General features: G+C 38.6%; 43 protein-coding genes, 1 pseudogene and 2 riboswitches. Of the genes and pseudogenes, 9 read left to right on the top strand and 35 right to left on the bottom strand.

Annotation, left to right across the window (positions count from 1 at the left end; all coding sequences use genetic code 11):
• The first annotated feature begins 307 nt into the window (after positions 1–307).
• Positions 308–1,756 (top strand): ArnT family glycosyltransferase, encoded by a 1,449-nt coding sequence (locus tag JN080_RS23595; protein WP_256238434.1) that lies wholly within the window; start codon positions 308–310, stop codon positions 1,754–1,756.
• A gap of 35 nt (positions 1,757–1,791) precedes the next feature.
• Here the strand turns inward: JN080_RS23595 and JN080_RS23590 are convergent, their stop codons facing one another.
• The 3 genes from JN080_RS23590 to guaA all read right to left on the bottom strand — a co-directional run bounded on the left by JN080_RS23590 (position 1,792) and on the right by guaA (position 6,183).
• Positions 1,792–2,910, bottom strand: coding sequence for a serine hydrolase domain-containing protein (locus tag JN080_RS23590; protein ID WP_256238433.1), 1,119 nt, complete (start codon positions 2,908–2,910; stop codon positions 1,792–1,794).
• Between the two features lie 108 nt (positions 2,911–3,018).
• Complete coding sequence (locus JN080_RS23585; RefSeq protein WP_256238432.1) at positions 3,019–4,347, bottom strand: NCS2 family permease; 1,329 nt, start codon at positions 4,345–4,347, stop codon at positions 3,019–3,021.
• Positions 4,348–4,451: 104 nt separating this feature from the next.
• Positions 4,452–4,553: riboswitch (purine riboswitch) on the bottom strand.
• A gap of 109 nt (positions 4,554–4,662) precedes the next feature.
• Positions 4,663–6,183 (bottom strand): glutamine-hydrolyzing GMP synthase, encoded by a 1,521-nt coding sequence (gene guaA / locus JN080_RS23580; RefSeq protein ID WP_256238436.1) that lies wholly within the window; start codon positions 6,181–6,183, stop codon positions 4,663–4,665.
• Between the two features lie 165 nt (positions 6,184–6,348).
• Positions 6,349–6,450, bottom strand: a riboswitch (purine riboswitch).
• Between the two features lie 280 nt (positions 6,451–6,730).
• On the opposite strand from guaA, the gene JN080_RS23575 reads away from it, so the two are divergent.
• Complete coding sequence (locus tag JN080_RS23575; RefSeq protein WP_256238431.1) at positions 6,731–7,048, top strand: hypothetical protein; 318 nt, start codon at positions 6,731–6,733, stop codon at positions 7,046–7,048.
• A 12-nt stretch (positions 7,049–7,060) separates the two neighbouring features.
• On the opposite strand, the gene crcB (JN080_RS23570) is transcribed toward JN080_RS23575, so the two are convergent.
• The 4 genes from crcB (JN080_RS23570) to JN080_RS23555 all read right to left on the bottom strand — a co-directional run bounded on the left by crcB (JN080_RS23570) (position 7,061) and on the right by JN080_RS23555 (position 8,804).
• Positions 7,061–7,417, bottom strand: a complete 357-nt coding sequence (crcB, locus tag JN080_RS23570; RefSeq protein ID WP_256238430.1) for a fluoride efflux transporter CrcB — start codon at positions 7,415–7,417, stop codon at positions 7,061–7,063.
• 7 nt (positions 7,418–7,424) lie between these two features.
• Positions 7,425–7,799: a fluoride efflux transporter CrcB gene (gene crcB / locus JN080_RS23565; protein WP_256238429.1), complete on the bottom strand. Its 375-nt coding sequence runs from the start codon at positions 7,797–7,799 to the stop codon at positions 7,425–7,427.
• 204 nt (positions 7,800–8,003) lie between these two features.
• Entirely contained in the window at positions 8,004–8,387 is a 384-nt protein-coding gene (locus tag JN080_RS23560) for a DUF2680 domain-containing protein (protein ID WP_256238428.1), read from the bottom strand.
• Positions 8,388–8,432: 45 nt separating this feature from the next.
• A complete protein-coding gene (locus tag JN080_RS23555; protein ID WP_256238427.1) occupies positions 8,433–8,804 on the bottom strand; it encodes a PepSY domain-containing protein in 372 nt (123 codons plus the stop codon).
• Positions 8,805–9,033: 229 nt separating this feature from the next.
• Here JN080_RS23555 and JN080_RS23550 point away from each other — a divergent pair, with 229 nt between their 5' ends.
• On the top strand, positions 9,034–10,353 hold the full coding sequence (locus tag JN080_RS23550) for a cation:proton antiporter (RefSeq protein WP_256238426.1): 1,320 nt from the start codon (positions 9,034–9,036) through the stop codon (positions 10,351–10,353).
• Between the two features lie 162 nt (positions 10,354–10,515).
• On the opposite strand, the gene JN080_RS23545 is transcribed toward JN080_RS23550, so the two are convergent.
• From JN080_RS23545 to JN080_RS23475, 15 genes are all read right to left on the bottom strand, one after another.
• A complete protein-coding gene (locus JN080_RS23545; RefSeq protein ID WP_256238425.1) occupies positions 10,516–10,725 on the bottom strand; it encodes a DUF1540 domain-containing protein in 210 nt (69 codons plus the stop codon).
• Positions 10,726–10,855: 130 nt separating this feature from the next.
• Entirely contained in the window at positions 10,856–12,808 is a 1,953-nt protein-coding gene (locus JN080_RS23540; RefSeq protein ID WP_256238424.1) for an FUSC family protein, read from the bottom strand.
• A gap of 230 nt (positions 12,809–13,038) precedes the next feature.
• Positions 13,039–13,866: an RnfABCDGE type electron transport complex subunit D gene (locus JN080_RS23535; protein ID WP_256238423.1), complete on the bottom strand. Its 828-nt coding sequence runs from the start codon at positions 13,864–13,866 to the stop codon at positions 13,039–13,041.
• Positions 13,867–14,754 (bottom strand): FAD:protein FMN transferase, encoded by an 888-nt coding sequence (locus tag JN080_RS23530; RefSeq protein ID WP_256238422.1) that lies wholly within the window; start codon positions 14,752–14,754, stop codon positions 13,867–13,869.
• 1 nt (position 14,755) lies between these two features.
• A complete protein-coding gene (locus tag JN080_RS23525) occupies positions 14,756–15,235 on the bottom strand; it encodes an FMN-binding protein (RefSeq protein ID WP_256238421.1) in 480 nt (159 codons plus the stop codon).
• 261 nt (positions 15,236–15,496) lie between these two features.
• Positions 15,497–16,918, bottom strand: a complete 1,422-nt coding sequence (locus JN080_RS23520) for a LysM peptidoglycan-binding domain-containing protein (protein WP_256238420.1) — start codon at positions 16,916–16,918, stop codon at positions 15,497–15,499.
• Positions 16,919–16,969: 51 nt separating this feature from the next.
• The gene (locus JN080_RS23515; protein WP_256238419.1) at positions 16,970–18,382 is read right to left on the bottom strand and encodes a LysM peptidoglycan-binding domain-containing protein; all 1,413 of its coding nucleotides are present in this window, start codon (positions 18,380–18,382) and stop codon (positions 16,970–16,972) included.
• Between the two features lie 322 nt (positions 18,383–18,704).
• The gene (locus tag JN080_RS23510; RefSeq protein WP_256238418.1) at positions 18,705–19,640 is read right to left on the bottom strand and encodes a DODA-type extradiol aromatic ring-opening family dioxygenase; all 936 of its coding nucleotides are present in this window, start codon (positions 19,638–19,640) and stop codon (positions 18,705–18,707) included.
• A gap of 262 nt (positions 19,641–19,902) precedes the next feature.
• Complete coding sequence (locus JN080_RS23505; RefSeq protein ID WP_256238417.1) at positions 19,903–20,769, bottom strand: alpha/beta fold hydrolase; 867 nt, start codon at positions 20,767–20,769, stop codon at positions 19,903–19,905.
• 42 nt (positions 20,770–20,811) lie between these two features.
• A complete protein-coding gene (locus JN080_RS23500) occupies positions 20,812–22,218 on the bottom strand; it encodes a PucR family transcriptional regulator (RefSeq protein ID WP_256238415.1) in 1,407 nt (468 codons plus the stop codon).
• A 173-nt stretch (positions 22,219–22,391) separates the two neighbouring features.
• Positions 22,392–23,258, bottom strand: coding sequence for a 3-(cis-5,6-dihydroxycyclohexa-1,3-dien-1-yl)propanoate dehydrogenase (gene hcaB / locus JN080_RS23495; protein ID WP_256238414.1), 867 nt, complete (start codon positions 23,256–23,258; stop codon positions 22,392–22,394).
• Positions 23,259–23,312: 54 nt separating this feature from the next.
• On the bottom strand, positions 23,313–23,648 hold the full coding sequence (locus JN080_RS23490) for a non-heme iron oxygenase ferredoxin subunit (protein WP_256238413.1): 336 nt from the start codon (positions 23,646–23,648) through the stop codon (positions 23,313–23,315).
• 29 nt (positions 23,649–23,677) lie between these two features.
• Complete coding sequence (locus JN080_RS23485; RefSeq protein ID WP_305474882.1) at positions 23,678–24,280, bottom strand: aromatic-ring-hydroxylating dioxygenase subunit beta; 603 nt, start codon at positions 24,278–24,280, stop codon at positions 23,678–23,680.
• A gap of 35 nt (positions 24,281–24,315) precedes the next feature.
• Positions 24,316–25,575 carry an aromatic ring-hydroxylating dioxygenase subunit alpha gene (locus JN080_RS23480; RefSeq protein WP_305474879.1) on the bottom strand — a complete coding sequence of 420 codons (1,260 nt, stop codon included), beginning with the start codon at positions 25,573–25,575 and terminating at the stop codon, positions 24,316–24,318.
• Positions 25,576–26,018: 443 nt separating this feature from the next.
• On the bottom strand, positions 26,019–26,270 hold the full coding sequence (locus tag JN080_RS23475; RefSeq protein WP_256238412.1) for a site-specific integrase: 252 nt from the start codon (positions 26,268–26,270) through the stop codon (positions 26,019–26,021).
• Between the two features lie 564 nt (positions 26,271–26,834).
• Here JN080_RS23475 and JN080_RS23470 point away from each other — a divergent pair.
• Positions 26,835–27,098, top strand: a complete 264-nt coding sequence (locus JN080_RS23470) for a site-specific integrase (protein ID WP_256238411.1) — start codon at positions 26,835–26,837, stop codon at positions 27,096–27,098.
• A 69-nt stretch (positions 27,099–27,167) separates the two neighbouring features.
• Here the strand turns inward: JN080_RS23470 and JN080_RS23465 are convergent.
• From JN080_RS23465 to JN080_RS23405, 13 genes and pseudogenes are all read right to left on the bottom strand, one after another.
• A pseudogene (locus tag JN080_RS23465) lies at positions 27,168–27,284 on the bottom strand (hypothetical protein); the annotation flags it as partial.
• Positions 27,285–27,327: 43 nt separating this feature from the next.
• On the bottom strand, positions 27,328–28,344 hold the full coding sequence (locus JN080_RS23460; protein WP_256238410.1) for a hydroxyacid dehydrogenase: 1,017 nt from the start codon (positions 28,342–28,344) through the stop codon (positions 27,328–27,330).
• A gap of 179 nt (positions 28,345–28,523) precedes the next feature.
• Positions 28,524–29,159: a GntR family transcriptional regulator gene (locus JN080_RS23455; RefSeq protein WP_256238409.1), complete on the bottom strand. Its 636-nt coding sequence runs from the start codon at positions 29,157–29,159 to the stop codon at positions 28,524–28,526.
• A 616-nt stretch (positions 29,160–29,775) separates the two neighbouring features.
• Positions 29,776–30,033, bottom strand: coding sequence for a 3-keto-5-aminohexanoate cleavage protein (locus tag JN080_RS23450; protein ID WP_256238408.1), 258 nt, complete (start codon positions 30,031–30,033; stop codon positions 29,776–29,778).
• 69 nt (positions 30,034–30,102) lie between these two features.
• A complete protein-coding gene (locus JN080_RS23445) occupies positions 30,103–31,287 on the bottom strand; it encodes an acetyl-CoA C-acetyltransferase (RefSeq protein ID WP_256238407.1) in 1,185 nt (394 codons plus the stop codon).
• A 32-nt stretch (positions 31,288–31,319) separates the two neighbouring features.
• A complete protein-coding gene (locus tag JN080_RS23440) occupies positions 31,320–31,970 on the bottom strand; it encodes a 3-oxoacid CoA-transferase subunit B (protein ID WP_256238406.1) in 651 nt (216 codons plus the stop codon).
• Between the two features lie 6 nt (positions 31,971–31,976).
• Positions 31,977–32,630 carry an acetate CoA-transferase subunit alpha gene (gene atoD / locus JN080_RS23435; RefSeq protein WP_256238405.1) on the bottom strand — a complete coding sequence of 218 codons (654 nt, stop codon included), beginning with the start codon at positions 32,628–32,630 and terminating at the stop codon, positions 31,977–31,979.
• Positions 32,631–32,717: 87 nt separating this feature from the next.
• Entirely contained in the window at positions 32,718–33,449 is a 732-nt protein-coding gene (locus tag JN080_RS23430; protein ID WP_256238404.1) for an NAD(P)H-dependent oxidoreductase, read from the bottom strand.
• 137 nt (positions 33,450–33,586) lie between these two features.
• Positions 33,587–34,477 (bottom strand): DUF6282 family protein, encoded by an 891-nt coding sequence (locus tag JN080_RS23425; RefSeq protein ID WP_256238403.1) that lies wholly within the window; start codon positions 34,475–34,477, stop codon positions 33,587–33,589.
• Positions 34,478–34,511: 34 nt separating this feature from the next.
• Entirely contained in the window at positions 34,512–35,417 is a 906-nt protein-coding gene (locus tag JN080_RS23420) for a cupin domain-containing protein (protein ID WP_256238402.1), read from the bottom strand.
• Positions 35,418–35,713: 296 nt separating this feature from the next.
• A complete protein-coding gene (locus tag JN080_RS23415) occupies positions 35,714–36,991 on the bottom strand; it encodes an MFS transporter (RefSeq protein ID WP_256238401.1) in 1,278 nt (425 codons plus the stop codon).
• Positions 36,992–37,012: 21 nt separating this feature from the next.
• Complete coding sequence (locus JN080_RS23410; protein WP_256238400.1) at positions 37,013–37,777, bottom strand: HpcH/HpaI aldolase family protein; 765 nt, start codon at positions 37,775–37,777, stop codon at positions 37,013–37,015.
• Positions 37,778–38,277: 500 nt separating this feature from the next.
• Positions 38,278–38,433: a hypothetical protein gene (locus JN080_RS23405; protein ID WP_256238399.1), complete on the bottom strand. Its 156-nt coding sequence runs from the start codon at positions 38,431–38,433 to the stop codon at positions 38,278–38,280.
• Between the two features lie 842 nt (positions 38,434–39,275).
• On the opposite strand from JN080_RS23405, the gene JN080_RS29995 reads away from it, so the two are divergent.
• The 5 genes from JN080_RS29995 to JN080_RS23385 all read left to right on the top strand — a co-directional run bounded on the left by JN080_RS29995 (position 39,276) and on the right by JN080_RS23385 (position 43,648).
• Positions 39,276–39,407: a matrixin family metalloprotease gene (locus JN080_RS29995; protein ID WP_375141746.1), complete on the top strand. Its 132-nt coding sequence runs from the start codon at positions 39,276–39,278 to the stop codon at positions 39,405–39,407.
• Positions 39,408–39,664: 257 nt separating this feature from the next.
• Positions 39,665–40,471: a CsxC family protein gene (locus tag JN080_RS23400; RefSeq protein ID WP_256238398.1), complete on the top strand. Its 807-nt coding sequence runs from the start codon at positions 39,665–39,667 to the stop codon at positions 40,469–40,471.
• Between the two features lie 428 nt (positions 40,472–40,899).
• Positions 40,900–42,126, top strand: coding sequence for an ATP-grasp domain-containing protein (locus tag JN080_RS23395; RefSeq protein WP_256238397.1), 1,227 nt, complete (start codon positions 40,900–40,902; stop codon positions 42,124–42,126).
• 398 nt (positions 42,127–42,524) lie between these two features.
• Positions 42,525–42,899 carry a hypothetical protein gene (locus JN080_RS23390; RefSeq protein ID WP_256238396.1) on the top strand — a complete coding sequence of 125 codons (375 nt, stop codon included), beginning with the start codon at positions 42,525–42,527 and terminating at the stop codon, positions 42,897–42,899.
• A gap of 467 nt (positions 42,900–43,366) precedes the next feature.
• Positions 43,367–43,648, top strand: a complete 282-nt coding sequence (locus tag JN080_RS23385) for a hypothetical protein (protein WP_256238395.1) — start codon at positions 43,367–43,369, stop codon at positions 43,646–43,648.
• Positions 43,649–43,777 lie beyond the last annotated feature (129 nt).

The following is a 43,777-nucleotide window of genomic DNA, read 5'->3' as shown; positions in this document are numbered from 1 at the left end:
AGCCATTAACTTTCAACAGCAACTCTACTAATATACCACTTTATTATAAATGTGTCAACAACCTTTTTTGTTTCAAGTTATTAACAACGCGTCATTAGCGACCGCTTGAATATAATAACATTCCATACCTAAGTCGTCAACACTTTTTATTGTTTCTTTATTACACTGTGTTTTATTATCTTCTACGTTGAGCACACTATGTATGAAAATTCCTATGGAAGGAAACCCGTAGGAATGGAGTAAGATTACATCCATTTTATATTCAACTGCCTTCATTACTGATTTATTTTTAATAAAGGAGGCCCCCATGCGCTCAACACGATATCCATTAAAAATAATCTACATTCTGATTACGGTTTTATTATTTGCCATGGCTCTTTTTAATATCTTTTACGGATTAGCTGATTTTCCGATTTTCAGCTGGGATGAAGCTCGGCATGGTGTAAGTGCCTATGAGATGTTGAAAGAGAGAAATTTTATAATGAACACATACAAAAACCAAATTGATTACTGGAATTTAAAACCCCCTCTTAGTTTTTGGATGACAATGGCTGGTTATAAAATTGCCGGTTTTAATACATTAGGTCTTAGACTGTTTTCAGCAATCTCCGCCGTCATGACAATTTTAGTCACCGCGCTTTTCGTTTTAAAAAAACACGGGATTGCTGCTTCGTTTCTTTCTAGTCTATCATTAACGACAAGCACTCAATTTCTGATCTATCACAGTGCAAGAACAGCAGATGCGGATTCTCTTTTTGTATTTTTATTCACTTGCTCTATGTTATCCATGCTGCTTTGCAGCCAAAACCATAAATGGCTCTATATCTCAGGGATGATGTTCGCCCTGGCCTTTTTAACAAAGAGTTGGCATGCTGGAACTATCATCTTCATTTTCTGTCTGCATCTTATCTTTACAGGTAAATACAGGCTTATCCCTTTTAGAAACTGGTTGCTTTTAATAACCTTTACGGCCGGTCCAATCATCTTGTGGGGGGTTATTCGATACCAATATGATGGGATGACATTCTTAAAAAACATGGTTACTTACGATTTATTAAAAAGAACTTCTGTCCCTATCGAAGGACACATTGGATCAAAACTTTATTATTTTCAAACTATCTGGGACTTTTCAAAGTTTTGGCTTATTTTATTAACAGGATTCGTTCTAGTTCGTTTGTACTTACATTTTACCAAAGTTCGTAAGATGCCCGATTCAAGCGACATAATCGGCCTTTGTTTATGGCTTATTGTTCCCTTCATTGTATATTCAATAGCAGAAACAAAGATTAAATGGTATATTTTGCCTGTCTATCCGGTAGTGTCAATCCTTATCGGCGCGGTGGGAGGTTCTGTTTTACAGAATGGAAAACTTGCCATTAGAACGATTCTTTTGGTTTTGATTATTGCAGTCTCAGCAAAATATGAATCCCAAATATACACCTATTTACGGCATCCCGTTCCAAAATTACATTTAAACTTAGTTCAGAAAATACAAAGTATTAATGAGGTAAAAGGTTATAGTTTTTATCGGTATCATCATTCAAAAAGCTTTGTGTGGTTGCAGAATACTGTTTTAGCAGCAGAGCTATTTGGTGATTTAAAGGTGAAAGAAGGTGATTTTAAAGCTTTTATGAAGAAGGATCGAGCACTACTTTTGCTGAAGAAAGGCAATAAAGCCGAACAGCTTATTAAAGCAAAGCATTTCGTGATTATTGCCTCCAATCAGTGGGGTTATATCGTCCGCAAATCAAGATAGTCGAAGATAGGACTTGGCCGCCATAGCCAGGTCCTTTAAAAATACTTTTGATAAAACCAATATCGTTTTTCCAGGCAAATGGATGCCAATTCTCTTGATAAAGCTCCTGAGTTCCACGTTCCATTATTATTAGAAAGGATGATAACTGTAATTCTGTCATGAACAAAATCGACCAGTTCTGATTTAAATCCGGGCAGGCTTCCGTTATGCTCAATCATATACTTTCCAAAGCTAATAAAATTATCGGCAACATTCCAGCCGTAACCATATTTGAAAACGCCCCAGCGGGCACTGTCAATATAGCCCGTCTCCATTTTCTTTACCTCTGCCGGCGGCAGCAAACGGTTATTATGAATAGCATTAGTATACTTCAGTAAATCCCCAACTGTCGAGATGATATCTCCTGCCCCCTTAAGTTGGCTTTCATCATCTTTCATTACAATCTCACGCATATTTTGATAACCAGTTGCCAATTTCTCGGTATCTAAACTCCATAAATAGGTATGGTTCATCCCCGCAATACGAAAGATATGATCCCTGAGATATTGCCCGTAACTTTCTCCACTAACCTTTTCTATTATTCCAGCTAATATCATATAGCCAGTATCTGAATACATGTATTTCGAACCCGGAGTATAGGAGAGTTTTTGCCTGCCCATTAAATTAATAAAGTCAGGTATCGTGATCGGCTGAGTTGTATCTGTTAATTTAAAGTGGTTCTTCACACCGGAACTATGCGTCAACAAGTCATGAATCGTTATAATCTTACCATTCTGAAAAGCGGGAAAGTATTTTGAAATAGGGTCAGTGGTTTTTAATTCACCTGCTGTTTCAAGCTGTAAGATCGATAAAGCCGTAAACGACTTGGTCAGTGATGCAATTCGAAACTCAGTATCAAGTTGATTAAGTGCTTTTATACTGTAGTTAGAGAATCCGTATCCTTTTTGAAAGAGTATTTTTCCGTTTTTGGCAACTAGGACAGTTCCATTAAACTGGCTTTCCTCCGCTTTTTCATCCATGAAGTCTAACAGCTTTTGCCGAATGGTTCCTTTCAATCCCGAATGCAGCGTACTTCCATATGCCATAAAAAGGACAGCACAAACCAGCAGGAGACCTCCCCCAAAGATTAGTAACCATATGAATGATTTTTTCATCCGTCCTATCTCCCACCTTTCAAAATGCAAAACCACTTTCATTATAGTACAAACCACCAATAAAAATAAAAAAGGCCATGCATTGCATAGCCTTTTTACTTCATATATTTATTTTAAGAAGATGAAATAGCACAAGAAAATGACAAAGAAGAAATACATAATCGGATGAACTTCTTTGATTCTTCCTCTTACGATCATCGTAATCGGATAAAAGATGAAGCCGATCGCAATTCCAGTTGCAATACTATAGGACAAAGGCATGATGATCATTGTCAAGAATGCCGGTACCGCAATTTCAAATTTATCCCATTCAATATGTCTTAAAGAAGTAACCATCAACACACCGACAATAATAAGTGCTGGCGCTGTAACAGCTGATGTAATAACCGATAATAATGGGAAAAAAAACAAGGAAAGAATAAAGAACCCAGCTGTTACTATTGAAGCAAATCCTGTTTTTGCACCAGCAGCAACCCCTGCCGTTGACTCAACGTAAGAAGTTGTTGTTGAAGTTCCTAAAACCGCTCCAACCATCGTTGCAATGGAATCTGAAACTAATGCTCTTCCTGCATTAGGAAGGTGATTGTCCTTCATTAAACCTGCTTGGTTTGCCACGGCTACAAGTGTTCCCGCATTATCAAAAAAGTCCACGAATAAAAACGTTAGGATGATACCGATCATCGTAGTGGACCAAAAAGAACTGTCTCCAAAGGAAGAGAAAACAGCACCAAATGTTGGTTGGATACTTGGAACGGTGTCAATTACTTTGTGCGGTACATCAATTAATCCAAAGATCATTCCCACAACAGCGGTAATGATCATTCCATAAAATACTCCGCCTTTTATACCTCGTGTCATTAAGATGACTATAATGATAATACCAAAAATAGAAAGTAATGTTGTCCCTTTGGACAGGTCACCTAGTCCAACAAGAGTTGCATCATTATTAACAATAATCCCTGACTCTTGCAAGCCAATAAAGGTAATAAATAACCCGATCCCGGCACCAACCGCATGCTTTAACTGAACAGGAATCGCGTTGATAAGTTTTTCACGAAGCCCAGTAAGTGTTAATAAAAAGAAGAAGATTCCAGAAATAAGAACTGCGCCAAGTGCATGCTGCCAAGGAATTTTGCTTCCCAAAACAACGCTATAAGCAAAGAATGCATTTAATCCCATCCCAGGTGCCAATGCTAACGGGTATTTCCCTAAAAGCCCCATTACGAGCGAACCAACTGCGGAGGCAATGGCAGTTGCCACAAACACGGAACCATAATCCATTCTCATTGCATCCGGCAGTCCTTTAACGCTGGATAATGTCAATGTAAGCGGGTTGACCACTAAAATATAGGCCATTGCTAAAAAGGTAGTCATCCCGCCTAAGAATTCTTGGCGATAACTTGTTCCCAGTTCTTTGAACTGAAAGTACTTTTCCATTTTTGTTTCCTCCCAAAATTACTCTCTAATATCATTACCAAAAAACGCTCCGGTATCCACCGGAGCGTTGACTATTGGCATAATGATATAGAAAGAAGATGCTTTCCAGACTACACTTGCCTCGTAGTCAAGCCATTTACGGTAGCTTGGTAGAAACTCTTGGGCCATATTCCCAATATTATACGAAAACAATATGAATTTATAAGTACCTTTGTATCATACCAACGACCTATTTCTCTGTCAATAAAAAATACGAACGTTTATTATTTTTTTAATAATTACGTTCGTATTTTCTGGAATATTCCGCTTATTTAGTTATTCCCACTCGATCGTTGCTGGCGGCTTACTCGTTATATCATAAACTACTCTGTTTACATGAGGTACTTCGTTAACAATTCTTGTAGAAATTACTTCTAAAACTTCCCACGGGATTCTTGCCCAATCGGAGGTCATTCCATCAATAGAAGTTACTGCACGAATACCGATTGTATAATCATATGTTCTTGCATCACCCATTACCCCTACGCTGCGAATGTTCGGTAATACGGTAAAGTACTGCCAAATATCACGGTCTAATCCAGCCTTTTTAATTTCATCGCGTAAAATCCAATCAGATTCCCTTACGATTTCAAGCTTGTCTTCGGAAATGGCTCCGAGAACACGAATACCAAGGCCTGGTCCTGGAAATGGCTGTCTCCAAACGATTTCATCCGGCATTCCAAGCTGAGTTCCAAGTGCACGAACCTCATCCTTAAACAGCGTATTTAGCGGTTCAATCAATTTGAATTGCATATCTTCAGGAAGTCCACCGACATTGTGATGAGATTTAATCGTTTGAGCAGTTGCCGTCCCGCTCTCAATTACGTCTGTATAAAGGGTACCTTGTGCCAGAAATTCAATCCCTTTAAGCTTTGTTGCTTCATCATCAAATACATAAATAAATTCGTTGCCGATAATTTTTCGCTTTTTCTCAGGATCTGACACACCTTCAAGCTTGGAAAAGAAGCGGTCTTTGGCATCAACCTTGATCACGTTCATTTTAAAGCCGTCAGCCAATGTTTTCATTACACCTTCTGCTTCATATTTACGAAGCAGGCCATGATCGACAAAAATACATGTCAATTGGTCGCCGATTGCTTTATGAATTAACACAGCAACAACAGAAGAATCCACACCGCCGCTTAATGCACATAATACCTTTTTATCACCAACAGTTTGGCGAATTTTCTCTATTTGAATTTCAATAAAGTTTTCCATTGACCAATTACCCGCACATTGGCAAACCTCGAAAACAAAATTTTTCAGAAGTTCATTTCCGTAAACAGAATGGCGTACCTCTGGATGGAACTGAACTGCATATAGCTTTCGCTCTTTGTCACTCATTGCTGAAATTGGGCAAGACGGGCTTGTGCCGTCAACAACAAAGCCATTTGGGGCCTCAACGACCAGGTCACCATGACTCATCCATACAGTTTGTTCATCAGGCAATCCTTTGAATAGTGCCGATGGATTTTGCACATTTAATACAGCTTTTCCATACTCGCGATTCTTAGCTTTCTCTACTTTTCCGCCATAATAAAGTGTCATTAACTGCATTCCGTAGCAGATACCAAGGATCGGAAGGCCCATTTCAAAAATCTTTTCATCACAGCGAAATGAATTTTCATCATATACACTGTTTGGTCCACCAGAGAAAATGATTCCCTTTGGATTTAATTTCTTGATTTCTTCCGCCGTAATAGTGTGGGGATGAAGTTCGCTATACACGCCAAATTCACGGATTCTACGTGTAATCAGCTGGTTATATTGACTGCCAAAGTCTAGGACTACAATCATTTCTTGCTTACCCGTCAAGGTTAGCCACCTCTTTCTAAATAGTTCATAAATTTAGTTTCCGCCGCAATCCGAAAAACATAACAAAAAAAAAGAAAACTAGAACTCTTCCCTCTTTTTTAATAAAAATAAGAAGGCAGAAATCTAGTTTCCTTGCAAAAAACACTAGCTGTAAATTTCTGCCTTCATAGTCAGGCTATTTATGGTAACCCGGTAGAGACTCTCGAACCGTATAATCGAGGATATATGAAGGAAAACGTACGTATGAATTTCCACCATATTGTAACAATATGTCGATTTATTGGTCAAGCTGTTACCTATTTTATTAAATATTCCCATAATTCTTTCATTTTTGGTGTTTTCTTGCTTTTTTCAATAAAAGGCGGCCCCTATATGTGTACTAGCCGTTCCCAAAAACGAAAACGGACAAATAATATAGTGACAGGTTAAAGGAGAGGTGATTAGCTGCCAAATGAGCACTTATCTCATGATCGTAAGCACTATAAAAAATATACTTTTACACTTTAGACAAGGAAAGAAGAAGAGAAGAATGGAATATAGTGATTGGGGTTTGGGTGTAGATTGTTGTTGTTATTATAGTTCACCCTTTTCTGTTCACAATCGCTCGATCACCATTGTTGGTTTTCAAGAGGTTTTAGCGGAAGGAGAGACGATTCGTTATTCTGTTGTAAGAAAAAGTTGGTGGGGAAAAAGAACCATCTATGGTCAAGGATCTATATTGGGAAATTATAAAAGCCCTCATAGTTTTCAACTATCCATAGAAGGCATTCCAAAAGGAGGAAACTATCAGGTTGAGGTCTTTAATGGTTTTTACATGGCTTGCGGACAATTTACAGTTAAAAGTTAAGGAACGGCGGGTCTATTGTTTACCAATCCAATATCCTAGTCCGGCTAATAGAATTCCAAGTAAATAACTGCTGAATAAATAAAGAAGAAACATAAACCGCCGCTGACTTTTATTCAATAAAAAAAGTTCAAAATTAAACGTTGAAAAGGTAGTGTATGCCCCTAAAAACCCTGTACCTACTAATAAACTGACAGAAAGAGGAATCCACTCGTTTCCCAGGAGGAGCCCCATTAACAAAGAGCCGGTTAGGTTAACGACAAAGGTTCCCAGCGGAAATAACTTTGTTTTTGAGAAAGTAAGGTTTACCCAATATCTTGCTGCTGCACCGAAGAATCCGCCTAAACCTACAAGCCAAATTTGTTCAACCATGCACTTTCTACACATCCTTCTTTTTATAGCTAGTAAGAGAAAAGCCGAAATAAACGAGTACGTAGCCCCCAATGGAGCTTGCTAAAAGGTAAAAGGCTGGGAAGACTATATAGCCTTTATCAAAATAAGAAACCACCTCAATGCTGAAGGTTGAAAAAGTTGTGAATGCGCCTATAAATCCAGTTCCAACTCCGAGGACGAACCACTTTGGCAGCTCATAGATTCTTGCCAAGCCCTGAAGATAACCAAGTATAAAGCAGCCTGATAGGTTAACACATAAAGTTCCAGCAAGAGGAATATGACCAGCTATTAATAACCACTTATAAATTAAAAATCTTAGCACCGCACCAAGAATTCCTCCGATCCCTACAGCCAAATACATGCCCCGCATTCCACCTTTCCTTCACCATTTTATGCCGGACAAGCAAAAAAAGAATCAGAGCGGGGGCTCAGATTCTTTTTTCACTATCTAGCTAGAGATAACCATGCTACGAAAAGCAATATACTTCACTAAAAAAATAAAGGGTTTAATGTGGCGTGCGGAGCGACTAGTGTACTTCGCTAACGGGCGCTTTCTGCTTTTCTTTTAATCACCATTATCATTGTTGTACCATTCTTCTTCCCATTCATCGGATTCATGCTCCGAGCACCATCTGTAATTTCTTTTGTAAAAAGTTTTAATATAGTTATTCAGCATAATGTGTCTTATTTTTGTTTGCTCTGGTGGCAATGCCCCGGCTTGGGAATAAACCTTAATTAAGTCACTATAGTCCCGGTAGATCCGCTTATAGACTTGCTCAAGCTGTTTTCGCTGTGCCCAATTGTATTTGATATTTTTCGTACAATTCATCTCTGGGTCATACAATTCTTTTTCTTGTTGGTTTACTTGGTCCGCTTCTTTAGCCTGTGTGACAAGTGATGAGAAAAAGAAGCCACATAGAATCATACAGGAAATTAATACTTTTGCCATCCACTTAAAACCTCTTTAACCAAAATTTTGCGGTTCATTCTGAGATTAGTCATCATTGCGATCATCATCACCTTCATGGTGATCATCATCGCCTTCATGATGGTCGTCATCAGTGCCGCTCCTATTTCCTGATCCTTCCTTCTCAACCTCTAATACCTTACCTGTCGCTTTATCAATTTCCACTTCATACTTTCCATCCTTTGCCTGGACAATAATTTCATATTTTGTTATTCCGTCATCCTTTTCAATTTTCGCGCTAACGATTTGACCTTTCACTTTTCCTAATGCAATTTGCTTAGCCTTTTCCATACTGATGGCTGCAAGCGAGTTTATCCCTTGTGCCTTAGTGGACTGGGCAAATAAACCAGAACATAAATTAATTGATAAAAGTAAAGCAACTACAAGAACTTTTTTCATCATGTACACTCCTTATTTTTTCTTTTCTTTAGTTTGTGAATACTGGATGAAATTATTCAGGCAACCTTTAGATTTTTTAATTAGGAAGCTTTCACATGGAATTACCTTAGAAAAGTTTTAAGAAGATTATTGTTCTAAAACGAAAATATAAGCTTGTCGCCTATAACGGTTGTCCCTTTGGATGCATAAGTTATGGTAGTGGCAACAGTAACTGGGGGGATCGGAATGTATGTTTAGTTTACAAGGATCAGAGATCAGTCATTTTCTATTTGCGATGGGGTGCTTATTGGCCACAGCACATTTATTCGGATTTATGGCAGAGCGCATGTATATTCCACGGGTTATTGGAGAAGTTTTCGCAGGGATCGTATTAGGGCCGACACTGTTAGGACATTATTTTCCAAATGCTTTCCATTGGATGTTTTTAGGGTTCCCAGCAGAGGAAAAGTTTTTTGGTCTCCTTTATCAGTTTGGGTTGCTTATGCTAATGTTCTGCTCAGGGCTAAAATTTCAAACCAACTTTACAAAAGAAGATGTGAAAGTCACATCCGTTTTAGTAGCTGGAGCCACCATTCCTGCTTTTATTGTCGGCTGGCTGGCAGCAGATACACTTAATATCACTCCTTACTTAGGAACAGCCAACAACTTGCTTGCTTTAAAAATAGTGATCGCGATTTCCATTGCTGTAACATCCATACCTGTTATATCGAAGATCTTTAATGATCTTGGGATTATGCCGACCCGATTTGCAAAAATCGTCATTGCCTGTGCAGGCATTCATGATATCTTATTATGGATCGCATTAGGCTTTGCGACGTCACTTGCCAGCAATGACGGGATTTTTACAATTGGCAGCGGCCTCAAAAGTATTTCCATCAGTGTCGGATTCATAGTGGGGGTATTGATATTAGGCTACTTACTCTTTAATCGAGTTACCTTTTTAAAAATGAACCTATTGTTTAGGTCATCAAATCTAGGTTATTTTCTATTTATTATGTTCATGCTTGCTGCTATTGCCGGTTCTCTCCATGTAGAAACGATCTTTGGAGCACTATTAGCCGGTATTATTGTAAAGTTTGCCATGCCAAGGATCGTATCAGAAAGAATTGAACAAGGGGTAGCGAATATATCTTTTTCTTGGTTTATCCCGATTTACTTCGCAACCGTTGGGTTACAGCTAAATCTCGTTCAGCATTTTAACCTCTTGTTTTTCCTAGGTTATTTGCTAATAGCTACCATCACCCAAACATTAGCTGTCTACATTTCATCTAGGATGATGAAATTTGACCGGCTCACGAGCTTCAATCTTGGCATTGCCATTAACAATCGTGGCGGACCAGGGATTGTTCTTTCCTCTGTCGCATATTCAACCGGAATTATTAACCAAGACCTTTTTGCCATTCTTGTTATGTTAGCACTAGTAACATCCTGGTTCCCAGGAACCTGGCTCCGTTTTGTCCTCCAAAAAGGATGGAAATTAATGCCCGGTGATGAAAAGCTGGCCTCAACTCAGAAGCAGGATAAGAAAAATGTAAAAACGTTGCACTAAAAAGAAAAGCGGAAGCGCCCGTTTAGCGACGTTATATACAATACTAAAAAGGCCCGGATCAACCCGAGGCCTTTGTTAGTGATTTTGTTGATGGAATTGTTTGCTAATCCTTAGTCATTTTCTGAACGCAATATGGTTAACATTCTTCAGGGATACTGCTAATCAAAACTTTGGTTTGAACGTTTTGCAGCAGGTTTCTGCAGAATGACTTGCCTCTTCCTTACGGCTTTTAAAGTCAAGTTCTTGAGAAAACTCTGTATTATACTTTGATTGAAAATCCATGTCAATTGTGATTTTATTAGCTCCACATATATTTCCTTCCGCATGAAAGTCACAATTTGCTACAGAACAGCTAACCTCAACATTTGGCATAAATATCCTCCCAGCTAATCCAAAAAATTAATACCAATGAGAAGTTTGTAAGCATATCCCCTCATTGTCATTATTTTGTCTAATCTAACCCATCAATATGATTGGTAACATCTATTGACTACATTTCCCTCTATACGGAAATTTTTTCTTTCATCAGCAAAGCATTTTGCAAGAGCGTGATTTCTTTTTCAATACTTGAGAAACCTTCTATTTTGGGAATATATTTTTTTGCCGGAGGCTGGAAGCGATTAGTCGCAGTAGCCATGGATTCAAAAACAAGCAGTAATTGAGCAAGATTTTCATCAGAAAGTACGGGACACTTGGAGCTTTTTGGACAGGCTTCAAGCAAATAGCTTAATTGCTCAATGCAAAAAATAACCGGCCAATAATAATCCACTGCTTGTTTATTGATTGGAATCTCACCCAAGGCTGTACTATAGATTGTTTTTAAATTGGTTAAATTCGTTTGCATTTTGAGCTGCTCTTTGGTCTTTAAAGCTGTTAAGCCACTTTCTTTTTCAGAGAAAAGGAGATATAAAAATTGTGCTTGACTTCGGATCGTTTTAGAAATTAAATGGGGAAGCCGGCTGGAGGCAGAACGCCTGCCAACAAACAGCACTCCGATAAGACCGATCATACTACCGATAATAACATCAACTATTCTCGCTGATGCAAAATAAGAAAAGCTATGCCCCAGGCTCGTACTTTCTGCCATGATTAATGCATTGGGGGTAAAGAACAAAGCGGCTAAAGCGTAATTTCGGACAATAAAGAGCTCTGTTATAAACGTCAGTAAAAAGATTAAGAACGCAATCAGTAATCCTTCAGGCTCAAACCAGAGCACAAAACTCGCGATCAGGATTCCGACGATTGTTCCAATCAATCGTTGAATGGCACGATGATAGGTAGATACAATGGTCGCCCCCGATATAACCGCCGCACAGGATAGCGGTACCCAATAGGCCCGTTGAAATTCAAACAGATACGCGACGATTGCGGCGATAGTAAGAATTACTCCGTATCGCAATGAGGTAATAAAAACAATTGAGTTTTTATCAAAGGCCCCCAAAAAAATAGTCTTTAGTGATGGTTTTGAAATTCGGATTACTTGGTTAATCTTCGAATTCGGTTCATTCAAGACTGCATCCGCATCATATATGATTGAAAATAACCGGGCGGTTGCATTATCCATCTGTTCGGGTTGAAGAATTTTTTCGACGTCACTTTCATGATTTGGGTCAAGCGAATTTGCAAGTTTACGAACAGAAGCACTCAATTCCGATGGAATTTTTGAGCTTTGTTTTGCAAAATGTTCATTTATGTACATATAAATGATGCTGGCATGATTATTGACTACATACAATCGTTTAAATAATTCCGTAACCCGCCACGGAATATAACCCGCTGCAAGTGTATCTTCTGCTTCTTTCATCGCTAATAAAGTTCTATGCCTTGCTTGATGAAATGTATCCGTACCAACAGAATCGAGAAATGTTGCTAATTCTCGATACACTCTTTGGACGACACGTACTTCAGGACCATGTGGATTAAAAAACCAGCCGAGCATCGCAATCAGCATCGATAATGCTCCCCCAAGAAAGGGTAGACTCGCGCGCAATAAAGCAAGCTCTGGATGGACAGGCATCCCTGTTGTCATGGCAAAAACTAATATGAAAAAGATTGCCGACGGCCCGGGGATTCTTAATGCTCCAAACACAAATACAACAAATGCCCCGATCATCCCCATTAAGATCGCGGAAATAAGTGGGTAAGGGGCAGAAATAGACCCCAATGCCACTACAAATGTGATCCCAAGCACCACAGAAAATAGCTTTTTAGCTCTTTGAGCATAAGGCACGGAAAATACATAAAGATAGGTAAAGCTCCCCATGCCAGCTAGCAGTCCATATTGGATATTTCCAAATAATAACCCAATAAAGACGGGCAGGAAGGCTGCTATCCCAGCGCTAAAAGCCTTTACCCACGGAAACGGGTTCTTGGTAATCGTTAACGCCTGTTTAATGATTGAGTGTGGTGTCGGAACTTTAAATAAAGGTACCTTTGTTTTTTTTGATTGTTCCATCTTAGCTCTACTTTCTTAATTTGTTTCGTTCATGAAGGTTAAAAAACGAAAAATTACTTCTACATCTGGACTAGGATACTTTACATACTCTCCTGCCTAATTTGTGCAGCAAAAGGTAAGTAAATACAAAAGGAGATAAAAAAGATTGACCTTTTTTATCTCTTTATTATAAGTCATCTTCGGCTGACAGGTTGGTTTTAATTGAAAAATTTATATTCTCTTTCCAACTTTTAACTAAGCATACCTTTGGTACTTCTTACAGTTGACCGATTCACTGATACCTTTGAAACAGAGCGTTTTTTTAGGAAAGAGTAAAAATTTCCGATCAACAATCCTATAAACAAATACATCAATCCACCGAAAAACCCATATATTACTGTTCCTGAAACTGCCGTAAGAATGCCAAACACAATTTGATCTTTATCTTTACCAGGTGATGTTGGCGGGTCTGTCAGCATGAAAAATCCAAAGAACAGAGTAGCATTAATAAATGGCGGCCGGAGTGCATCCACTGCACCACCGATATTAAAATGCCCCATCAGTAGCAAAAGAAAAAAAGATGTACCCAAAAAGGAAAAAACCTGAGGAAATTTATTTACTCGGTTGGTAACTTTATAACCGCCAACTAAGAGAAACAAAATGGTCCATACAGGAAGATCTCCAAAAGCCCCCCACCAGCTTTGTCCTGTTTGAAAAAGCAGAACGGATAAAAGCAAACCAAAAGCTGCAGGATTAAAGATTGGCTTTTTCTTATAAACCAAAAGATGCTTAGACAAAATAGCAATAACGACTGTCCACGCAATGACTCCAAGAGAAGTCGCTGTGCTTAGGATAAGGGAAATAATTAGCCCTGTAATAACAGCTCCATCTGGCATACTCCACTTTCGTTTTTTTATTACATTGCAAAGGATGTCCACGATGATGGAAATAAGAACTGCCACAAAACCATTCCTAATACCCGCTAATTCTTTAGACCCCATCGAGGCGACAAGCAAATAAGTAATCATCGCCATTGTTACAAAACCTTTTGGCGTTTTAAGCCATTTCTTTGCTGTCATTTATACTCCTCCTACAGAAACCATTTCTAAATCTGATGTGATAAAAAGTCCCTTTAAATCAACACTCTTGAGTAACGCCTGCCCTTTTTCTCTGCCAAGCAGAAATACTGCTGTCGAAAATACATCCGCCAGCATAGCGAACGGGGCAATGATACTACAGCTGACCCAGTCATTTGGTGAATGCTTCGTTTTTGGGTTAATGATGTGGTGCATACCAGGAATGTTAGCATTCCTGCGCTCGTAACTTCCTGATGTACATACAGCTTGATTAGAAATTTCAATTTTAGTGATGATTTGATCCTTCCTCTCAGGATGCTGAATACCAATCTTCCAGGGGCTCCCATTCTCATCCACTCCGCCTGCAAACAGATCACCGCCGGCATTAACAACAAACCCTGCAAAATCTTTCAGCTCATTTACAGCCAAATCGATCGCAAATCCTTTCGCAACCGCTCCTAAATCAACAACAAGCGGCTTGGTTAAATAGATTGTATGGCCTCGTTCATCTAAAATAATATCCCGATACGTGACCACATCATCAGAAGGGCTTTTCATGTGTTCGCCTGTCAAGTAATGGCGATTATATCCTTGCTCTTCCATGACTTTCCCAATGGTTGGATCAAAGACACCATCCGTTAATTTTGCCATTTCTAACGCGATCTTAAGGGGTTCAAATAAAAAAGGACTTATTTGGACTGGTTTTTCCACTTCTCGACAGGCGAGCATTAATTCACTATCCGGGCTAAAACGACTACAGGCCTGTTCTACATTGCGGAAAGCCTCAAAGGCTAGATCCGCTTTTGCTTCCGCTTCTTCTTTAGATGTTAGTTTCCAAATGACAACCTGAATATCTACAACAGTATCCATATATAGTTTTGTTTTTCTCATCTTACGCATTTTGCGCCTGAGAAAGTGCGGCTTGTACAGCATCCTCAAAAGCTTGGGTACTGTAAGTTGCCCCTGAAACATTATTTACCTGAGCATTTTGCTTTTGTAGTACTTCATCAGGGAGTCCCACTACATCACTTTCAGAATAGTGCATGCCCCAATTACTAATTTGGACATCCATTATTTTATCGTTTTTCAACGTAACTGCTACTTCTATCGAACCACGACGATTCATTCCCGAACCTGTAAAGGTCCCATTTTTATATAACTGTTTTATTTGGTTTGTTTGATTTGTTTGATTTGTTTGGTTATTGTTTGCCAAACTAACACTTGATTGATTGGTTTTCGCTTGAATGCTGATTTGAGCTTGCTGCGATTCCAGTTTGACTGCCTGGGCTTCTGTAGAAAAGTACCCGGTGGCATAAACCGCTGCAACCGCTGCTGAACATAAAAGCACCCATTGTTTACCCATTTTTGCCATTTGAAATCCTCCTTGCTTTCTTTTTACCAATTTAACTGTTTCCACTTTTAAAAGATAACTTACCACTTTTAAAATTCCCTTAACAAAAAACGCTTTCCGAATATGAATACGGTTTCTAGTAAAAATACTTTAAATGTCTCAATACCAAAGTATCTAGGAAGACAAATTTTAGCAGCACAAAAAGACCACTTTGTTTTGAAAGTAGTCTTTTTGTGCTGCCCTCAACTATTGGAGGGTTTGTTCGGGGGTTCATTTAATGGCTTAAGTAGTTATTTTCTTTATAGTAAAATTATCCTCTAGCAATACCCAATTTTGCGGGTAAGGATAACCTAATACCCAATAACTTACACCACGCAAATTATATTCTTTTATGGTATCAAACTTTGCTTGTGCACTCCGTGCATCTTCAAACCATACCTCGTGTTGTCTTCCTTGTGCATCAGTGTAATGGAAATATGGCGAGGCCGCTACGGAGTTATATTGAATGGTTACGCCATGTTGTACAGCCCGAGAAATAGCCTCCTGTGGGCTATAGGTTTCAGCTTCCTGACCACTAATATGTGGGATAATCCAATCTCTCGCATACAACTGAAATCCCATCAGAATTTTCTCTCGTGGAATAACTGAAACTGCATAATTTAACACATCTTTTATCTTATTTAATGGCGAAACAGCTTGCGGCGGTCCAAGTCGATAACCCCACTCATAGGTCATCAGGACAACAAAATCGACAATCCTGCCATGTGCTGCATAATCATGTGCTTCATATAATAATCCTTTTTGTGCTGCGCTTTCCTTGGGCGCCAGTGAAGTTGATACAAAATATCCATCACCATGAAGAACATCAACTGCATGTTGAAGAAACTGGTTATAAAGCTCTCGATCTTCCGGTAAAACATTTTCAAAATCAATATTTAATCCTTTATATCCCTTTTCCTTCATGATTGACACTATATTTTTTAACAACACTTCTCTATTTTGTTGACTTGCCAAAACGGAATGTGCAATATTCTGACCGGCTTTGGTTGCAGTAAAATTGGTAATGGACATCATTGGTATGGCACTTTTGGCGATTGCTGCATCGATGGCATCCCGATCATTTTCCATGTATAAAATAAGCGAGCCATCTTCTTGAATGACATAAGCGAAAGGAGCAAGATAGGTTAAATGTTCAGCAACTTCCCCAACCATTTGTTTAACTGCTTCACCTGAATGATAAGTAAATGCGTTAGTTTCAATTGTAGGCTTTTTTCTTGGAATGACTAGCGTTATGCCAGGATACAGCAAGTTAGGATTTTGAATTCGATTTGCTTTTATAATAGCCTGTATTGTCGTTTGATAACGCCCAGCAATTTGCCATAATGCTTCTCCAGGTTGAATAGTATGCATCAGTGGAGGAATACGTAATGTCATCCCAGGGGAAATTGCTGCTGGATTGACAATCTGATTCGCACGCACGATTGCATCAACTGTCGTACCGTACCTTTGAGCAATCAACCATAGCGCCTCGCCCGATCGTACAACATGAATCGTATCATTGGTTGGTACTATTAATGCCTGACCGACGACTAGTAAATTAGCATTTTGAAGTCCATTCGTCTGTACGATTTGTGGAATATCAACCTTATATCGATTAGCAATTTGCCATAACGTTTCTCCCCTTTGCACAACATGGATAATCATCGTACTCCCCCTTTACTTTTTTGCGATAAGGGAAAAGACCTCCATTCCTATTTAAAATTTTTGTATACGGAAATTATCTGCCAGTACAAACCAATTTTGCGGGAACGGATTTCCTAAAACCCAATAGCTTACACCGCGTAAGTTTTTTTCTTTCACTAAATCGTATTTTGCCTGCACACTGCGAGCATCTTCAAACCAAACAACATGCTCCTTTCCCTGCTCATCCACATAATTAAAAAATGGTGACTGTGACTTTTCATCATATTGTATTGCTACTCCTTTACGAATCGCCAATTGAACAGCTGCTTGCGGACTTAATGTTGGAGCCCATGTTCCTTTAACAAACGGAAGTGTCCAATCATATCCATATAAAGGCATTCCCATCATAATTTTTCTATTTGGCATTTCAGTTAAAGCGTATTCGATAACCTTCCTTACTTCACTAATCGGAGCAACCGCCATTGGCGGGCCGCCTGAATAACCCCACTCATAGGTCATAAGGACAACAAAGTCGACGATTTCACCGTGTGCTTTATAATCATGAGCCTCATAGAGCAATCCTTTTTGTTCCCTGGTTAACTTCGGTGCGACAGCAGTGGAAACAGAGTAACCTAATGGATGAAGCCGATTCACTACCCGTCGTAAAAAGTTATTGTACAACTCCCGGTCTTGTTGAAAGAGATACTCAAAGTCAATGTTCAATCCATAATATTTCTTTTCCTTCAAAACCTGAACAATGTTATTCAGTAAAGTGTCCTGCACATCATTATTGATAAAAATTGCATGGGCCAGATTTGAGTCAAATTTACCTTCTTTAAAATTCGTAAGTGCCATTAATGGGGAAACATTTTTAGATGCCGCAACATTTAAAAGCCCTGTTTCTTGAAAACTACTTAAGCCTCCGTTTTCCACTACGGAATACCTAAAAGGACTTAGATAGGTTAAATATTCTCCTATCTCCCTTACATTTTGCTGTCCTGCTTCAGCAATATTTGTTATATATGCATTTACTTCAATTAATGGTTTTACCTTGCTAGGAATAATTAATCTTTGGCCTGAATAAATGGATGCTGGATTTGTAATTTGATTTACTCGAATGATATCCTGGACCGGCACACCGAATTTTCTTGAAATCGCCCAAAGAGTGTCTCCGGCTTTTACCACATAAAAATCAGTTGGTAATTTCAAACGCTGACCTGGATAAATTAATGCTGGATTTGTGATTTTATTTTCATTTAAAATTGATTCAATTGTCACTTTATACTTTTGGGCAATATTCCACAGCATTTCCCCTGCTTGAACAATATGATAACCAGCCGCTTCTGGTATTACTAATGCCTGACCTACAACTAATTGATTAGCATTCGTAAGTTGGTTGGCTGCAATGATTTGATTGATCGTAACTCCATATAGTTGTGAAATTTGCCAAAGGGAATTTCCTGACTGAACGACATGAATCTTCAAAGATACCACCTCTTCACTTAAATAAAGAAAAAGGGACAAATCTCAGATAGAAAAAGGAGTTATTTGATTTACTTACAAATCTTATGCTTGTAACTGCCTTATTATGTTTTCAAAGGTTTGAGTCGAAGATTGGAACATAATTGCATTTACCAATAAAAAAAGGCCTCCCACCAGTTCAGTAAACTGATGAAAGACCTCTTCTATAAATGGGTTTTTTATTATTCATGCCGCCCAGCATCCACATAATAGTTTTTAAATGCTATATCCGCCAAACCTGTCCAAATTGACATAAAACATCCTCCTCGTTTACTTGAAAAATATCTTATACTCTATGGAACTTCACAACGCCCATTCCTGTAACCCATTCTGGAATAGGTTCATAACATGCAACCTCTGGCTCAAATCCATTAAGAATTCCTAGCAGCACAAGCCAGTTGTGAATTTCCTGACCGCCATTGCCGCCATTTTCCTCGATAAAGTCAGGGCCCCATTGTCTTAGCGCCTGATAGTCTTTTTCTGTAATCAATTGTAAAAATTCACGATCCCACTCTTCATTGACCGGTCCGGATTTCAAACTTGTCACACGTGTTTTGCGCGTGTTCAAATATTCGTCAAGCTGCTCAATTTCTTGACGGCCATTTGTTAGGACTTTAATTAGCTCTTGATCCTCAGGCTTTTCACTATCGATCTTTGGAATTGGAACCCAGTGAGAGATCCCTCCTGAAGCGACAATCGCTACCTTTTTATCGCTTTTCCATGATTCAATTGCTTCACGGACAACTTCTCCGACTTTGAAACAGCGGTCCATTGTAGGAAGCGGCGGTGCTGCTGTATTCACGGCAATCGGTACAACTGGTATCTTTAGATCAGGGTTTAAAAAGTATACGGCCTGAGTGTGGCCATGATCCACTTTCATCTTCATCGAAAAAGCAAAATCCACATTGTTCGCCAAACCTGTATCAAGAATATGCTTCGCTAATTCTTGCTGGATAGGAATTTGGTATTCAGGAATTTGCCAGTCGCCCCATCCTTCACATCGATCAATTCCAATCGTGAAGGATGGCATATGATCATAAAAATAACTATTGAAATGATCATCCGAAATTAAAACGATCACATCTGCTCCCATATCCTCCAGCCATTTTTTCATTTCTGCAACGGTATTTAGAAAACGCTGCCCCTTTTCTCCGCCGCCAGCTTCATTTGTCATGATCATCGGACTATGTGACATTGCTACACCTGCTACTATTTCAGCCATTTCTTCCACTCCTCTAATCTGAATATTTTTTTACGATCCGGGCGGGGCCATTCCCCCGTTTTAATCTGTTTGTCAAAAATTCGTTTGAATCAACTTCATAAATCACAAGTCCTGATATAACTGCGCTTCTCAAAGCATAGAAAATCTCGAAGGTGATAAGCACTACGCAAAATATACAATGCCTTTAGTAAAGTAAAGGAGCCTTTAGGCTCCTTTAAAAATGGTTATATAGTTAGGTAGTCAATCCCTAAAAAAACTGCTATTATACATGCACACCTTTAGCAAAATTAATTTGAATTTGATTAAATTGTTCAGGTTTCTCCCATTGCGGCCAATGTCCCGCACCTTCGACTACCACCAATTGGCTTTGAGGAATCAATTCCTGAAGATATTCCGCATCTTCGACTGTAGCTGTAGGATCATGGTCCGACATTAAAATAATCGTAGGAACGGTAATTTTACTTGTCCACTCTGAATCCCAGGTGTAATTTTTTCGCACTTCCCATTCTTGTAATATCATGATATTTTCAATAGCTTCCTTTAACTCTGTCTGTGTGTAAATGTTATAGCGTGATTGAACAAGTTCTTCTGTCACAAAACTCGTATCCCAGAACAAAAACTCCAGCCTCTTTCGAACATTCTCTTTATTGACTTCCAAAACGGCCTGAATCGTGGATTCTTTCAGCTTTTTCATCACTTCTGGTTTACCCTTAATATTACCTGGCGTGTTCAACACTAAGGACCTTACATATTCTGGATGATGAGCAGCAAACCATGCAGACGTCCATCCTCCCAAAGACTCCCCGGAAAGGTGAACTTTGCCAAGTGAAAGGGCTTTAATTACCGCTAACAAATGATTACTGTATACATCTAACGTATAAGGTTGATTCGGTTTATCCGTATATCCATGCCCAACCATATCTAAGACAAGAACTCTGAAATGCTTGCTCAAGCTCTTGACATTTCTTGCGTATGCTTCAGCGTGTCCGCCAACTCCATGTAAGAGAATCAATGGTTCTCCCTCACCAGCTTCGATAATTCTAGTATTTACACCGTCAGCATTGACATAGTATTGTTTAAAAGCTATTCCTGACAATTCATTCCAAATACTCACATTGTTGTTTGACATATAATTTCTCCTCCTCAAAATGCATTATCACAATCAAATGATTCACTCAATTTTCAGGTCTCCCAAAATGATACCCGCTTGCAGTGCCAAGAAAAGCTGATAGCTGGTTTGTAGATCATGGATATCAGCATCTAAAATTTCACCTATTTTTTTCACGCGATAACGTAATCCACCAATCGACAAATTCATTATTTCTGCTGATTTACATATATTTTGGCCACTCTTAATGTAATAATATAGAGTTTTGGTTAACTCTGATTCTTTCCCTCGATCGTATTCAAGTAATTTCGAAAGCATTTTGTTACAGAAATGCCGGATATCATCCGTTTTTCCTGCGCGAAATAAAATACCTACCGCTCCTAAATCATCAAAGTACATAATTTCCTTTTTCTCATGATTCAGGTTTAATGAAATGAGAGCTTCATTGTACAGAATCGGTATATCTTCAAGAGACTTTGATCTTGAGCTCATCCCAATTTTAAAAGGTATATCAGGGTATTTTTCTTTTAGAAAACCAAGTAATTTTCTAATAAATTTATCGACGCTCATAGCATATTTCAAGAACAAGTCAACAGGCAGTAACGCAGCTATGTTTTGAGAGCCTTCTGAGATTAAGATATTCAGATTACGCTCCATAAAATATCTTGAAAAAGCTTCAATCAAATTCATACCGCCGATTGGGTCCTTTCCATTCGGATAAAAATTTGTATTCCCTTTCAAAACTAAAAATTGATACTCTTGGCCCAAATCCACTCCAATATATCTAGCCCTTTTGAATAATATTACAGGGTTTAAACGATTTTGGATCATATCCTCTAACAATCCGCCTTTGATGTTTAACTTCAGTTCTGTATCCAGGATTGTTTCCTTGTTATAATTACTCACAGATCCGATGAGATACAATTGCTTCATTTTCAACCAATCAACTTCATTAAAAGAAGTGTTAATAAAGGAGCAGTAACCTACAATCTTGCCTCTGGATATCATCGGAGCAATTAATCTCTTATGTTCATCAGATTGGACCAGTTCGACAATTTGCTGCTTCTCAATAAGTTCAGCCAGATTAATGTTGTCTCCATCGTGATTATTTTTAACGATTTTCTTTAAGTTCCTGCTATATTGTCTAGCCAGTTCCGGATCTAAGCCTATTGAATAAAGATAGTTAAATCCCAGATCTTCAAGAATAATGGGGATGTTTGTAAGCTGATAGCATACGTCGGCCAATCGTGTTTCTCCAATGCCATTTAGAAACTGCACAATGGCTTGATTATTGAAATCCAAGGCAGCCTGCAAGTTATTTTTTTCCGTTAAAACTATATCAAGGCAGCTCAAAAGCATTTGCGGCAGGTCTGATTCGAACTCCTTCTCTGTGAAGGTATAATCTCCAAAATGCTCCGACATTTGAACAAGCATTTCCAATGCTTTAGGATAATCGACCTTATTTTGCAATATATTCACCCACTTAAGAAAGTTACAAGCTCAATTAGCTCACTTGAAAAACTTGCATTTTAAAATTATTCTACTTCTCCTGAATGGGCTTGTCGATTCCTTCCAAATTGCCATGCTATCTCTTCCTTCACCTAAATCGCTCTGATCGCTTAAATCGAATTAATAGTACTTTCTCAATCTCTAATCCTTAATTTCTCCAGCAATCCCTGACTTCCCGTTTTTTGGCGAAGACCTCGAATGCCCCAGCCTCCATCGAAATTCAATACTTCTCCTGTAGCCGGAATATTGTCATTTCTTGAAGCAAAGAATACGTAAGCCCCAGCATAATCTTCTCCGTACAATATACGCCCGATTGGAGCGGCGGACTCTACATTCTCATTACCCTGTTCCAAGTCAACGTCTTTGTACCATTCTTTATACATGCTCGTTATGGACCTATTGTCCATTTCCAGTGAGGCAGGTCCCCTTAAATCCGTCATTGCACCGCCAATGGCAATGCCGTTCACTCGGATATATGGTGCTAATTCAAATGCCAACTGGCGAACCAAGCCAACAACGGCATGTTTGGTGGATGTGTAAAGTGGTCCGCCTCCGTTTGTGTAAAAGCCTGCATTGGAAACTGTAAAGATCATATTCCCCCGAGTTGCCGCCAAATGCGGCAGACACGCCTTGGCCGCAAGTAAGTAACCCTTGACATTGATATGGAACAATTCATCAAATGCTTGATCAATCTTGTCTTCCGGAAGATCCACCAGCGACATGTTGTAATCCCAAATACCGACATTTGCAACTAACGTATCAATTTTCCCGAAATGTTCAGTACACCGGCTTACCGCTGACTTGAGGTCACTGAATCGGCGTACGTCTCCAACTATTCCAATGACGTTTTCACCATACTCCTTTTCAAGCTGATTAAGACGATCTGCCGACTTGTCAAACACTGCAACTTTGGCACCTTCAGCCACAAATCGTTCCACAATGGCACGGCCGACGCCGGATGCACCGCCTGTAATCAAGACCACTTCATTGGTCAATTTCATAATTGCAGCTCCCCACTTGTAAAAATAGTCACATGTAGCATGATCATGGATTGATTACTCTTTTTTTTCAAAGTACCCGTCTTCAAAAGCCACATATACATCGTCTCCATCAACCCGTACTGGATACTTTTCCAGAGATTTCCAAGGAGGGGCCATCTTTACCTCTCCCGTGCGGGCACAAAACTTTCCCATATGCAATGAGCACACGATGACATCTCCCTCCAGATAACCGCCTTCAGACAGCGACCATTTGGCATGAGAACAGCGGTCTTGTGTTGCAAATACTTCGCCATTGACTTTGAACACCGCTACTGCCGTGTTTCCTTCCACTACCTTTAACCCCTCATCATCCGGTAGATCAGACAACGTGCAAACCTTTGTAAATTTCATAACGCATCTCCTTTCAACTGTAGTAATGTTTAAAAAAAGACAGACAAGTTATTTGACAATAGCGTACTTTGATCAATCAAAATGGTTCGGCGGGCAATTTTAAAGCCCAATCCTCCCTCCGAACGCCGCAGTACATCCCGACGCTCGCCCGGAAAAATATCTGCCTGATGTTCCGAACGGTTGCGATACACGATAAATGACGATGCCACCTCATACGTGTTCGGTTCCTCCATTTCCCGAATAATGACGTTGGAAATGATGTGCCGTGTACGCGACACCGGATTCTCCGCCCAGTTCACCCCCGATACTCTAGCTCGAATACGTCCGCGCATCGTTTCATAGGTATCGTCATAGTGCCCACCTTTTCCTAGAGGCGCATACTCCTGCGACATTTCTCTACCTACTCGGTTCATGCGAATCGGCATCCAATAATGAATATCCTTGTCCATCAGCTCGAACCACGCTTCAAACTCCGAGTGGTCTAACAGCTGCGCTTCCTTGTAGTAAAACTGCTCAATTTCATGTTGCAGTTCCAAACTTGCTCTACTTTCCGCCCATTTAAACGGTTTGACTAACTCCATTATTTCCATGCCCTTTATCTCCCCTTGTTTTAATCCTAAATCGTATGACATCCAAATTCCCCATATATTTAGGCAACGACCCCAAATTAAGATTGGGGCCTCAATGTATCCCAACTCGGTTCCGACATCATGCGGGCCCAATGGGAATAAAACCCTCTAGCTGCTTCTTCAGAAAATACATAGGAGGTTTTACCCGGAAATTCCGGATTGTTTTTTCCCTGAACATTCAGCCCCATTTGCATAGCCAGCGGTGCAGTTTTGGACTTGTACCCACGAAGAGCGCTCTGAATTTCAACCCAGTTTTCCCCGTCATCCTGCTCGAACACTCCACCGGCACTGAACGTACGGACATTTTGACGAGCCAGTTCATCCTTGATTTCCTGCGGCGCATCCTTATCAACGACGACGAAGGCCCACACCTCAATTTGATCGGGTCCCTTCGGATGCCAGGTCCTTACTGTGTTCATACCATACGGCAAGAATGAGCAGTTTGGAAAAATAGTCATGTGGCTTGTCGCCATTCTCTGGTATGGCAGAAGAGGAGCCAGACGTTCTTTCGCCTTTTCAAAAGCCGGGCCCTCGCTATAATATTTGTCGACTATGGGTCCTACACGTACCGAACCTCTTGCTGTATCAATATAAAAGCCGCATCCATGACCGCCCCATTTAGCTCGGAACTGATGTCCTTTCATATGAGGCTCAAAATTGGATATGTCTTGCTCGGGTGGCATCCCTGCAACTACAGCAGCCATATGAGATGACAGGGCATGGTACATATCACTGGCAAATTGCTCCGCAGCAAACTTCCAGTTACATGGAATCACCCACTTTTGCATGACCCCGATGGCTTCTGTCCCTGCCTCGGAACGATCCAACATGGTGTCCATGTAAGGGGTTGCATCACTTAAATAAGTCAGCAAATCCGGCGCTTCCGGATCCCAGTTGGCAAATACTAACCCTTTGTATATCTCCACTCGAGCCTGCATCGGCCCCCACTCTTCTTTCTTGAATCCGGAGAATGCTTCTTCTTCAAACGGCACATTGACCAGATTGCCGGCTGTGTTATACGCCCAGCCATGGTAGGTGCACGTGAACGCCTTGGCATTCCCGCAATCCGCCCGGCAAATCTTCATCCCACGATGCCGGCATTGGTTATGGAACACCTTGATGCTTTTGTCTCTCTGCCGCACCATCACCACAGGATCTTCTCCCATATAGGTGGTCAAGTAATCTCCCGGTTTGGGAACGTGGCTCTCATGGCCAAGAAGCAGCCATGAACGGCCAAAAACCCTCTCCGATTCCAACTCATAGAGTTCCTGATCCGTATAAATGCGTGGATCTAACATTCCCTTCTCCTCATCGATAAGGGCACGGATTGCTTCGGGTGTCCACTTTTCTGAATTAAGGCTCATATATTAGAACATTCCTTTCTACTTAAAATTAAGAATTTTGAAATTACTAATTGAAATCGCTTTCTTGTATAAAGTTTAAATTTTTTTACAATTAAAAAATACAGCAAAAAGTGCTTTTTATTTCTTTATTTTCTATACATCTAATACAAAAAGATTGACAAAAGTATCCATTTAACAGTGCTCGGAATATAATCATATGTAACCAAAATCCTTCCGATGCCGCGCAGCACTTTAAGCGTTAAATACAAACCAATAACACAAAACAAAATAAAAAAGATATTAGACGAAAAACATAATCCTGAATTTCGAAAGCAACTTTCTTTGAAAATATAAAAAAATGCACCAACTCTTTGGTAGATTGGTGTTTGACGAGAAGATCACCCACTAAATGCTCGTATCCTTAACAGTTTAGTATTGATAGTTTCTGCTTTATCTCCTTTTTCTTGGCAATATAAAGGATATTGCCGAACATGACTGTAGGTAATGTCTTCAGCATTTTCCACTTGATTCTCAATGCAATAATCCACAAATTTTCCTAAAAGCATTTCATAATTTTTGATATTCGTTTTAGTTGTGTTCTTGAAACGTCTGTCATCTAAAAAGTCTTGATACGCGAATTTTAACAACACAAAAAACCACTCCCTAAATTTTTATAGGAAGTGGTTTTTGCTTTTAATATAAATTATTTACATGACTACTTCTCAAAATGGGCGAAAAATAGCATTAACTATTTCTCAAATGAAAGGCTTTTTGAGCCTTTCATCATGCCGCCCACAAGGTGAAAAGGTGTAACATCTTTAACGTTATGTATTAAAATCGCGATATATCAACGTTTTTCATTTTTTTAGCCGTAACATCTTTAACGAAAATTTACGGTTTTTACTTCATTGCGTTAGCAAAATGTTAACATTTTGTTTATAAAATCTCTTAGGAATAAATGATGCCCAACATCTATCCGTAATTGAAATCGAGTAGGAGGGGGTGACTAACCCCCTACCTCTCACACCACCGGGCGAATGATTTTCAAAAAAGTCATTCAAAAAGAATTAATAAAAAACGACCCCACTCAGTTTGTTGTTTTACAAAAGAAAAGGAAAACCCTTGAACAGTTAAAAGAATAGGATATCCCAAAGTATATGGAAAAAGAAGAGTTCGCTTTATTTTTAGAATCAGCCGCTTAACATGGTTTAGAGTTGGATTTCCCTGTTTTCCTCACTCTTTCTTATTCAGGCCAGCGTGTAGGAGAACTGGTCTTACTTCAGTGGGACGATATAGATTTTGATAAGCATACCATTCGCATCATCAAAACATACTACAATCAAAAAAATGACACCGTTCAGTATTCGTTAGGCACACCTAAAACGGAGGGATCGGCACGGATGATTGTCGTTGAAGAAGATGTCATTCATGCGCTTAAAGACCCGAAAGCCTCTCAGGAAAAGGTTAAAAACGATTAGGCGATGCTTACGTAGATCAAAATTTTGTGTTTGCCAAAACAGAGAGACATCCGGGTTACCCCATCTTTATTAAAACGGTTGAAAACAGAATGGAGCGATTACTGAAATACTACCCATACCGCCCATATCAGGCATTCCAGCACCGACTGGTTCTGGTTTGTCAGCAACAACTGCTTTAGTTGTTAAGACCTCCCCATTTTTTATAAAAGAGGAGTCCCATTTTTCTCATTCAAACTGTAAGAAAATTACACTTAAGTTCCTTTATAAACACCTGCTTATTTGCAATCCCAGAAATTTGTTCTCCTTTAATCACTTTTATTATATTTTCAGCGATTGTCATCGAGGATTTACTTGCTGCTTCATAGCTGAGTCCAGCAACGTGAGGGCTTGTCACCACATTTTCTAATTGAAAAAATGGATGGTCCTTTGGAGGAGGCTCTTTAGCAAATACATCGATACCTGCTCCTAAAAAGAGCTGCTCCCTTAATGCTCTTGCCAAATCTTCCTCATTTACAATACCGCCCCGTGCTGTATTAATCAGAACAGCTGTTTTTTTCATTAATTTAAACAAAGAGTAATCGATCATTTTATCTGTCTCTTGTGTAAGAGGTAGATGTAGGCTCACTGCATCACTTTCAATAAAAATTTCTTCTAAGGAAGTAGTTAGTTCAATCCCATATTGATCTGCAATTTTCTTTTTATCATCTGTAATGCTTCTAACATAAGCAACTGCCTTCATTCCAAAACCATGAGCTAATATTTTGGCTGTTATTTGGGCAATTGTGCCAAAGCCAACAATACCAACTGTTTTTCCATGCAGTTCAAAGGTATAATTTCCATTTCGAATGGCGGAATTTCCTTTGCGGGTTTCTCGATCAAAGAAGGTCAATTTCTTCAAAACTGCTAATAGCAGACCTACGGCATGTTCAGCCGTTGCCTGACTGTTTATTTTGGGAGCATGCAGTATCGGAATTCCCTTTTTGGTTGCATATTCAACCTCAATATTATCTAATCCTACTCCCGCACCTGAAATGGCTTTAACTCCCTGGCAATTGTCTAATATGGTTTTCGTAATTCGCGCTGGGGCACGAAGAATAATCCCATCGACTTGATGATTCTGCAAATAATTCACTATTTCGGATTCATCATATGCAACTAATTTTTTTACTTGTGCTAATTCATTTAGCACTTTTTCCCCATCCGGATGGTTCATAGGATAAATTTGTAAAATATGAGGCTTCTTCATATGTTCACTTCCTATAATAATGATCTGCACTCCAACAGAAACTTTGAAAAAGAACAGATAAATGATAGCGATTTCTACTTGCTGTAATAATTAGTTTCAAACTAGGATACCCTTTGGATCATTACTTATCTGCATGACCCCTGAGGTCATTCTTTTCTTTCACAACTTTCACCTAAAAACTATTCGCTTCTTTTGCCTTTCTTCTCCATAGCATCTAAAAGTTCAGCAAAAGCTTGCGCCTTTTGTTTTCTTAAGGCCTTTCCAGCTTCTTCGGCATTTCCATTGCGCATAGCATTAACAATCAACTTATGTTCTTCATTGGATTGTTTTTTTCGTTCAGGAACCTGAGTAAAAATAGATTTGGAATACTGTGACCTTTCCATTAGTGATAAAATTAGTTCAAAAAGCGTTTCATTCCCTGACAAATGATAAAGTGTTTGATGAAATTCCGTATTTAATCGACTAATTTCTAATATATTTGATTCCTCAATATTACGGTCAATCGCATCCACGATCTCTTGCAATTTATCAATTTGTGAGGGGGTTGCGTTTTTAGCTGCCAATCGAGCCGCGTATGATTCTAATTCCAATCGAACCGCAAAAATCTCCCTTGCAGTTTTTAAATTTGTTGTGCTCACACTAGAGCCTACATGAGGGATATTTTCAACTAATCCCTCTGATTCTAACTTCTTTAATGCTTCGCGAACTGGAATGTCACTTACGCCCATTTGCCTGGCAACTTCTCTTGCAACAATTTTTTCACCCTGTTCTAGAAAACCGGTAGTGATTTCTTCTTTTAGTTTTTCATAAACCATTTCAGTTTTTGTTTTATAGATATTTTTATTTGAAGTATTAATGGAAGTCAAATCCTTTCTTAAAATTTATTTAACCTACCATATATAATATATATTATATAATATTGTCTATTATATATGAAATCTTTGGTGTTCCCTTTATTATTCAGATTGAAACAAGAGTTTTCAAACGGTGTTTACAAGATTTTTTCAGCCATATTTTCCTTATGCTAAGGTACGTTACACGACAATAAAGAGCTAATCTTGATCCAAAGTAGAAATGAAAGTGAACTTCCAAATGATAAATAAAATAAAAATTCACACTTTTTTAATTTTTTACTTTTTAGAGTAAAAAGGCGTTTTCCCATATTGGAAAACGTCCCTGAGATAAGGAGATTTATTAGTTACCTTACATGGGTTAAAAAGTTCCTGATCATTTTCAGATGCCATATGTTCTTCTGTTCTTTTGTTCTAAACAAAACTAATTCCTCAAGAATTTACTGCTACCTTTAAACCCAAAATTTCTCGTGCCTTATTTGGTGTTGCAACCTCTTTATCAAATTCATGCACAACTCATACGGCTCTTTCTACAAATTCTGCATTAGACTTTGCAATTCTTTCATATGAGTAATAAATGTTATCTGTCAGCACCAAATGTAGCCACTTCAGGTTTCAATTCAATTAAATGAGCTATTCTTATTTCATCCGTTGCATTTAGTTCACCAGATGTAGTTAGATTGAGAATAATATCGCAGCCCTTCTCCTTAACCGACTCTACCTTTTGCTTGAATCTTTTTATATCCATTGTACCTTGACCATTTTCATCAATCATATGCAAGTGAGCAATTAAAGCTCCTGTTAATGCCGCTGTAATAATTACTTTTCCCTTGAACATTCACTCCTTTTTATAATTTGATATGTCCTAGTAAAACAATCAACTATTCGCACTGTCTAGAAAGTTTTATTACTTTTCCATTTCAACTACTGTGGCAATCCCCATACCTCCACCGATACAAAGGGTAGCTAATCCGTAATGTGATTCTTGACGTTTCATTTCATGCAATAATGTAACAATAATGCGGGCACCACTACAACCAATTGGGTGACCTAGGGCTACTGCTCCACCGTTCACATTAAGTTTTTTATTTGGAATTTGTAAATCACGACCTACTGCTAAAGATTGAGCTGCAAATGCTTCATTTGCTTCTACAAGATCCATATCATCTATAGTCAAACCAGCTTTTGCTAGGGCTTTCTTAGATGCAGGAACTGGTCCAATACCCATAATGGAAGGATCAACTCCGGCTGCTCCAATTCCGCGAAGGACAGCCATTGGTTTAACGCCTAGTTCTTCAGCTTTTTCTCTGCTCATGAGGACTAATGCTGCTGCTCCATCGTTAATACCCGATGCGTTACCAGCAGTTACGGTTCCATCTTTCTTAAATGCTGGTTTTAACTTTGCAAGAGCTTCTTTTGTTACTCCAGCACGAGGGAATTCATCTGTATCAAAACAAAAAGGATCACCTTTACGTTGTGGAATTGCTACAGGAACGATTTCCTCTTTGAATTTGCCTTCTTTAATGGCATTTTCTGTTTTTTGTTGGCTCCAAGCTGAAAACTCATCTTGTTCTTCTCGAGTTAAGCCATATTGTTCTGCAACGTTTTCAGCTGTAATTCCCATGTGATAGTCATTGATGGCACATTGTAAACCATCTTTAATCATGCTGTCATAAATTTTTCCATCTCCCATGCGGTAGCCAGTACGGCCCTTTGTAAGGAGGTAAGGAGCTAAGCTCATATTTTCCATTCCGCCTGCTACGACGATTTCTGCGTCGCCGGTTTGAATAGCTTGAGTTGCAAATTGAACAGCTTTCATTCCAGAACCACAAAGCTTATTGATGGCAGTAGCCGGTTTTTCAATAGGGATTCCTGCTTTAAGAGCTGCTGTACGAGCTGGTCCTTGCCCAAGTCCACCTTGAAGCACATTACCCATGATCACTTCATCTACTTGATCTGCAGTAATTCCAGCACGCTTTACTGCTTCCTTAATAACGATTGCCCCTAACTCTGTTGCAGGTGTGTTACTTAACGCTCCCATAAAATTTCCAATTGCTGTACGACAAGCACTTACGATTACAACTTCACGCATTTTGTTTTCCTCCTATATATTGAATTCGTTTTTTACTTTACGTTTGGACCAAGTTTGAAAGAAGCAGCCGTTTTTTCTTTAACTTCTTCTAAAGTAACTCCTTCTTGAAGCTCAAGAAGTTCTAATCCTTCTTCTGTAACATGGAAGACAGCTAATTCTGTCACGATAAAATTAACAACGCCTTTACCTGTTAACGGTAATGTGCATTGCTCAAGAATTTTTGGTGCTCCTTTTTTTGAGCAATGTTCCATGGCTACAAAAACCTTTTTAGCTCCTGTAACGAGATCCATTGCGCCACCCATACCAGGTACCATTTTTCCTGGTACCATCCAGTTTGCAAGATTACCATGAGCATCCACTTCAAGGCCGCCAAGAACTGTAACGTCCACATGACCTCCTCGAATTAACTCAAAGGAAAAGGCGCTATCAAAAAACACTCCACCTGGAAGAATTCCTGCAGGTTGTCCTCCAGCATTGACTAAATCTAGTTCAGTTTCTCCCTTGACTGGTCCAAGGCCAATGAAACCATTTTCAGATTGAAGAATAACATTTACGCCTTCAGGCAAATAGTTTGGAATCATCGTTGGAAGTCCAATTCCTAGATTGATGACATCTCCATCTTTCAATTCTTTAGCTACGCGGGCGGCGATAATTTCTTTTGGTTTTTTTTCTGTCTGAATCATTATGATTTACCTCCCTTGAACCAAAATTTTGTCTACTAGAATTCCTGGGGTCATAATTGCATCTGGATCAAGTTCGCCTATTTCAACCAGTTGTTCAACTTCAACAATCACAAGGTCTGCAGCAAGAGCCATTAATGGGTTAAAGTTACGGGCAGATTGATGGAATACTAGATTTCCAGCTTTATCAGCTTTGTATGCTTTTAGGAGAGCAACTTCAGCACGAAGCGGTTTTTCTAACAAGAATTCTCGGCCATCTACTTCTATTTTTTGTTTTCCTTCTTCTACTACCGTTCCGACACCTGTTGGAGTAAGCACGCCACCAAGACCGGCACCACCTGCACGAACACGTTCTGCAAGTGTTCCTTGAGGAACGAGTTCAACATCCAATTCACCAGCAATCATTTGCCTACCCGTTTCTTGATTAGTGCCAATATGCGAAACAATCGCTTTCGTCACTCGTCGGTTAACGATCAACGGTCCTACGCCTTTCTCGGTGAATGCAGTATCATTCGCGATCAAAGTGATATCTCTTACATCAGATTTCATCAAAATAGTTACAAGATTCTCTGAAGTACCTACCCCCAAAAATCCTCCAACCATTATTGACATACCATTTTTAAAAATGGATGAAATTTCCTCAATTGTAGTAATTTTATTCATTTCTAAGTACCTCCCAGGGGTATATAATAATCTGTAATAGCCAACTTACCGCATTCGGCATTTGCTTGACTGATTATTAAGAGAACATTAATGGTTCTGTTTCCATCCTTGTTTCTCGACATTCGTCATCCTAGCTTCAAAGCCAGCATCATTACGCAAACGATCTTGCCACTCTGAATCTTCAATCATTTCACGAAGCATGGTTTCCCAAGAAAGAAGAAACTCCTTCCGGTCTTCCTCGCCAACTCTAGGTGCAGCATAGGCAACAAACGGATCTAACACTTCAAGTCCAATGTACTCGAATAAACAACGATTGACTGGGTAGAGAAGCTTCTTAACATCCCCGTAGACACCTGTTTCGGAGAAGCGCTGTTTTGATCCTCCTGCAGAAATACAGGCAATCCCCCGACGATTAAGGAACCGGCCGCTTGTGAAACGCTGACCATCTGCATAGGCAAATCCATAGCCTAGGACTCTATCGATCCAACCTTTAAGAATGGCAGGCATTCCTCCCCACCACATTGGGAAAACTAAAATCATCAAGTCTGCCTTTCTGACACGTTCCTGCTCCCGCTGTATATCTTCTGCAAAACCATTATTCATGCTTGCGTATAGCTGCTCTTCTTGATAATGAAACCTGTCGGGATTAGCAACGGTGGTAAAATCATGGCGTCCAGCTACAGCGTAAAAATTTTCTTCGTAAAGATCTGATACTTCAACATGATGCCCTACAGACTGTAGAGTTCTCACTGCCGTATCTTTAAGCGCACCGGTAAAGGAAGTTGGCTCAGGATGTGCATAGACAATCAATGCATTCATTTTTTTGCCTCACTTTGAAAGGAATAAGGTTTTTTATTTCATCAAGTTAATTAATCATGTAGTTTTGGCCCATTTTAATTCTAAAATGAGCCGAATTTTGATTTTATATATCCATTTCTTAAGATGAACCCTCGTCTTTATCCTTCTGCTAAGAATGAAGTATTTTCAGTAGTTATCTTTCTAATTTCTGAATCAGTAAAACCATTTTCAGAGAGATTTTTCACTGCTTCAATTAATCCTTCATCTGGGAATGGATTATTCATTTGTCCAAGATCTGATGATAAAATAAACTTTTCAGGTCCCACATAACGGACAATTTCGTATATGTCTTCCCATGTGGCTCCATATTGTGGAGTGATACAACCAACGCATATTTCTAAGAATGCACCTAAATCTGCTAATTCCTTCTGATCTTCTTTCGATAAAGCAATAGAAGAGAATGTTGGATGAGTAATGACAACTTTTCTAACACCTTGTCCCTTAGCAGCTGAAACTAAAGCGAAAATCTCAGTTTTATTTAAATGTCCTGTTGCAAGAATAAGGTCGTTTTCTGCAACTATTTTGAGCATTTCTTGAACTGGCTCCTTAAGTTTCCCATCTTCTAGGACAGTAATTCCAGTTTGGGATTTTCCTTCTTTTCGACGATCAAACTGCACTTGTGCCCATGGTGGTAGATCTTCATAACCAGTTTGATTGAACATATATTGAATTTCGTTTTCAGCATCAAAGGTAGGCATCCAGACCAGTTTTGCACCATCTTTAGCTGCCATTTCTACTGCTGTAGGATTGATTCCTCCTACAGAATTGTTTAACGCAATGGCACCAATTGGATTAAAATCAGGATGGAATTTTTTCACAAGACGTGCTCTTTCTGCTGTGTTGAAGTAGTGAGATTTTATCACAAATCCTTTCATGCCGATTTTCTTTAGACGTTCCGTATAATCAAAATCATCTAATTTGCGTTGGCTAATATCTGGACCTGTATGAACATGTAAATCATAAGCACCTTCAAGTAATTTTTCGTACATTATTATTTCTCCCTTCAATATCTTATTATTTTAATTAAGCCTCTGGCATTGGATATTCGTCTGCGTTTAGAACCCATCCATCTTTCTCTGAAAAGTCAACGCGCGGCGGACAGAATATATCAATTAATTGGTTGATTCCAGAGCCAGTAGCCTGAGTAGTGTGAACAGCTCCCGGAGGAATCACCGCTACAGATGGACTAGGGCAGAGCTCATGATCATCTGGACGCCAATCAGCCATATTCGTTGTCCATGGCCAGCGAAGATGATGGACAAATTCTCCTTCTATTGCCAGAGAACATTGTTCAAAGTCATCATGCGAATGTGGCGACATTTTAGATGGATCACGAGGTCCATCATTTGGATCTAAGAAGTTCACCATGAATGTCGAGCATCTAAAAATACGTCCAAATCTGCCTTCCTCTTTAGGCACATCAAGGCTGTATACTCTTACCTTGTAACCATCCGTTGGTTCAGGCCATGGCTCTAGCAATGCCACATGCGGATTTAGCTCACTATAGGATTCCTTATTAAAAGGGAGATCTTTAAGATCCTTATTCTCTGTGCTGAACAAGCGAATGACTTTCCCGCCTTTTGTTACCTTAATCTCACTTTCCCCTCCAGGAATGAAGGCAATGCTAAGACCATCAACTATTGTTACACTATTTGCCCATCTAACTTCTGCTTCGCTTTCCTTATCAGGAAGAAGCAAAACATATTCATCTACTTGGTTTAGTCGCTTAAACTCTGCTCCATCGGTTGCGTCAGAGTAGGAAATAAAGAAATTCTGTCCGCGCATCCACCAAGTCTTTGTAGAACCATCCGTTTCAGTTGTTTCTTGCTCATAGAACTTCCCATAATCTGCAGCGGCAATTCCGTTAAGTTCTTTCTTTTTCTCCTTTGTTTGTATCAAAGTAGCACGTGGGTCACTTTTGTCAAACATAAGTACACCTCCAAGTTTATTAAAAATTACTTAACGATCTTTCTTCTATATTACTTGTCTACTATTTTTGAAGTTAAAATGACACTTTTTTAAAAAATACATGAATTAATGATTCCATATCCTATCAATCTCTTAATTTAATAAGAGAGGTCCTTAGGATACATAATATCTCAAGGACTTTCCTAAAGCCCTTTATCTATTTCCTTGATGTATCTTTTATTTTGTATTATTATTAAACTGATATGTTTTATTTTTTCCTAAGAGAAACTTTTATTAAAAGTTTTGCTTAGGTTTTTTTATTCTAATTCTTTTCCTTTTGTTTCAGGTAAGAGTGCTACTGCAAAGATTGCTAAAATATAGAGACCCACTGAAGTGTATACAAGTGCCGTTCCGATTCCAGTGCTCACAGCAATAGCTCCTGCCCCTGTAATCGCAAATGCTGAAATTCCCCGACCTACGTTGTAGGCGAATCCTTGACCTGAACCGCGCAATTTGGTGGGAAACATTTCTGCAAGAACGGTACCAAAACCACCGTAATATCCACAATAAGCAGCTCCTACAATAAACATGAGTAAGAAGAAGATAATAAGATTGCCTGCACCTGTAAAAATAAAGGTTGGAATGGCAATTGCAGCAAGTGCAAAAAACAAAGCAAAGCTCTTTTTCCGCCCAATTTTGTCGCTGAGGAATCCATATACCAGATATCCGCATATACTACCTAGATAGAATGGAATCATAAATAATGATGCATGCACAACATTGAAACCAGCTCCACCGCCAGATACAGGTGTTCCTAAGTAAGCAGGAAGCCAAGTAGCCATTGGATAACTAGCACCTAGACCAATGATACAGAAAATCGTTCCGACAATCGTCGGCTTTAACAGTTTGCCACGGAAAAGATCGAACCAGGAAGCCTTTTCTTTTTTAACTGTTTCTTGCTTAGTTTCATTCTTTGTCCAAATTTCCGGCTCTTCTACGTTTTTACGAATCCAGAATACAAGAAGTGCTGGGATAATTCCGATGAAAAACACTGGACGCCATCCCCACGCATTAATCATTGGACCTGCAATTAATGCAGCCGTTAAGCCTCCCATTGCATAACCAGATTGCATAATGGACATTGCTTTCCCGCGGTGTTCTTTTGGCCAAGTTTCAGAGATCAAGGCTGCTCCTGCAGACCATTCTCCACCCATTCCTAAACCAACTAGAACACGGAAGAACATTAATTGCCAAATACTTTGTGATAAACCACTTAGAGCTGTTGCAATTGAATAAATAATAACCGTAATCGTCAATGCCTTCATCCGGCCAAATTTATCGGCAACACGGCCAAATACCATACCGCCGAGGGCTGATGCAACTACAGCTACTGAGGCTACTAAACCTGTACTAGCTGTTGTTAATCCCCATTCCTTAATCAATGTAACGATGACGAAATTGTATAGTAGAAAATCAAATGCATCGAGTGCCCATCCAAGAAAAGCAGCAATAAGTGCCCTCCATTGTTGCTGATTAATATCCTTATACCATGGCCCCTGAGATTTAGTGGATGGTTTTAATTGTGCAGCCTGCATAGTATACCTCCGTTCTTATTATCATAAAGAATTTTTTAGTTCTTCGAGAACTGACTTGGCACCTCTAGCGAAAAAGGCAACATCATTGTCATAGACTAGGTAACGTATTCCAGCATCAATAGCTTTTAAGGCCTGTTCATGATTGCCGACAAATGTACCGGCTACCTTTCCATTTTTCTGTGCCACCTTGCCAAGTTTCTTCACTGCTTCTTGAACAAGCGGATGATTTAATTGACCAGGTACACCATAAGAATTGCTCAGATCCCCAGGTCCTAAGAATAAAACATCGATTCCTTCCAGGCTTGCGATCTCTTCCATATTTTCTACCGCTTCTTTACTCTCAATTTGGACAACGACCAATTGTTTATTGATAGAATCCTTTAAATGCTCATTCTTGTCTTTGATCGTATACTGAGCTGCACGAGTCGAAAATGATAGTCCGCGCATTCCAACAGGACGATATCTTGAAGCTTCAACAACCCTTTTAGCCATTTCAGCCGTACCGACTTCAGGAACCTGTACTCCTTGAACACCTGCATCTAATACACGTAAAATTGGATTTTCTTCACTGCCGGGAACACGAATAACAGTTGATATTCCAGCAGCTTCTCCAGCCCTTATTAAATCCTCTGCTTGATGATAATCAAGTGCTGAATGCTCCATATCAAGAATGACAAAGTCAAAGCCAAGATAGCCAAGCATTTCAGTTGCAACTGGACTGGAAAATTTGCTAAACGTTCCTATTACAGTTTTGTTATCCACTAGTTTCTCTTTAACTGAAATCATTTATTTACCCTCCTTTTTTAATACTGCCAATTAAGTTAAAGATACGGTGAGCCCACAGTTTGCACATTTAAAGCGCTTACTTTTTGAAGTTGCTCTATTGTATATAGAGAAAAATACTAATATTGTACAAATAACTAAGGAAACTCATCGACCCCTACACAGCAGGCAATACTCTTATCACAAAGTGAATTGAAATGGTGTTTTAAAATTTCTCCATTCAATCCTTTTTCACCACCTCCTTTAAATGTCTAAGTCAAACTACACGTCTTTCTCCCTCGATTCATCCGATTAAAATTTATATAAAAACGCTGTGCTCGTAAAGTGTTTCATTTCGTGATAATCTATAAATCAATTTATGACATTGAATATTTAAACGACTCATTTCCTTAATATCATCTTTCTCAATAGACCGGTAAAATCAAATATCCTTTTTGGAGCTCATCTTATTTCGGAAGCGTTTGCATTTTTTCAGCCATACGTCGCAAAGGCTTCTAACTCTATCAGAATGGCAAAGATTTCACCAGTCGGTTTAATATTGTAACGCTTATATGAGAACCGACATGAGGAATATTTTCAACTAAACCATCTGATTCTATCTTCTTTAATGCTTCCCGGACTGGAATATCACTTAAGTTCCGTCGCAACTTCTCTAGCAACTATCTTTTCTCCTTGTCTATGAAAACCAAAAACAATATCTTCTTTTAGAGTTTCGTAAATCATTTCTATTTTGCTATGATAGCTTCTTTTGGTTGACATATCATTAATTCCATTCTGAGATAATATATTATATATAATATATTACTTAATATGAAATATATTATATATAATATATTTAGTCAATAGAATATTTTAAAATTATTTCGTTTTTAGTTTACTAGAAACAAGCTTTTGTAACCGCCAAGTAGAAATGAACACTTTCTTACCAAAAATGCTTGATAAGATTGAACGCTATTTTCCAGTAGAGACGTGGAGAGGCGGTAATAATAGCCTTTGTCGGCTGAGCCAGATTTGTTGACATATCTGGCTTTCTGGCTAATAATCTTGCCCGCAGAGGCTCCTAGTAAAGTGACAAACTGCCTTCACTAACTTCCAGTAAAGTGTTCACTACTAATTATCAAAAAGTGTTCAAAGTTATCAGGTGGTTACAGCTTTGCCCAAGAACTTCTTGTATTGTTTCATTACATGTCACTCTGGAAACAAAAAATGAGGTTTTCCATTAAGTTGCTAATGGAAAACCTCATTTTTACTTTAAACTTAGTTTAGTTTACTCTCACCTTTACATAAAGCCCTTATATATCTAGGGGTGAAGTCGCTTCTTACATCATGCCGCCCATATTTCCTCCGCATTGTAACATGTTTAACGGAAGTTTATAAATGTTGATTAACTTGCGTTATAACAACTTTTTTTACAATTCGTTTTGTAACATCTTTAACATTAAATTATTACTTATTACGAGCTTTCGTTACCCGCTTGTTACTCCATTAACCAGGGGCAGTAATTGCACGTACGGCAAATATTTGGACACTTGCTCATGAAATTGGTCCTGTGTTAGGACTCCGTCATGTAGATAACCGTGATCGATTAATGTATTGGAATACAAGCAATATTACAAATTTACCACCCGATTGACATCAGTTTATAAGGATGGACCACGATTCGATAATGTGGAGGGATTATAGTTCGTACAAAATAAACAGTTATTTCATTATCCCCAACATTATTGCGATGCTTAAATAACTCTTTTTGATCTTTGGTTACAACCCCATAAGTATTTTTCCATTTTAGGAAAATGTCATATTATAATAGCATTTTTGACAAACATGGAATACATTAACAAGTAAAAAAGAGTATGTATTCTAAATTTAATAAAGAAATGGGGTTTTTTTATGGGAGATTGTGAATCAGAACATCATTCCGTGCATCATCCCAAGCCAGAACACCCACCGGTCCCCGGAGGTCCATGTCCAATCGAATCAAAGGAACAAGTGCCATTAACGGTTATGGCCACTAACACAGTTAAGCACACTAGAACCCCAATAATTAAGGTTCCAGTTGTATTGGCAGAGCCAACACTTCAAATTGTGTTAGAGGCAGATATTAAACTTCATCCAGCAGCAACAGAAATTAAAAGAGTGAAAAAAAATGTATTTCTAGATCAGGTTAAACTTGTCCCAGTTGCATTTACACGTATTGACAACACTGACTTTTTTAACGTGATAAGGGCTAAATTATTTGTAGCAGGGCATATTCGCAAAAATATAGAATATGCTACGCATGATTGTCAGGGAGCCCTTCAAGATCGAATTGCAGATGTTCCGTTTACTGGCTTTGCAGACCTTAATGGTGACATCTGTGAGAACACCAACGGATTTATTCAATTCCCCATTATAGGTATTTCTGAAAGCGCCGAGGCTAATTTTCTTAATGATCTAACCAAGTTAGATGCTCGCTTGGATAAAGCTTTCTTTCAAAATCTTGTCAAGTACAATGAACAGCCATTCGGTGAGTTAGTAGCTGTAAACTTCTTTGAGCTTGATTTTTCACCAACCATGACACCTCCCAAGGGAACTTTTAGCAAGTTGCGAGAAAAAATCGTCTTGGACCTTACGGTAAAAGTATTACAAGTTCAGCAATTCAAGATTATTGGTGCACAACAAATAATTCCTAAATCTTCTGGTCATCACCTCCCGTAAGTTTGTAATTAAGAAAAAAGACTCTGTTTTTTTAAACAGCGTCCTTTTTCTTTGCCGACATGATTGCAGTCTCCAGGGTGGAAGTCATGAATCACGAAGCTGTAAGTAGTAGTGGCTAGTTAACGAAAGGGTGTATACAGTGGAGCAGAATCTGAAGGAATCGGGCGGAATTGCGATAGAAGTGGATGAGGAGTGACTTGCTTTTTCAAAATTAGGAAAACGTTAATTACACAATAAACGCCTTGCAGTATCCATGTAATCTTTGTCTGCATATTTTCCAAATTTCTAATTTACATATCTAAAGTATTATGACAATTGTTTAAACAATTCGTGCCTTAAGAAAATATATTAGAAATGTAAGTTGTTAACTCAACAAAAGTGTTAATGCTAAATCCTTCATAAAACCATCAAGAAAGGATAATAAGCTTATGCGAACCATTGTATTTATTGAAACGAATAAATCAGGATCTAGTAGAGAGGCAATTAAAGCTGCAGAACGACTCGGCTATTTTACGGTGTTATTAACCAAGAAAAAAAATTTCATTCATCAAAGAACAGAATTTCCAGATGTCCATCAAATGATTTTAGTGGAATTATTTAACTACGACAAATTAAAAGAAAACATTATAAATCTGCAAAAACAAGGTAAACAAATAAAGTGCGTATTGAGTTTTGTACATTCTTACGTTTATTTAGCTGCAACCTTATCAGAAGAATTTTGTCCAAGTGTTGTATCAAGTGATCCAATTTTTTTAATGGAAAATAAAATATTAAGTCGTGACCTTCTCATAGACCTCCCAATTTCTCCTCATTATGCCGTTTATACTCCAGACCATTCCTTAGAGAATTTTATTGATAAACACAAGGGCTATTTACCTCTTATTGTAAAGGCCCCCACATCTGCCGGTTCAAAAGATGTTCTGTTGGCGAATGACGAGAACCAGTTGAAGCTGGCAATACACAAATTACTAAACCATCATGAACAGATTTTGCTGGAGGAGTATCTAGCTGGCCCCCAATATTTAATTGAAGTATTAGTACACGATGGAAAAGTTCATATAATCGCAATTATCGAACAACAGATTACGTTTTTACAACGGTTTATTGTAACAGGTTACTGTTTACTGCATGATAACGAAAAAAGTTTATACGATAGTATCCTTGAGACAGTAACTTCCATCTTAAAGGTTTTTCAACTGAAAAATGGTGCCTGTCACTTAGAAATGCGCCTAGTAAATGGGTCGTGGAAATTAATTGAAATCAACCCAAGGATCTCAGGTGGTGCGATGAATCGAATCATTGAAGTCGGATATGGAATTAATTTAGTAGAGGAGACCATTCAATTAATGTTAGGAAATGAGCCTTGTCTTACTAGAAAACACAGTAAGTATGTATATGCACATTATTTAACCGTGGATTCAAAAGGAGAATTAATTAAGGTAACAGGGGAAAATCGCAGCTCTAAATATCCCGGTGTAGAAGAGGTGTATATAAAATCCCGACAGGGACAGATATTACGGCCGCCTTTATCAATGGGAGATCGATACGGATACATTTTAGCATACTCCGATGAAAAAGATGAGGCGATAAGAATTGCCAAGAAAGCAGCTAGCGAGATACGTTTCAACCTTGCTCCAATTGTAAATACGGAGTGAAAAATCATGACTATTAAGAAATGAAAAAAGAGGCTTCCCAAAAGTTCAAAGAACTGATGGAAAACCTCTAATTTAGTACCTTATTTAAGAAATTGTTACTCTTTAGGTTTTCTTAGAGTTTACGGGGTCCAAAAATCCCAGTTTTATTGGGATTCAAGGGGGACAGATTACATCATGCCGCCCATTCATCACTTGGAAAAAATAAAAAAAATAGATTAATAAAGTCGTTGATATTATAGGGTTTTAAGCTTTTCCACTTAAATAGTTTATAACAGAAGAAAAAAAGACTATGGATTAAAAGACTTAATAAAGGCTATATCATTACCACTTCGATTATTAATGCGATAAGGGATTCATGTGACAGACACAAAGAAGTTGTTCGAGAGGATAAAACTGTAATGGTAGATTTGAACCTTCCAAGAAATGAATTTCCTATCAATGAATTGGATTATGAGGATAAGATTTATCCATTTTCAAAGACACGTCTTATTGTTGGTCAGGATAATTACGCGTTTATTACGTATATATTTGACGGTGGAAAAGAAAAATTAGACGAAAAGCCATTATTTGATGAATTCATAGAGACCCTTAAAACAGATAAAGAATTCGCAGAGTTGAAAAAAAGGGAATGGCCCGAAGGTTTTACGGACGACTCGGATAAAAAACTTTTAAAGACTTTTTTTAAATGCTATATTAAAAGTTGCAAGTCAGTGAAGAAGTTAAAAATAAGATGTAAAAAGAACTCATTGGTAAAATGGGTTCTTTTTACATAAATACGTAAACAGAAAGTGCCCTTAAAATGGGCGTATTAACAGTATGAAGATGATTATCATGAGACAAGCATGCATATAAGGTGGATTTTTGATGTTCCTTTTTCTGTTCTTAAATAACATTTCATTTTTGCTTAAATAAGTTCTATTCTCAAGATGGAGGTCGTCTTTTTTATTTTATAAACAGATTTGTGAAACATTACACCTCTCAAAGGGGGCGATCCTTCAATAATGGAAGGTCGCTTTTTTCTTCTGTAAGTAACTGGGCAGTATAGTTCAATAAGAAAATCGCAAATATTAGTGTTAAAAAATATATTGAGGTAGGGAATTTAATAGTCTGTTATATTCAAAAATCTTGGACATACTAAAGCCATCGGAACAGGAAAGAAGTGATGAAATGAAAAATAACATGCTCGGAATCACTGCTTGCGCATTCATTTCGTTAGTTGTTGGTGGGTGTGGGGTCCACAATGAACCAAAAGAACAAAAAGAGGTTGCTAAACCAAAAGTTGAAAAAGCAAAAGAACCAGAATCCATTCCCTATAAATATTATAAGGTTTCATGGGGTTCGCGATAAAGAATGGGTGTATGCAGATGATTGGGTTCAACATGAATCGTTTGCTTCCTTCGAAGAAGCTAACCAAGTGTTAGATACATGCAAAAAAGGACACGATACACAAACAGATGCAAATAAAACAGCTGTGGAACAATGCGTGAAATCCTATATACTGAAACAGAACAAAAAAGGATAATACTTGTTAAACATTTGAATCAATCAAAAAGACTTTTCAATCGAAAAGTCTTTTTTCTTCTTCCTCGTCGATAAAAAGATTTTTTTTCGTTTGGTGTAAGTTGGTAGAGCGTAACTTTCTAATACAACT

This window comes from Bacillus sp. EB600 (genome assembly GCF_024494385.1).
Lineage (GTDB): Bacteria > Bacillota > Bacilli > Bacillales > Cytobacillaceae > JAEVLT01.
The sequence above is the reverse complement of the archived record's forward strand: the minus strand, read 5'-3'. Positions and strand labels throughout refer to the sequence as shown.

Excerpts from the sequence above, each read along its gene's own strand:
- JN080_RS23595 (WP_256238434.1), top strand. The coding sequence starts at position 308 with ATGCGCTCAACACGATATCCATTAAAAATAATCTACATTCTGATTACG.
- JN080_RS23590 (WP_256238433.1), bottom strand. The coding sequence starts at position 2,910 with ATGAAAAAATCATTCATATGGTTACTAATCTTTGGGGGAGGTCTCCTG.
- JN080_RS23585 (WP_256238432.1), bottom strand. The coding sequence starts at position 4,347 with ATGGAAAAGTACTTTCAGTTCAAAGAACTGGGAACAAGTTATCGCCAA.
- guaA (WP_256238436.1), bottom strand. The coding sequence starts at position 6,183 with ATGATTGTAGTCCTAGACTTTGGCAGTCAATATAACCAGCTGATTACA.
- JN080_RS23575 (WP_256238431.1), top strand. The coding sequence starts at position 6,731 with ATGGAATATAGTGATTGGGGTTTGGGTGTAGATTGTTGTTGTTATTAT.
- crcB (WP_256238430.1), bottom strand. The coding sequence starts at position 7,417 with ATGGTTGAACAAATTTGGCTTGTAGGTTTAGGCGGATTCTTCGGTGCA.
- crcB (WP_256238429.1), bottom strand. The coding sequence starts at position 7,799 with ATGTATTTGGCTGTAGGGATCGGAGGAATTCTTGGTGCGGTGCTAAGA.
- JN080_RS23560 (WP_256238428.1), bottom strand. The coding sequence starts at position 8,387 with ATGGCAAAAGTATTAATTTCCTGTATGATTCTATGTGGCTTCTTTTTC.
- JN080_RS23555 (WP_256238427.1), bottom strand. The coding sequence starts at position 8,804 with ATGAAAAAAGTTCTTGTAGTTGCTTTACTTTTATCAATTAATTTATGT.
- JN080_RS23550 (WP_256238426.1), top strand. The coding sequence starts at position 9,034 with ATGTTTAGTTTACAAGGATCAGAGATCAGTCATTTTCTATTTGCGATG.
- JN080_RS23545 (WP_256238425.1), bottom strand. The coding sequence starts at position 10,725 with ATGCCAAATGTTGAGGTTAGCTGTTCTGTAGCAAATTGTGACTTTCAT.
- JN080_RS23540 (WP_256238424.1), bottom strand. The coding sequence starts at position 12,808 with ATGGAACAATCAAAAAAAACAAAGGTACCTTTATTTAAAGTTCCGACA.
- JN080_RS23535 (WP_256238423.1), bottom strand. The coding sequence starts at position 13,866 with ATGACAGCAAAGAAATGGCTTAAAACGCCAAAAGGTTTTGTAACAATG.
- JN080_RS23530 (WP_256238422.1), bottom strand. The coding sequence starts at position 14,754 with ATGAGAAAAACAAAACTATATATGGATACTGTTGTAGATATTCAGGTT.
- JN080_RS23525 (WP_256238421.1), bottom strand. The coding sequence starts at position 15,235 with ATGGCAAAAATGGGTAAACAATGGGTGCTTTTATGTTCAGCAGCGGTT.
- JN080_RS23520 (WP_256238420.1), bottom strand. The coding sequence starts at position 16,918 with ATGATTATCCATGTTGTGCAAAGGGGAGAAACGTTATGGCAAATTGCT.
- JN080_RS23510 (WP_256238418.1), bottom strand. The coding sequence starts at position 19,640 with ATGGCTGAAATAGTAGCAGGTGTAGCAATGTCACATAGTCCGATGATC.
- JN080_RS23505 (WP_256238417.1), bottom strand. The coding sequence starts at position 20,769 with ATGTCAAACAACAATGTGAGTATTTGGAATGAATTGTCAGGAATAGCT.
- hcaB (WP_256238414.1), bottom strand. The coding sequence starts at position 23,258 with ATGAAATTGACCAATGAAGTGGTCTTGATTACAGGCGGTGCATCCGGC.
- JN080_RS23490 (WP_256238413.1), bottom strand. The coding sequence starts at position 23,648 with ATGAAATTTACAAAGGTTTGCACGTTGTCTGATCTACCGGATGATGAG.
- JN080_RS23485 (WP_305474882.1), bottom strand. The coding sequence starts at position 24,280 with ATGTCATACGATTTAGGATTAAAACAAGGGGAGATAAAGGGCATGGAA.
- JN080_RS23480 (WP_305474879.1), bottom strand. The coding sequence starts at position 25,575 with ATGTTAGATCCACGCATTTATACGGATCAGGAACTCTATGAGTTGGAA.
- JN080_RS23460 (WP_256238410.1), bottom strand. The coding sequence starts at position 28,344 with ATGAAGAAGCCTCATATTTTACAAATTTATCCTATGAACCATCCGGAT.
- JN080_RS23455 (WP_256238409.1), bottom strand. The coding sequence starts at position 29,159 with ATGGTTTATGAAAAACTAAAAGAAGAAATCACTACCGGTTTTCTAGAA.
- JN080_RS23450 (WP_256238408.1), bottom strand. The coding sequence starts at position 30,033 with ATGTTCAAGGGAAAAGTAATTATTACAGCGGCATTAACAGGAGCTTTA.
- JN080_RS23445 (WP_256238407.1), bottom strand. The coding sequence starts at position 31,287 with ATGCGTGAAGTTGTAATCGTAAGTGCTTGTCGTACAGCAATTGGAAAT.
- JN080_RS23440 (WP_256238406.1), bottom strand. The coding sequence starts at position 31,970 with ATGATTCAGACAGAAAAAAAACCAAAAGAAATTATCGCCGCCCGCGTA.
- atoD (WP_256238405.1), bottom strand. The coding sequence starts at position 32,630 with ATGAATAAAATTACTACAATTGAGGAAATTTCATCCATTTTTAAAAAT.
- JN080_RS23430 (WP_256238404.1), bottom strand. The coding sequence starts at position 33,449 with ATGAATGCATTGATTGTCTATGCACATCCTGAGCCAACTTCCTTTACC.
- JN080_RS23425 (WP_256238403.1), bottom strand. The coding sequence starts at position 34,477 with ATGTACGAAAAATTACTTGAAGGTGCTTATGATTTACATGTTCATACA.
- JN080_RS23420 (WP_256238402.1), bottom strand. The coding sequence starts at position 35,417 with ATGTTTGACAAAAGTGACCCACGTGCTACTTTGATACAAACAAAGGAG.
- JN080_RS23415 (WP_256238401.1), bottom strand. The coding sequence starts at position 36,991 with ATGCAGGCTGCACAATTAAAACCATCCACTAAATCTCAGGGGCCATGG.
- JN080_RS23410 (WP_256238400.1), bottom strand. The coding sequence starts at position 37,777 with ATGATTTCAGTTAAAGAGAAACTAGTGGATAACAAAACTGTAATAGGA.
- JN080_RS23400 (WP_256238398.1), top strand. The coding sequence starts at position 39,665 with ATGGGAGATTGTGAATCAGAACATCATTCCGTGCATCATCCCAAGCCA.
- JN080_RS23395 (WP_256238397.1), top strand. The coding sequence starts at position 40,900 with ATGCGAACCATTGTATTTATTGAAACGAATAAATCAGGATCTAGTAGA.
- JN080_RS23390 (WP_256238396.1), top strand. The coding sequence starts at position 42,525 with ATGGTAGATTTGAACCTTCCAAGAAATGAATTTCCTATCAATGAATTG.
- JN080_RS23385 (WP_256238395.1), top strand. The coding sequence starts at position 43,367 with ATGAACCAAAAGAACAAAAAGAGGTTGCTAAACCAAAAGTTGAAAAAG.